Annotated in this window: 55 protein-coding genes (2 of these 55 cut by a window edge); 25 read left to right on the forward strand and 30 right to left on the reverse strand. The window is 72.2% G+C overall.

The window, feature by feature from the left end; translation table 11 throughout:
* The 4 genes from AB0I22_RS10360 to AB0I22_RS10375 form a co-directional block, all read right to left on the reverse strand.
* Positions 1-1,218, reverse strand: the beginning of a protein-coding gene (locus tag AB0I22_RS10360; protein WP_363130273.1) for a tetratricopeptide repeat protein. Its footprint begins 2,106 nt before the window's first position; 1,218 of the gene's 3,324 nt are visible here — the first part of the coding sequence; it begins with the start codon at positions 1,216-1,218; its stop codon lies beyond the left edge, outside the window.
* On the reverse strand, positions 1,215-3,044 hold the full coding sequence (locus AB0I22_RS10365) for an HSP90 family protein (protein WP_363130274.1): 1,830 nt from the start codon (positions 3,042-3,044) through the stop codon (positions 1,215-1,217). Before AB0I22_RS10365 ends, AB0I22_RS10360 begins: the two co-directional genes overlap by 4 nt.
* A 67-nt stretch (positions 3,045-3,111) precedes the next feature.
* Positions 3,112-3,900, reverse strand: a complete 789-nt coding sequence (locus AB0I22_RS10370) for a DUF1266 domain-containing protein (protein ID WP_363130275.1) — start codon at positions 3,898-3,900, stop codon at positions 3,112-3,114.
* A gap of 260 nt (positions 3,901-4,160) precedes the next feature.
* Positions 4,161-4,796, reverse strand: coding sequence for a M15 family metallopeptidase (locus AB0I22_RS10375; RefSeq protein ID WP_363130276.1), 636 nt, complete (start codon positions 4,794-4,796; stop codon positions 4,161-4,163).
* Between the two features lie 332 nt (positions 4,797-5,128).
* Here AB0I22_RS10375 and alr point away from each other — a divergent pair, with 332 nt between their 5' ends.
* Positions 5,129-6,289, forward strand: a complete 1,161-nt coding sequence (gene alr / locus AB0I22_RS10380; protein WP_363130277.1) for an alanine racemase — start codon at positions 5,129-5,131, stop codon at positions 6,287-6,289.
* Positions 6,286-7,278 (forward strand): D-alanine--D-alanine ligase, encoded by a 993-nt coding sequence (locus AB0I22_RS10385; RefSeq protein WP_363130278.1) that lies wholly within the window; start codon positions 6,286-6,288, stop codon positions 7,276-7,278. The genes alr and AB0I22_RS10385 overlap by 4 nt, the downstream gene beginning before the upstream one ends.
* Positions 7,279-7,458: 180 nt before the next feature.
* Here the strand turns inward: AB0I22_RS10385 and AB0I22_RS10390 are convergent, their stop codons facing one another.
* Positions 7,459-8,160 (reverse strand): DUF4232 domain-containing protein, encoded by a 702-nt coding sequence (locus AB0I22_RS10390; RefSeq protein ID WP_363130279.1) that lies wholly within the window; start codon positions 8,158-8,160, stop codon positions 7,459-7,461.
* A 495-nt stretch (positions 8,161-8,655) separates the two neighbouring features.
* Between AB0I22_RS10390 and AB0I22_RS10395 the strand changes: the two genes are divergently transcribed.
* From AB0I22_RS10395 to AB0I22_RS10405, 3 genes are all read left to right on the forward strand, one after another.
* Positions 8,656-9,153 (forward strand): hypothetical protein, encoded by a 498-nt coding sequence (locus AB0I22_RS10395; RefSeq protein ID WP_363130280.1) that lies wholly within the window; start codon positions 8,656-8,658, stop codon positions 9,151-9,153.
* 110 nt (positions 9,154-9,263) lie between these two features.
* Complete coding sequence (locus tag AB0I22_RS10400) at positions 9,264-10,070, forward strand: RICIN domain-containing protein (protein WP_363130281.1); 807 nt, start codon at positions 9,264-9,266, stop codon at positions 10,068-10,070.
* 1,647 nt (positions 10,071-11,717) lie between these two features.
* Complete coding sequence (locus AB0I22_RS10405) at positions 11,718-12,614, forward strand: hypothetical protein (RefSeq protein ID WP_363130282.1); 897 nt, start codon at positions 11,718-11,720, stop codon at positions 12,612-12,614.
* On the opposite strand, the gene AB0I22_RS10410 is transcribed toward AB0I22_RS10405, so the two are convergent.
* The 3 genes from AB0I22_RS10410 to AB0I22_RS10420 form a co-directional block, all read right to left on the reverse strand.
* Positions 12,592-12,969, reverse strand: a complete 378-nt coding sequence (locus AB0I22_RS10410) for a DUF6255 family natural product biosynthesis protein (RefSeq protein WP_363130283.1) — start codon at positions 12,967-12,969, stop codon at positions 12,592-12,594. The genes AB0I22_RS10405 and AB0I22_RS10410 overlap by 23 nt on opposite strands.
* A gap of 400 nt (positions 12,970-13,369) precedes the next feature.
* Positions 13,370-13,564, reverse strand: a complete 195-nt coding sequence (locus tag AB0I22_RS10415; RefSeq protein ID WP_363130284.1) for a DUF397 domain-containing protein — start codon at positions 13,562-13,564, stop codon at positions 13,370-13,372.
* Positions 13,565-13,575: 11 nt separating this feature from the next.
* Positions 13,576-14,430, reverse strand: a complete 855-nt coding sequence (locus AB0I22_RS10420) for a helix-turn-helix transcriptional regulator (protein WP_363130285.1) — start codon at positions 14,428-14,430, stop codon at positions 13,576-13,578.
* A gap of 239 nt (positions 14,431-14,669) precedes the next feature.
* Here AB0I22_RS10420 and AB0I22_RS10425 point away from each other — a divergent pair, with 239 nt between their 5' ends.
* Positions 14,670-15,173 (forward strand): ATP-binding protein, encoded by a 504-nt coding sequence (locus AB0I22_RS10425; protein WP_363130287.1) that lies wholly within the window; start codon positions 14,670-14,672, stop codon positions 15,171-15,173.
* 73 nt (positions 15,174-15,246) lie between these two features.
* Here AB0I22_RS10425 and AB0I22_RS10430 read toward each other — a convergent pair whose 3' ends face one another.
* A complete protein-coding gene (locus AB0I22_RS10430; RefSeq protein ID WP_363130288.1) occupies positions 15,247-17,466 on the reverse strand; it encodes an MMPL family transporter in 2,220 nt (739 codons plus the stop codon).
* A 268-nt stretch (positions 17,467-17,734) separates the two neighbouring features.
* On the opposite strand from AB0I22_RS10430, the gene AB0I22_RS10435 reads away from it, so the two are divergent.
* Together AB0I22_RS10435 and AB0I22_RS10440 are read left to right on the forward strand one after the other, a co-directional pair.
* A complete protein-coding gene (locus AB0I22_RS10435) occupies positions 17,735-19,066 on the forward strand; it encodes a sensor histidine kinase (RefSeq protein ID WP_363130289.1) in 1,332 nt (443 codons plus the stop codon).
* Positions 19,063-19,809, forward strand: coding sequence for a response regulator transcription factor (locus AB0I22_RS10440; RefSeq protein WP_363130290.1), 747 nt, complete (start codon positions 19,063-19,065; stop codon positions 19,807-19,809). Before AB0I22_RS10435 ends, AB0I22_RS10440 begins: the two co-directional genes overlap by 4 nt.
* Before the next feature lie 268 nt (positions 19,810-20,077).
* On the opposite strand, the gene AB0I22_RS10445 is transcribed toward AB0I22_RS10440, so the two are convergent.
* The 7 genes from AB0I22_RS10445 to AB0I22_RS10475 all read right to left on the reverse strand — a co-directional run bounded on the left by AB0I22_RS10445 (position 20,078) and on the right by AB0I22_RS10475 (position 24,852).
* Positions 20,078-20,962 carry a cation diffusion facilitator family transporter gene (locus tag AB0I22_RS10445; protein WP_363130387.1) on the reverse strand — a complete coding sequence of 295 codons (885 nt, stop codon included), beginning with the start codon at positions 20,960-20,962 and terminating at the stop codon, positions 20,078-20,080.
* A 210-nt stretch (positions 20,963-21,172) separates the two neighbouring features.
* Complete coding sequence (locus AB0I22_RS10450) at positions 21,173-21,487, reverse strand: gas vesicle protein (RefSeq protein ID WP_363130291.1); 315 nt, start codon at positions 21,485-21,487, stop codon at positions 21,173-21,175.
* On the reverse strand, positions 21,484-22,656 hold the full coding sequence (locus AB0I22_RS10455) for an SRPBCC family protein (protein ID WP_363130292.1): 1,173 nt from the start codon (positions 22,654-22,656) through the stop codon (positions 21,484-21,486). Before AB0I22_RS10455 ends, AB0I22_RS10450 begins: the two co-directional genes overlap by 4 nt.
* Positions 22,649-23,443: a DNA primase gene (locus AB0I22_RS10460; protein WP_363130293.1), complete on the reverse strand. Its 795-nt coding sequence runs from the start codon at positions 23,441-23,443 to the stop codon at positions 22,649-22,651. The genes AB0I22_RS10455 and AB0I22_RS10460 overlap by 8 nt, the downstream gene beginning before the upstream one ends.
* A complete protein-coding gene (locus AB0I22_RS10465) occupies positions 23,440-23,700 on the reverse strand; it encodes a gas vesicle protein GvpG (protein ID WP_363130294.1) in 261 nt (86 codons plus the stop codon). Before AB0I22_RS10465 ends, AB0I22_RS10460 begins: the two co-directional genes overlap by 4 nt.
* Before the next feature lie 4 nt (positions 23,701-23,704).
* Positions 23,705-24,421 carry a GvpL/GvpF family gas vesicle protein gene (locus tag AB0I22_RS10470; RefSeq protein ID WP_363130295.1) on the reverse strand — a complete coding sequence of 239 codons (717 nt, stop codon included), beginning with the start codon at positions 24,419-24,421 and terminating at the stop codon, positions 23,705-23,707.
* Positions 24,418-24,852 carry a gas vesicle structural protein GvpA gene (locus AB0I22_RS10475; protein ID WP_363130296.1) on the reverse strand — a complete coding sequence of 145 codons (435 nt, stop codon included), beginning with the start codon at positions 24,850-24,852 and terminating at the stop codon, positions 24,418-24,420. The genes AB0I22_RS10470 and AB0I22_RS10475 overlap by 4 nt, the downstream gene beginning before the upstream one ends.
* 584 nt (positions 24,853-25,436) lie before the next feature.
* Here AB0I22_RS10475 and AB0I22_RS10480 point away from each other — a divergent pair.
* Together AB0I22_RS10480 and AB0I22_RS10485 are read left to right on the forward strand one after the other, a co-directional pair.
* Positions 25,437-26,540 carry an enolase C-terminal domain-like protein gene (locus AB0I22_RS10480; protein WP_363130297.1) on the forward strand — a complete coding sequence of 368 codons (1,104 nt, stop codon included), beginning with the start codon at positions 25,437-25,439 and terminating at the stop codon, positions 26,538-26,540.
* Between the two features lie 419 nt (positions 26,541-26,959).
* Positions 26,960-27,514 carry a hemerythrin domain-containing protein gene (locus AB0I22_RS10485; RefSeq protein ID WP_363130298.1) on the forward strand — a complete coding sequence of 185 codons (555 nt, stop codon included), beginning with the start codon at positions 26,960-26,962 and terminating at the stop codon, positions 27,512-27,514.
* A gap of 173 nt (positions 27,515-27,687) precedes the next feature.
* Here the strand turns inward: AB0I22_RS10485 and AB0I22_RS10490 are convergent, their stop codons facing one another.
* Positions 27,688-28,068 (reverse strand): VOC family protein, encoded by a 381-nt coding sequence (locus tag AB0I22_RS10490; protein ID WP_363130299.1) that lies wholly within the window; start codon positions 28,066-28,068, stop codon positions 27,688-27,690.
* Between the two features lie 408 nt (positions 28,069-28,476).
* Between AB0I22_RS10490 and AB0I22_RS10495 the strand changes: the two genes are divergently transcribed.
* Positions 28,477-29,193 (forward strand): GAF and ANTAR domain-containing protein, encoded by a 717-nt coding sequence (locus AB0I22_RS10495; RefSeq protein ID WP_363130300.1) that lies wholly within the window; start codon positions 28,477-28,479, stop codon positions 29,191-29,193.
* Here AB0I22_RS10495 and AB0I22_RS10500 read toward each other — a convergent pair.
* The 6 genes from AB0I22_RS10500 to AB0I22_RS10525 form a co-directional block, all read right to left on the reverse strand.
* A complete protein-coding gene (locus tag AB0I22_RS10500) occupies positions 29,153-29,608 on the reverse strand; it encodes an STAS domain-containing protein (RefSeq protein WP_363130301.1) in 456 nt (151 codons plus the stop codon). The genes AB0I22_RS10495 and AB0I22_RS10500 overlap by 41 nt on opposite strands.
* Positions 29,609-29,911: 303 nt before the next feature.
* Positions 29,912-31,417, reverse strand: coding sequence for a cytosine permease (locus AB0I22_RS10505; protein ID WP_363130302.1), 1,506 nt, complete (start codon positions 31,415-31,417; stop codon positions 29,912-29,914).
* Between the two features lie 278 nt (positions 31,418-31,695).
* Positions 31,696-32,544 carry an enoyl-CoA hydratase/isomerase family protein gene (locus AB0I22_RS10510; protein WP_363130303.1) on the reverse strand — a complete coding sequence of 283 codons (849 nt, stop codon included), beginning with the start codon at positions 32,542-32,544 and terminating at the stop codon, positions 31,696-31,698.
* A complete protein-coding gene (locus tag AB0I22_RS10515) occupies positions 32,545-33,738 on the reverse strand; it encodes an acyl-CoA dehydrogenase family protein (RefSeq protein WP_363130304.1) in 1,194 nt (397 codons plus the stop codon). It abuts the gene before it with no gap.
* Between the two features lie 53 nt (positions 33,739-33,791).
* A complete protein-coding gene (locus AB0I22_RS10520; protein WP_363130305.1) occupies positions 33,792-35,894 on the reverse strand; it encodes an acetate--CoA ligase family protein in 2,103 nt (700 codons plus the stop codon).
* Positions 35,891-36,691 (reverse strand): SDR family oxidoreductase, encoded by an 801-nt coding sequence (locus AB0I22_RS10525; protein ID WP_363130306.1) that lies wholly within the window; start codon positions 36,689-36,691, stop codon positions 35,891-35,893. The genes AB0I22_RS10520 and AB0I22_RS10525 overlap by 4 nt, the downstream gene beginning before the upstream one ends.
* Before the next feature lie 205 nt (positions 36,692-36,896).
* Between AB0I22_RS10525 and AB0I22_RS10530 the strand changes: the two genes are divergently transcribed.
* The 3 genes from AB0I22_RS10530 (at position 36,897) to AB0I22_RS10540 (ending at position 39,737) form a co-directional block, all read left to right on the forward strand.
* A complete protein-coding gene (locus AB0I22_RS10530) occupies positions 36,897-37,520 on the forward strand; it encodes a TetR/AcrR family transcriptional regulator (protein WP_363130307.1) in 624 nt (207 codons plus the stop codon).
* 370 nt (positions 37,521-37,890) lie between these two features.
* Complete coding sequence (locus AB0I22_RS10535; RefSeq protein WP_363130308.1) at positions 37,891-38,397, forward strand: SigE family RNA polymerase sigma factor; 507 nt, start codon at positions 37,891-37,893, stop codon at positions 38,395-38,397.
* A gap of 53 nt (positions 38,398-38,450) precedes the next feature.
* Entirely contained in the window at positions 38,451-39,737 is a 1,287-nt protein-coding gene (locus AB0I22_RS10540) for a hypothetical protein (RefSeq protein ID WP_363130309.1), read from the forward strand.
* A 269-nt stretch (positions 39,738-40,006) separates the two neighbouring features.
* Here the strand turns inward: AB0I22_RS10540 and AB0I22_RS10545 are convergent, their stop codons facing one another.
* The 6 genes from AB0I22_RS10545 to rpmB all read right to left on the reverse strand — a co-directional run bounded on the left by AB0I22_RS10545 (position 40,007) and on the right by rpmB (position 45,089).
* A complete protein-coding gene (locus AB0I22_RS10545) occupies positions 40,007-40,462 on the reverse strand; it encodes a TerB family tellurite resistance protein (protein ID WP_363130310.1) in 456 nt (151 codons plus the stop codon).
* Positions 40,463-40,549: 87 nt separating this feature from the next.
* Positions 40,550-41,581, reverse strand: a complete 1,032-nt coding sequence (locus tag AB0I22_RS10550; protein WP_363130311.1) for a rod shape-determining protein — start codon at positions 41,579-41,581, stop codon at positions 40,550-40,552.
* A 266-nt stretch (positions 41,582-41,847) separates the two neighbouring features.
* On the reverse strand, positions 41,848-42,300 hold the full coding sequence (locus AB0I22_RS10555) for an SH3 domain-containing protein (protein ID WP_363130312.1): 453 nt from the start codon (positions 42,298-42,300) through the stop codon (positions 41,848-41,850).
* 154 nt (positions 42,301-42,454) lie between these two features.
* On the reverse strand, positions 42,455-44,137 hold the full coding sequence (locus AB0I22_RS10560; protein WP_363130313.1) for a bifunctional 3'-5' exonuclease/DNA polymerase: 1,683 nt from the start codon (positions 44,135-44,137) through the stop codon (positions 42,455-42,457).
* Positions 44,138-44,547: 410 nt separating this feature from the next.
* Positions 44,548-44,853, reverse strand: coding sequence for a 30S ribosomal protein S14 (rpsN, locus tag AB0I22_RS10565; RefSeq protein WP_363130314.1), 306 nt, complete (start codon positions 44,851-44,853; stop codon positions 44,548-44,550).
* Complete coding sequence (gene rpmB / locus AB0I22_RS10570; RefSeq protein ID WP_363130315.1) at positions 44,853-45,089, reverse strand: 50S ribosomal protein L28; 237 nt, start codon at positions 45,087-45,089, stop codon at positions 44,853-44,855. Before rpmB ends, rpsN begins: the two co-directional genes overlap by 1 nt.
* 54 nt (positions 45,090-45,143) lie before the next feature.
* Between rpmB and rpmG the strand changes: the two genes are divergently transcribed.
* The 5 genes from rpmG (at position 45,144) to AB0I22_RS10595 (ending at position 47,398) form a co-directional block, all read left to right on the forward strand.
* Positions 45,144-45,308 carry a 50S ribosomal protein L33 gene (rpmG, locus tag AB0I22_RS10575; protein ID WP_363130316.1) on the forward strand — a complete coding sequence of 55 codons (165 nt, stop codon included), beginning with the start codon at positions 45,144-45,146 and terminating at the stop codon, positions 45,306-45,308.
* A 5-nt stretch (positions 45,309-45,313) separates the two neighbouring features.
* Complete coding sequence (locus AB0I22_RS10580; protein ID WP_363130317.1) at positions 45,314-45,571, forward strand: type B 50S ribosomal protein L31; 258 nt, start codon at positions 45,314-45,316, stop codon at positions 45,569-45,571.
* A 23-nt stretch (positions 45,572-45,594) separates the two neighbouring features.
* Positions 45,595-46,758 (forward strand): GTP-binding protein, encoded by a 1,164-nt coding sequence (locus AB0I22_RS10585; protein WP_363130388.1) that lies wholly within the window; start codon positions 45,595-45,597, stop codon positions 46,756-46,758.
* A 48-nt stretch (positions 46,759-46,806) separates the two neighbouring features.
* Positions 46,807-47,049: a 30S ribosomal protein S18 gene (gene rpsR, locus AB0I22_RS10590; RefSeq protein WP_363130318.1), complete on the forward strand. Its 243-nt coding sequence runs from the start codon at positions 46,807-46,809 to the stop codon at positions 47,047-47,049.
* A 109-nt stretch (positions 47,050-47,158) separates the two neighbouring features.
* Entirely contained in the window at positions 47,159-47,398 is a 240-nt protein-coding gene (locus tag AB0I22_RS10595; RefSeq protein ID WP_363130319.1) for a DUF397 domain-containing protein, read from the forward strand.
* A gap of 217 nt (positions 47,399-47,615) precedes the next feature.
* Here AB0I22_RS10595 and AB0I22_RS10600 read toward each other — a convergent pair whose 3' ends face one another.
* Positions 47,616-48,134, reverse strand: coding sequence for an ATP-binding protein (locus tag AB0I22_RS10600; RefSeq protein WP_363130320.1), 519 nt, complete (start codon positions 48,132-48,134; stop codon positions 47,616-47,618).
* Between the two features lie 289 nt (positions 48,135-48,423).
* On the opposite strand from AB0I22_RS10600, the gene AB0I22_RS10605 reads away from it, so the two are divergent.
* From AB0I22_RS10605 to AB0I22_RS10630, 6 genes are all read left to right on the forward strand, one after another.
* Positions 48,424-49,287, forward strand: coding sequence for a helix-turn-helix transcriptional regulator (locus AB0I22_RS10605; RefSeq protein ID WP_363130321.1), 864 nt, complete (start codon positions 48,424-48,426; stop codon positions 49,285-49,287).
* A gap of 98 nt (positions 49,288-49,385) precedes the next feature.
* Positions 49,386-50,861, forward strand: coding sequence for an aldehyde dehydrogenase family protein (locus AB0I22_RS10610; protein WP_363130322.1), 1,476 nt, complete (start codon positions 49,386-49,388; stop codon positions 50,859-50,861).
* A gap of 185 nt (positions 50,862-51,046) precedes the next feature.
* Positions 51,047-51,613, forward strand: a complete 567-nt coding sequence (locus AB0I22_RS10615) for a DinB family protein (protein WP_363130323.1) — start codon at positions 51,047-51,049, stop codon at positions 51,611-51,613.
* Positions 51,614-51,718: 105 nt separating this feature from the next.
* Positions 51,719-52,393, forward strand: coding sequence for a helix-turn-helix transcriptional regulator (locus tag AB0I22_RS10620; protein ID WP_363130324.1), 675 nt, complete (start codon positions 51,719-51,721; stop codon positions 52,391-52,393).
* A 125-nt stretch (positions 52,394-52,518) separates the two neighbouring features.
* Positions 52,519-53,472, forward strand: coding sequence for an ATP-binding cassette domain-containing protein (locus AB0I22_RS10625; RefSeq protein ID WP_363130389.1), 954 nt, complete (start codon positions 52,519-52,521; stop codon positions 53,470-53,472).
* Positions 53,469-53,681 carry the 5' portion of an ABC transporter permease gene (locus AB0I22_RS10630; RefSeq protein ID WP_363130325.1) on the forward strand. 573 nt of this gene lie beyond the right edge of the window, so 213 of the gene's 786 nt are visible here — the first part of the coding sequence; it begins with the start codon at positions 53,469-53,471; its stop codon lies off the right edge, out of view. The genes AB0I22_RS10625 and AB0I22_RS10630 overlap by 4 nt, the downstream gene beginning before the upstream one ends.

Consider the following 53,681-nt stretch of genomic DNA (forward strand, 5'->3'; position numbering starts at 1 on the left):
GCCCACGCCCGTACCGGCCCCAGACCCGACCCCAAACCCGGTCCCAGAGACAGCCCCGGCGACGACCCCAGACCCGACCCCGGCTCCGACCCCGCCCCCCAGAGCAGCCGTCCGCACCCCCAGCACCAGTCCGTCGACCAGCGGTTCCGCCGCCATCTGCGCCCGGATCAGGCCGGATACGCGCGTGTTGCCGTTACGGGCGTCGAAGCGCGCCGCGTGGGCGAGGGCGCCCTCGGTCGCGTGGGCCAGCAGGGCGGCGGCCGTCCACCGCGTGCCGGGCGGGCCCGGTACGGGACGGTCGCCGTGGCCGAGTTCGACCAGGCGGCGCATGAGGAGTGCGGCGCAGGCCAGCCACTGCATGTGCGGCTCGACATCGCCGCGCAGTTCCCAGCGCGGCGTCTGCTCCGCGAGGATCTCCAGGCCGCGCGGCTCGTTCCCGGTCAGCGCGCAGAACTCCACGTGCGAGGCGACGGCGCCGGCCAGCGCGTCCTCCGAGCGCGCGAGGCGGTATCCCCGCAGGTGGTGGGAGCGGGCCTCGTCCAGGCGGCCGAGGCGCACCAGCGGCAGCAGGGAACGGGCGAGGGTCCGGTGGGGTTCCGTCAGGCAGTCCTCGGTGCCGTGGGTCACCGGCCGCCACGCCTCGACGCCCGCCGCGTCGTTCCCGTACTCCACCTCCCACGCCCCCTGTGTGCGCAGCTCGCAGGCGTGGCAGTCGGACATCCCGTCGCGGTCGGCGGCCAGCATGGCGGCCAGGGCGCGGTCGCCCCGTGCGCGGTCGCCCACGTGCTGGGCGATGTCCAGTTCGCGGGAGTGGACGGGCCGTTCGGAGTGGCCGGCGATCCGGTAGCGGCGCCGCATCTCCGTGAGCCACTGCTCGATCGAGGCGAGCGGGATCTGGGGCTGGGCGAGCGCGTCCCCGGTGACCCACTTGAACATCCAGAACAGCTGGTGGGTGTCGTCCTCGTCGAAGTCCGCGGGGTTCTCGTCCCACATGCGCAGCAGCCGCGCGAAGGGCACGAACATCTTGTCGCACTCGGCGCTGGTGCTGTACGCGATGGTCAGCTGGACCAGGGCCTCGACGAGCAGCGGCCGGTGTCCGGTGGCCTCCGCCTCGGCGGTGAGCTCCGCGGCTCGGGCGTTGCGCGCGGGGCCGAAGGGCTCGTCGTCGAGTTCGAAGATGTCGAAGCGGATGTCTTCGGGCGAGCGGGCGGCGGTCATCGGGTCTCTCCGGTGGTGCGGGGGGTCGGGTCGGCGGGCGCGGCGGGACGTACCGCCCGGTCGAGCAGGCCGAGGAAGGCGCGGTTGAGCAGGGCCGATTCCGCTGGGCGCAGCGGGCGCATGGAGGTGAGCAGCGCCTGCCCGTAGAGCGCCTCGATCGCGGTGGCGGCGAGTTCGGGGTCGGAGGCGGCGGCCATGCGGTGCACGAGCGGGCTGAGGTGGTTGAGGACCAGCCGGGCGCGCGGCCGGCTGCCGCGCAGCGAGCCGAGGATGCCGGCCCACAGTCCGTCGGCGGCCTCCGCCTCCTCGGCCCGCGACCGTTCGTGGCGTGCCTCGCGGTCGTCCAGGTGGAGGGCGGGGACGGTGACGGGCTGGTACGCGCGGAGCACCACGTCGCAGCCGAGCGGGTCGAGGGCGGCCCGCGCGGCGGCCAGGAAGGGGGCCAGCGCCAGTTCCGCGTCCGGGGCGACGGCGTCCAGGTGCGCGGTGACGGTGTCGGGGTCGAGCTCGGCCACCGCCGTGCCGGGGCGGGCAGCGGGCAGCAGTTCGACGAGTTCGGCGTCGTACGTGTAGCCGCCGTTGACGACGCCGATGCCCTGGGCGGCGGCGATGGCGGCGACCTGGTGGTACTCCTGCGTGCCGCGGGTGAAGTGGACCACCGGGTGGCGGCGGGCGAACTCCTCCAGGGACATCTGCCCCTCGGTGGTCTCGAAGGGCAGCCACGGCAGCATCAGTTGGAACATCTCCGCGTCGTGCCGCGCCAGCGACTTGACGCCGAGGTGGTGTACGGACAGGAACTGCCCGAGGCGCTGCGGCTCGCCCGCCGCCAGCTCCGCCAGCCAGCCCCGGATGCGGTCGCCGAGCACCTCGCGGACTGCGGCGAGGGTGTCGTCCTCGTAGAGGTTCTCGCGCGAGGCGGTGGGCCGCAGGCTGTCGGAGTCCAGTACGCAGCGCACGAAGAACGCCCAGTCCGGCAGGAGTTCGTCCGCGCGCTCGGTCAGCAGCATGCCCTTGAGGTGTACGCGGTGGGCGCCGCGCTGCGCCGGGCTGACGGCCGAGGGCAGTACGTACGCCACGCCGCGCAGCCCGGCCAGCGGCACGTCCAGCTCGATGGCGTCGAGCGGGGTGAAGCCGAAGGTCTCGTGGCAGTGCTGGGCGAGCGCGGTCCGGCGGGCGGCGGGGCCGGAGTGCGCGCGTTCCCACACGGCGGGGCGCTCGGACACCGGCCGGTCCCCGACGCGTACGTCGTAGGGGAGCAACGCCCCGTAGTGCCGGGCGAGTTCGTTGACACGCTCCTCGGTCAGCCACTCCTCCGCGCCGGGGCGCGCGATGAGGCAGACGGTCGTGCCCGGCTCGGTACGGGCGTCCTGCGGCAGCGCACGTACGGTGTACGAACCGTCGTCGCGGGCGCGCCACTCGACGGGCGGCGCGCTGCGGTCGCGGGCGGAACGGCTGACGACGCGGATCTCCTCGGCCACGACGAAGCAGGCGAGCAGCCCGATGCCGAACTGGCCGAGGAACTCGGCGCGGGCGCTCTCCAGGCCGTCCCGCTTGGAGCTGCGGCCGATCGTCGCCAGCAGGTTGTGCATCTCGGCCTCGGTGAGGCCGATGCCGCTGTCCTCTACGCGCAGGGTGGCGGCGTTGCCTTCACCCCCCGGTAGGAGGTGGACGGTGGCGGGGGCGTCCGGGTCCACGGCGCGGCGCGCGGTGATGGCGTCGACGCCGTTCTGCAGCAGTTCGCGCAGGTAGACCTTGGGGCTGGAGTAGAGGTGGTGCGAGAGAAGGTCGACCAGTCCACGCAGGTCGACCTGGAACGTGTGTGACATGCGCTGAGTGCTTTCGGGGCGGGGGCAGGACAGGTACGAAGGGGGGAATGGGGAGGGGCCGCGGGGGTTACCAGGGCAGGCGGTTCCACGGGCTGTCGTCGCGGTTGAGCAGCTCGTCCGCGGCCCGCGAGAACTTCTCACCGTCGTCGTTGATCCGCTCCTGGTCGTAGCGCTTCCCCTGGAGCTGCCAGAAGGCGCGGCCCGTCAGGAACCCCTCGTTGAACTCCGCCCAGGACGCGTACGAGGGCCGGACCAGGTCCACGGCCTGGGCGATCATCGACCACGCCTCGGCGGGCTCGATGAAACCGGCGTCCACGAAGATCCGGCTGACGTGCACCACGCGCGCGGTGTCCCAGGCGAGGACGGACCGCGGCAGCGGGCCCGACGGCTGCCCGTACGCCCAGATGTAGCCGTAGTACAAGGTGCAGTTGGTGTAGGAGCGCTGCACCGAGGAGGGGTCGAGGCCGTGGCGCTCGGCGAGCGCGGGCAGTTCGCTGGTGGCGCGGTCGTTCGCTGCCTTGAGTTCCGCGCGGCGCCGGCCCGGTGCCACTTCGAGGTACTGGTCGAGGTACGGGAGGATCAGCCCGTACGTGCTCTGGTGGCCGCCGCCGAGGAGATAGCGGTACGTCTCACGGGCCGTCTCGGCGTCGTCCGTGTCCCACGCGCCCTTGGCCAGCTTGGCGGCCGTCTTGGGGTCGGCCTCCATGGTGAGGGCGTTGATCGGCAGGTGCCCTTCGATCGCGTAGGCCGCTCCCAGGGCGAGCCCGCGGTCCTGCTCGCGGGTGAGTGCCGGGGCCCCGTCCAGGGTGTTGTACGTGAAAGAGAACATGTTCTTGAACGAGTCCAGCAGGCCCATGTGCGTTCCTAGATCGGAGTGGGGGCGCGGGGGCCGCCGCCGACTCGTGCGGCTGCGCAGCGCCGCGTGTGCCGGGACGAGCCTGGCAAAAGCGCAGGTCGGGCACATCCGTAGAACTACGCAATCCACTACGCAATCCGCGATCTTCTTGCGCAGGCGTCGACACGCAGGCGTCGACACGCAGGCGCCGATGCGCTGGCGCGTCGACGCGCAGGCCGCCGAAGTCCAGTCGCGTTCCGGTGGCCGGCCGGCCGGTCCGCTCAGGCGGCGGCCGAGCAGGCGTGGTGGTGGGCGGGGAAGTCGAAGTAGGTGTGCGGGTAGGGCTCATCGGCGAGGGTGAAGTGCCACCATTCGGTGGGCAGGTTACGAAAGCCGGCCCAGGTCATCGCATGGTGCAGCACCTGTCGGGCGGCGCGGGCGGCAGGGGCGATCCGGCGGCTGTCGGTGTGGGACAGCGGGTCGAAGAAGTCGAACGAGGTGCCCAGGTCCATCGGCGCGCCGTCGGGGCCGGTGAGGGTGACGTCGACGGTGCTGCCACGGCTGTGCCCGGAGCGGCAGTGGATGTAGTGGGGCCCGAACAGTTCCTGCTTGGCCACTCGCGGGTAGTACGCGGCCTTCGTCGCCTGGTCCTTCAGGTCGGCGGCCCAGCGGCGCATATGGTCCACGGCGCGCTGCGGCCGGTAGGCGTCCAGCACGGTCAGTCCGTACCCGTTGCGCTTGAGCAGCGCACCGGCCTGGCTCAGTGCCTGCGCGGCCGGCAGGGTGAGCAGGCAGTCGCCGTACTCGTAGCCGTCCAGCGGCGTGCCCACGAAGTTGTCGCCGCTCGCGTAGCGCAGGTCCTGGCCGATGCCGGGGTCGAAAGCGGACAGGGCGACGAAACCGGGGTGGGGGGACACGGGATTCTCCTCGCAGGACGGTGCGGTGCGCGGCCGGGGCCTCGCAGGGCGGGTGCGGTGCGGTGTGCGGCCGGGGCCTCGCAGGACGGTGCGGTGCGGTGTGCGGCCGGGGCCTCGCAGGACGGTGCGGTGCGGTGTGGTGCGCGGCCAGGGCCTCCTCGTCGGGGCGGGGCCGGTCGGCTGATGTGCGATCGTTCTCCACCCTCAGGGGCGCGTGCGGCAGGCCGAGCGCGCGCGTGTATCAGCCGCGGCGCAATGCGGCCGTCGCCTTGCGCGGTGAGTGATACACGTGTGAGGTCCGGCCGCCGCCTGGGCCGTCCAGGCTGAACGCTGTGAACGATCCATCCCTCTGCCCACTGCTGCAGGTGGACCTCGACGCGATCGCGGCCAATACCCGTCAGCTCAGCGCACTGACCACCGCGGGACTGCTGGCCGTGGTGAAGGCCGACGCCTTTGGGCACGGCGTTACGGAAGTGGCCCGCACCGCGCTGGATCACGGGGCCGTCTTCCTCGGGACCGCCACCCTCCAGGAGGCGCTCGCCGTGCGCGGGAGCGGCATCGACGCCCCGCTTCTGTGCTGGCTCACCGGCCCCTTCACCGACTTCGGCCCGGCCGTGCGGGCACGCGTGGACGTTGCGGCGCCCACCGTGCGGCACCTCGACGCGGTCGCCGCCGCCGCGCGTGCCACGGGCCGTCGTGCCCGCGTCCACCTGCACGCGGATGTCGGGATGGCACGCGACGGCGCACCGGCCGAACTGTGGGGCGTACTGTGCCGGCACGCCGCACGCCTGGAACGGGCGGGACTCATCGAGACCGCCGGCGTCATGGGCCACCTCGGCTGCGCCGACGACCCCGCCGACCCGCACACCGGCGATGGCCTCACCCGCTTCCGCCGAGCCGTCGCCCAGGCCCGCCGAGCCGGCCTGCGTCCCGTCTACCGGCATCTCGCCGCCACCGCGGCCCTGATGACCTCCCCCGACACCCACCAGAACCTGGTGCGGATCGGGGCCGGCCTGTACGGCATCGGCCCCAGCGGTACCGACGTGCCGCTGCGGCCCGCGACGACGCTGACCGCGCCCGTCACCACCGTCCGCGACGTGCCCGCCCGCACCCCGGTCGGCTACCACCATGGCCACATCACCGACCGGCCCACCCGCCTGGCCCTGCTGCCCCTGGGTTACGGCGACGGGCTGCCCCGCGCGGCCCAGGGCCGCGCCCAGGTCCTGGTGCGCGGTCGGCTACGGCCGGTGGTGGGCGAGTTCTCGATGGACCAGATCGTCGTCGACGTCGGTGACGCGGGCGTCGAACCCGGCGAGAGCGTCACCCTGCTCGGACCCGGCCGGCGCGGCGAACCCACCCTCGGCCACTGGGCCGCCTGGGCCCGCACTCTGCCGCACGAGATCTGCACCGCTCTCGGCCGAGCCGCCCGTATCGAGCGCCGCCACCTGCCCGCCCAAGCCCGCCCCGCGCACCACCTGGAGATCCCCGCATGAGCGCCACCACCGCACGCCCGCTCACCACCGCGCGCCCGCTCACCGTCGCCGTCATCGGCGGCGGCCAGAACTGCGAGCACGACGTCTCCCTGGCCACCGCCGCCGCCATCCGCGACGCCCTGCCCGCCCCCTGCACCCCCCTGGCCCTGACCATCGGCCCCGACGGCGCCTGGCGCGGCCCCGACGACCAGCCCCTTCCCGGCGGCCTCGCCGACGCACTCGCCCTGCTGGCCACCTGCGACCTCGTCTTCCCCGCCGTCCACGGCCCCCGCGGCGAAGACGGCACCCTCGCCGCCCTGTGCGACCTGGCCGGCCTGCCCTACGTCGGATCCGGCGTCCGCGCCGGCGCCCTGGCCATGGACAAGGCGACCACCAAACTCATCGCGCAGAACCTGGGCATACCCGTGGCACGCTCCGCCCCGGCCACCTCGGCGGACACCACCGCGCCGCTGCCCCTGCCCGTCGTCGTCAAGCCCGCCGCCGCCGGCTCCAGCCACGGCGTCACCCGCGTCGACACCCCCGGCGACTACTCGGCGGCCCTCGCCGCCGCACTCGCCCTGGACAGCCGCGTCCTGGTCGAGGAACACATCGACGGACGCGAAATCGACATCGCCGTCCTGCGCCGCGCCGACCAGTCCCTCTTCATCAGCCCGCCCCTGGAAATCGTCACCGAGGGCCGCCTGTTCGACACCACCCTCAAGTACGACGGAACAGCCGCGTTCCGTATCCCCGCACCCCTCAGCCGCGCCGAACACGACACGCTCACCCGCCACGCCACGCGCCTCTTCCACACCCTGGGCTGCGCCGGCACCGCACGCTTCGACTTCTTCCTCACGTCCAGCGGCTTCGTCCTCAACGAGGTGAACACCACGCCCGGCCTGACCACGCACTCCCAGGTCCCCAAGATGTTCGCCGCCGCCGGCCTCGACTACCCCCGCCTGCTGACCGAACTCATCGACAGCGCCCTGGCCGTCCACGCCACGCCCTGATACGCGGTGGGCGCGGATCGAGCCGTTGCCGCCGGACCGGATACCGAGGCGGGGTGGCCGGTGGCGGGACCATCGTGAGGTGATCGACGCGCCTCGCTCCTGATGCGGGCGTGACATCTGAAGCAACTCCTGGCGGAGGGCGGCGGATGAGGGCGGCGGACAGGTGCCGGCGGACGGTGCTCAGTCGTCGATGGCGACGGGGTGCATCTTCATGTCGGCGTTGCCCGGGTCGGCGAGCTTCAGCGCCTCCGCAGGCCACTCCAGGGAGACGCTGTGGGTCCCGTTCGGCGGCGTGACGATGAGGTTGGTCGGCTGCGCGAGGCTGTCGCCGCTGTGGTCGACCTCGTAGGAGATGTTGAAGGTGGCGGTGTCGCCGGGCTGCAGGTTGGTGACGCGGGGCTGGTTGTCGGCACGTTCGATGGGGGCGGAGGTGCCGTCGGCGTCCTTGAGGTCGGCGCCCGCGAAGCCCGTGGCGGAGCAGGTGCTCCCGCCCTTGTTGGTCATCTTGACGGTGACGTCGCCCGTGTTCTCGTCGGGCGAGGAGTCCACGGCCGATATGACCAGGTCGTCCGTACGGCAGGACTCGAACGTGCTGTCGCCCTTCGAGGCGCCGCCCGCGGAACCGGCACGGGAGGAGGCGCCGCCGTCGTCGGAACCCGACTTCGCGCTGTCCGCCCGGGCGCCGTTGCCCTTCAGCCCGGACGAGTCCGAGACGCCGGCCCCGACGGCCGCGTTCGCGTCCGTGTGGCTCGCGGCCTTCGAGGCGCCGCCGTCCGAACCGGAGCAGGCGGTCAGCGAGAGCCCGGCGGTCGCGATCAGAGCCGCGACGGCAACGCGCAGGGTGCGACGACGAACGGTGCGAACAGTGGTGCTGGAGCTCATTTCGGTTTCCCCCTGGGGAAGTCGGTGTCGGTCTCTCCTCCGTACGACAACCACTCTGTCCACCCCCGCTACCGCCGGACTGCCGCTCCGCTAACGCCGAGCTAACCGGCCGGCTTTCTCCCGCGAGCACCCGAAATCGAACCCGGTAACGCCCCTCCCGGACCGCGGGACCGCGGGACCGTGGAACCGTGGAGGGGCCGCTCGCCGCCCAGATGACGGGTCATCCTTCTGGGCGACGCAGGGGGCGTCGACACGCTTCGCCGGATTCGGAACCACATGCTGGTGCGGCGATGAGCGATGGGCGCCTCTTCGAAACGGGCCTCAGCCTCGGTACGGGCCTCAGCCTCGGTACGGTCCTCAGCCTCGGTACGGGCCTCGGCCTCGGTCCCGGCCGCCGAGCGGCGCCCTCCACTGCCCTCTCCCTCGTGTCGGCTCCTCGGACCGGACGGGGGAGGTAGCGTTTGTCTAATTGCCGTGTACACAGGGGGAGTTGATATGACGGGTATTGAGGTGGCTGTCGGGGTTCTGTTCGCCTGGGCGGTGCAGAAGGCCAGGCGGGTGGCCGGGCGGGCCGACGCGGAGGTCGACAGGGCGCTGGACGCGGCAATGGACGAACTCCATGACCTGGTGAGTACGAGGCTGGGCGAGCAGCCCGCGCTACGGGAGTTGACCGCCGCGGCCGAGGAGCAGGCCGAGGCTGCCGGGGCGAGCGGGGCCACCGAACCCAGCGGCCCCGTCCGGCAGCGGATGCAGCGCGTACTGGCGGACGTGGCCGAGCACGACGCCGGATTCGCCGCGGCCCTGGAGCGCGCCGTCCGGCAGGTGCAGGACGCCCGCGACCGTACGACCGGCCAGGCGACGGCGGGAGGCGTCGGAAGCGTGGCCGTCCACGGGACGGTGAACGTTACCGCCGAGGCCGGCGGCGCGGCCGCCGTGACCATGGGGAACGTGACGCTGGGAAACCCTCCGCAGCCGGGCCCGCAGCATGGCTGAGCGCGCCCGGCGTTCCCCGAGCCACCCGAGCCGAACAGGCTCCTGAGGTAGCCCGCGCCGCTTACCCGCACGCCGCGGGCGGGAGCGTCGCCCACGCCACGCACGGCGGAGTGGCGGTCGGCCACGCCGACCAGGTCTCCTACGTCCGCAAGCCGCACCGCGGGCGCGTCCTGCTGGCCGTGGTGCCCGTCATCGCGGCGGGCGGAGCGGTCCTGGCCGTCACTCTCGTGCCGCACCAGCCCGCCACCGGCGACCGGCCATCGGCACGGGGAACAGCATCCGCCTCCGTCGCGGCCTCCCCCTCCCGGCCGGCGTCCGCGGCGCCCCCGTCCAAGGGCACGTCATCCGCCTCGCCCGCCCCACCCGACGTGGCCGACGTCGACGCACCCGCGCCCGCACCGGGCCCCCACGGTCCCGGAAGCCGGGCACCGGTCCTTCCGCGGTCCCCCGAGCCGACGGCACCGCGCCCCACCACCGGGGGAGGCTCGCACGCGCACCCCAAACCGGCGCCCCTCTCCCCGAACTCCCGCTCCCAGCTGGAGAACGCCAAGACCGGCCAGTGCGTCGCCGGCGCCGGCACCTTCCTCTCCATCGGCACCTGCGACGCCGGTTACGCCTACGCCTGGACACTGCGTTCCACCGGAGGCAACACCTTCGAACTGGTCAACCGCGCCAGCGGCTCCTGCCTGACGGCGCCCCCGGGCAACGACTACCAGGCAAGCCTCACCAACTGCACCTCCGGCAACATCCATTGGCGGACCGACACCACCTCTGCGGCAGGCCAGACCCTCAAAAGCGTCGAGACCGACCACTGCCTGAAGATCGACTCACCACCTTTCTCCGGCACCTTGGTGATGGTGACCACCTGCAACAGCGACGACCGCAAACAACTGTGGAGAGGCAGCCGGACGGGCTAGCAGCGGGAGGGGAGGGGGCTGGGCTGCTGTCGGTCTGCTGACTGCGGCCCGGGTTTGTGGCTGGGGTCAGGGAAGGCTCGCTGCGCTTTGCCGCTGGTTGCTGCCGCGATGGGGCGTGGCGAGTTCGTCGGGTGTGGGTGGTCTTTGGCCGGGGTCTGTGATCGCTGCCGCGTGGGGCGGCATTGTGCTCGGTTGGGTGCGGGTTTCGTCTCGGGCCCTTCGGACCCAAGGCGCTAGCAGCGGCGGGGGAGGGGGCGGGGCTGGTCGCGGTTCGCTGTCTGCGGGCGGGGTTTGTGGCTGGGGTCAGGGAGGCTCGCTGCGCTTCACCGCTGGTTGCTGCCGCGAAGTGGCCATGGTGAGTTGGCTGGGTGCGGGTGTGGGGGCGGTTCGGGCCTGTGATCCACGGCAGTGGGGAGTGGGATGCGGCGCGCTGCGCTGCGCCTTGGGGGTGGTTGGCGTTCGGGAGTGGGTTTCCGCTCGTTGGGCGGGGCTTCTGGGTGCGGGAACCCTCTTCTGACGGTCAATGTGCCCGATATGCCGGGCCTGTGAAGTTGATTGGGCAACAGGTCGGACTTACCGTCCGATTCCGCGTCCGATAAGGCGCTTTTGTCGGATGGAAACTCCGACCTGTTAGCCATTCAACCTTCCAGGCCGGGCATATCGGGCACGTGGGCGTTGGAAGAGGGTTTCCACACCCCAGCCCCCTGCCCTACGTGCGGAAACCCTCCTCGGACAGCAACCCCGCCCAGGCGCAGCGCAGCGAGCCGCACTCCTCTCCTTACTGCCGTGGATCACAGGCCCGAGCCATGAACCCACCCGCGTCCGAAGGTCTCACCACGCCCCCATCGCGGCAGCAACCAGCGGTGAAGCGCAGCGAGCCTCCCTGACCCCAGCCACACCCCCGCCCGCAGTCAGCAAACCGACAGCGGCCCGGCCCCCTCCCCTCCCGCTGGTGGCGCCTTGGACCCGGAGGGTCCGAGACGATGCGCGCACCTACCCACCCCCAATACCGCCCCACCTGGCAGTGATCACAGGCCCCAGGTCCAAGACCACCCGCAGCCGTCAACCCCGCCCCAGCCACATCGCGGCAGCAACCAGCGGCAAAGCGCAGCGAGCTTCTCTGGCCTCAGCCACACCCCCGCCCGCAGTCAGCAAACCGACAGCGGCCCGGCCCCCTCCCCTGCCGCTGCTAGCGCACTGGGCCCGCAGGGCCCGAGACGAAACTGGCACCCGCCCACGTCGAATGCCGCCCCGCGCGGCAGCACCCCACCGTCGGCCGAAGAACCCACCTCAGGCCCCGGCTCGCCCCCTGCCACTCCATCCCCATCGCAGCAGCAGTCAGCGGCGCAGCGCCTCGGGGCTTCTCCAGGCCCGCCTGTTTGGTGCACGGGGCGGCCCTTTTGTCCCTGGCGGGGGATGGCGCTGTACGGGACGGTGGGCCCGGCACACCGCACTCCACCCAGGCCGCCTCTTTCGGGCGTGCATGATCTGCGGATCACCGGACCCGGACCCGGACCCGCCCGCGGTGACATACGCCAGATCTCTCGGCTGTTCACCATCGGCCGTTGCCGGCCGGGCCGGGGAGCCGCCCTTTCTCGTCCAGGCCGTTCCGGGCCGCCGGGACGGTCTTCACCCGCAGGAGTCCCTGTGCGTACCGACACCGCTCCAGCGAACAGAACCCGGCTACCGCGCAGCCATGCCCTACGCCGCCTCGCGGCCCTGCTCAGCGGGCTGCTGCTCGCCCTGTCCGGGACGCTGGCCATCGCCCCGGCTGCCGCCGCCGGCCCCGACGTCGTCGACATCGTGCTGTTCGGGCCGGTCGATTCAGCCGATCCGGTGCAGGCCGGCACCAGCTACACCTACGACTACGCCGTGACCGGAGCGAACTCCGAAGCCTTCGGCGTGACCTCCTCCGTCACCCTGTCCGGGGCTTCGGCCACCATCACCGGCGTCACCACCACCGGCGGCAGCTGCACCTTCACCGCGACCACCGTCACCTGCAACCACGGCACCGTCGCCCTCGACGACTTCGCCACGACCCACGTCACGGTCCTGCCCAACGCCGCGGGCACCGTGACCGCGAACGTGACCGGCTCCGCCTCGGACGCTGCCGACGTCAACGGTTCCCAGTCCACCACCATCACCGCGCCCGCCGCCGCCGACATCGCCGTCGACGTCACCGCGCAGCCGCACCTGGGCATCCTGGTGCCCTACCTCACCTACACGTTGAAGGCGCACAACAACGGTCCCGCCGCGGTCACTTCGGCCACCGTCACCGCGAGCCTCCCGCCGGGCGCCGGAGCCACGAACCCGTCGGCCGGCTGCACCGCCAGCAGCGGAACAGTGACCTGCACCTACGGCGCGATCGCGAACGGCGCCGACAGCGCCAAGTCGTTCCGCCTCCCGCTCAACCTGCTCTCTCTCGGGCAGGTCTCGGTCACCGGTGTCCGCACCGCCTCCGCCCCGAGCGACAACAACGCGGCCAACGACAGCGACACAGCCACCTGCACCGTCATCTCCGTCATCCTCGCCACCTGCCCGTAGCCCGCTGCCCCTCGGCCTGGCGGCCCGGCGGTCCCATCGCCGGGCCACCGGGCCGTTCCTCCCGTCCCTCCCGCGAACGTCGGCCCCCAGCGGGCCGGGCGACCCCGAACTGGCAATGAAGCTGACCAACGGCAAAAGCACGCCCATAGCCAGGGGCTTGCAGCTCATCGGGGCAACCGCTCTGCGTCGTCAGGGCGGGGAGCGGGAGCCGCAACGACTCGTACGAATCGGTTCGTTCCGTACCGCAGCCCGAGCAGCGGCGTATGCCGTGGCCCTTGGCCCGCCACCGGCTTGCGTGGTCGCACGACGGGGGTGCGTACCCAAATGCCGTTGCCGTGCGGCGTGTTGGCTTCATGGCTCTGTCTGCGGTGATACCGGGTGGCCCTGGGCCTCGTGCCGCGTCAGGAGTACGCGGCAGTCCAGGGCCGCGCTGGGGTCGCGCTCTTTCTCCGCCCTGGCGAGTTTCTCCGTCATGGACTGGCAGTAATCGCAGGTGGGGCAGTTCTCCGCCGTCACGCCGTAGCCTCTCTCGTGGCCGAGCCCGTGCCGTGGTCGTAGCCGACCTACGGGCAGGGGGAGTTACGCCGCCCCGGGCATGGGTGCCGCGACTGCGAGTCCGGGTTGGCGACGCATGGTGACCGTAGCGCTACAGCTGTCGTACGGCAAGTATGCTACGTGACAGATATGCCAATTCGGATATGACAAGAGCCCCTCGCCATTGAGGCTGAGGGGCTCAGTCGCTGGTCAGCGACGTGTCAACCGGCGAAGTGGTCGAACTTCCCAGCCTGAACACCCTTGATGAGGGCGGCAAATTTGCTACGACTCGTGCTCGTCCGTGCGTTCGGGGTGTCACTCTCGCGGATAATTATGGTGCCGCCCTGCTCCGCGATCTCGACGCAGTTCTCGCCCCCTGCGCCGGAGAAGGAAGACTTCTGCCACTTCAGTTCCATGCTTGGATTTCTCACAGTTCTCGCGCGATGTGATGGATTAGCTGCCTTGATTCTGTTGCGTCGAGCGAGGCAGCTTCTGCTGTGTCGAGCAGTGCCCGGTATTTCTTGAGTTCGGCGTCGGCGTCCAGGAAACGTCCTCCCAGTGCACTGTCGATCTGGACGGTGTCGAGCTGCGGAACGACACCGCCGGCGTACAGGACTGGTTGCGTGGCTTCAATGAAGCTTTCGCATGTGAAGGGGATGACGCGGATCGTGACGCTGGGCCACTCCGAGACCTCCATGAGGTATTCGAGCTGCGACCTCGCCACCTTGCGTCCGCCGAAACGCATGCGCAGCGCGGCCTCGTGGATGACCGCCTCGAATCGTGGCGGGTCTTGTCGATCGAAGACGCTCCGGCGTCGCATCCGGTGCTCGACGCGCACGTCTGCCTCGTTGGAGGGGAGGGCGGGGACGTGGCCGGAATAGATGGCGCGGGCGTATTCCTCGGTCTGGAATATGCCGGGCAGGGTGACGGACTGCATGGAGCGCATGAAGGTCGCGTGGTGTTCAAGCTCCGCGATATCGAGGAATCCCGGAGCGAGCAGTCCGCGGTACTCGTCCCACCAGAATTGGCCGCGATGTTCGCGCGCTATGGCGCAGAGTGCGTCGATCAATCCCGTGTCGTCGCACGAGTAGAAGGTGGCCAACCGGCGGATGCGTTCCTCGGAAACGCCGATCCTGCCGGATTCGGTGTGGCTGATCTTCGCTTGATCGGTCGACAGCAAACCGGCCGCCTCGCGTGCTGCTCTGCCCGCGCTCTCGCGCAGCTTCCGCAGCTCGGCACCCAAACGCGCCTGACGTGCGGTCGGGTTGTCCCTCGCTGGCATGTCACCTTCCCCTGTCTGGTCAGAGTGTCCCGCGTAACGGTGCCATGGTCCACCCGTTCGCACTAGCAGCGTCCGCCTACTTGCTACGTAGCATGTATGCCACTAGCTTTCAGGCAGCACAGCGCCCCATGTCGGTAAGACCGCAGTGCAGCAGCTCGGGCATGCCCGCAGGCGTGCCCGAGTAGGCCAGTCCACGGCGGCAAGCAGCGCGTGCTACAGACGCGTTGGGAGACGTAGCCATGAGCCTTGTACCCCGCAACCGCCACCCGGAAGTTCCGCAACGCCAGTCGTTCCGCGTCAGCCTGCCGAGCGGCGTCCTGGCCCCGAAGATCGCCCGGACGCTCGTATCCGATCTGCTGGTCCTGACCGATCACGGCTGTCTCGCCGACCCCGCCCAACTGCTCGTCAGCGAGATCGTCACGAACGTGCACATGCACACCGGCACGCCCGTCGTGCACGTCGACGTGGCCGTGCGGTTCGCCCGGATTCGCGTGGCCGTGTGGGACGACGCGCCCTACGTACGGCCGCAGTTGCAGGAGGAGCGGGATGGCGACGAGCGGGGGCGCGGGCTGCACCTCGTGCACGCGCTCGCGTCGCACTGGGGCGTGACGTGGCCCCGTAGAGACGAGCAATCGATCGCCAAACACGTGTGGTTCGCGCTCGACCACGACGACCGGGAGGAGATCGCGGCGAGCGCAGCCGCTGCGGCTCCCCTGAAGGCGTGCCCCATGCCGCCGGTGTGAAGCGCGTCGTCCGCGACCTCGGCCCGGCGACGGGCGCACGGCACTGTAGGGAGCCCACGGCGGAGGTACAGCCTCAGCGCGACGTTCGGGCCTGCTCGGGTTCGGGGGTGGGGGCTCCGTCCGTCCGGTGCCGCGAGGGCCCGTCCCCCGTGGCCGGGACTGGGCGGACCGGCCACCAGACGGCGCGGCCGAGGAGCGCGGCGAGGGCGGGGACCAGTACGAGTGAGAGGACGAGTGCGGAGAGCAGGATGCCGAGCGTCATCGCGAAGGCGATCTGTTCGTTGCCCGGGGTCGTGGCGAGGGTGGCGAAGGAGGCGGCGAGGACCAGCCCGGCCGTCGCGATGGCCGGTGTCGTGTGCCGTACCGCGCGGGCCACGGCGGCGCGGGCCGGGCCGGGTCGCCGCATCTCCTCGCGGATGCGGTCGCTGATCAGGATGTTGTAGTCGGTGCCCAACGCGACGACGAAGAGGAACAGCACTAGGGGGAGGGTGAAGTTGACGCCGGGTTCGCCGAGGCCGTGCTGGAACAGCAGGGTGGCGGCGCCGAGGGTGGCGGCGAAGCCGAGTCCGACGGAGAGCATGAGGATCACCGGTGCGAGCAGGCTGCGCAGGAGCAGCAGCAGGATGAGGGCGATCAGCGCGGCCGCGACCGGGAAGACGGTCTTCAGGTCGTGGTCGACGGCGGTCGAGACGTCCGCGAAGACCGCCGCCGTGCCGCCCACGTGGGCCGTCGTCCCGGCGGGCGTGTGCTGGGCGACCGTGGCCCGGATCGGTCCGGAGGCCAGGTCGCGGGCCCGCTGGGTCTGTGGGTCGGCGGTCGGGTAGACGTCGATCCGGGCGGCGTGATGGTCCTTGTTCAGTACGGTCCGCGCGACTTGGCCCACGCCCTTGACCTGGGCGAGCGCGTGGGAGAGGCCGTCGAGCCGGCCGGTGGTGAGGACGCCGCCGCCGTCGGCGGTGACGTAGACGCTCGTCGGGTCCGAGACGCCGGCCGGCAGCGTGCGGGAGATCTCGGCGGCGGTGGCGGCGGAGGGGGTTCCGTCGCCGGAGTCGCCCTGCCCGTAGTCCATGCGGAGGCCGACCAGACCGGCCCCGAGCGCGGCGAGCAGCGCGATGGAGGCGGCCAGCATCGTCAGCGGCCGTCGGCCGATCAGCGCGCCGAAGCGGGCGGCACGGCCCTCGCCCGGCTCGTGGCGAAGGGTCCGGGACGGCCAGAACATCTTGCGCCCGCAGGCCGCGAGCAGCGCGGGCATCAGGGTGAGGCTGCCGGCCAGCATCACCAGGACGGCTACGGCGATGGCGGGGCCCATCGAGCGGAACTGCCCGAAGGTCGCCACGCCCAGCGTCGCGAACGCGGCCACGATGGTCAGCGCCGCCGAGGCGATCGCGGTGCCCACCCGGGCGGAAACCTGCTCGGCCGCCTCGCGGGCGGGCTGCTCGGGCCGGGCCCGTAGCTGCTCGCGGAAGCGGAACAGCAGGAACAGCAGGTAGTCGATGCCGATGCCGAGCAGCACCACCGTGATCAGGTTCGGGGTGCCCGCGTCGAGTTTCCGGCCGGTGAGCATCGCGGCGCCCGCGACGGCCCCTCCCGCCACGCCGCCGATGAAGGCGACCGCGAGCAGCGGCAGCAGGGCGGCCAGCACGCTGCGGAACGCCAGCACGTTCAGCAGGATGATGAGCCCCATGATGAGGGCGCTGCCGACCTTGGCGGCGATCTCGTGGGCGTCGGTGGTGTCGACGGTGTCGGCGAGGCCGCCGGTGAACCCGGTGCGCATCCCCGCCTCGGCGAACTGCGTCCGGGCGGAGTCCCGGAAGGCCCGGTAGACGCCCTGGACGCCCTCATCCGTGGGGGTGCCGGTCAGCTGGACGGAGAGCAGTTCGAAACTCCGGTCGGGCGCCGTCATGGCGGGGGCGACGCGGGGCGTCTGGGAGCGGTCCGGGAGCAGGAACGCGGGCTTGTCGTCATCCCTGGGCATGACGACCCGGCGCTTCGCGAGCTTCGCCGCCTCCGCCTCGATCCTCTTCTGGTCGGCGGCGCCGAGGGCCTTGCCGTCGGAACGGGCGACCAGCACCGTCACCGTGGTGGCGTCGGGGTCCGCCCCGAACCGCTCCTCGGCGACGCGCAGCGCGGCGGCCGAGTCGTAGCTCTGGGGCAGGAAGTCCCCGGTCCGGCTCTGGGTGACACGGGACATCAGGCCCGGGGCCAGAGCGCTGAGCGCTACCCCCAGCACCACCCAGATGACGATGACCTTCCACGGGTGCTTGGTGGAGTACCTGGTCAGGGCGCGGATCATGCTGTCCTCCGGCGGACGGGCTCGAAAAGGATGGGGCGTGGGGGAGGGGAGTGGGGTGTCGGCCGGGTGTTTCCGGACGGACTCCAGCCCATCACCGAGAGGGGCCCCGAGCGTCGTGGCAGCGGATGATCCGGACCGGGGGACCTGGGTCCTTTTCCGCCGGTGACCAGGAGCCTGGTCCTGGTCCTGTTCGTATGAACCGCTGCCGCTCCCGGCCGCTGTGCAACCCTGTTCAGGGGGCCGGGAGGCCGTACACAGAGGAAACGACATGCCCAGGAGCCGTCACACCGGTCCCGCCGACGCCCAGGATCAGGATCAGCCGCGCATCGGCGGCGCCGAACCGCCGTGGTCGCGCAACGACGCGCTCGTGGCGGCCGGGGCCTGCGCGATGAACCTGCTCAGCTACGTGTTCTTCGACGCCCCCGGCGGCCGGAACGAAGTGAGCGTGCTCGGCTTCGTCCTCGTGGCGCTGGGGGCCCTGCCGCTGCTCGCGCGGCGCCGCCGCCCGGTGGCGACGCTCGCCGCCGTCTTGGCGCTCGACGCGACGGCCGCCCTGACCGTGCCGCTGCCCAGCCACTTCGGCGCCGTCCTGGTGGTCGCCGTGTACCAGGTCGCCCGGGACCGTTCCGGCCGGGTCACGGCGGTCGCGGCCGTCGCGACGGTGGCGGTGACGCTGCTGAGCCAGAGCGGGGGCCGGGTCCCGCCCTGGCAGGAGGTGATCACCCCGCCCCTCTCCACCGCGATCGTCATCGCCACGGGCCTGGCGGTCAAGCGCTGGCAGCGGGAGGTGGCGGCCAACCGCAGGCTCCTCGCCGATCGCGCGGTGGCCGATGAACGCCGCCGCATCGCACGGGAGTTGCACGACATCGTGGCCCACCACATCACCACCATGCAGCTGATGGCGGGCGGCGCGCGGGCCAACCTCGCCGAGCCGGAGGTGGTCCGGGACGCGCTGGTCACCCTGGAGTCCTCCGGGCGGCTCGCGCTGCGCGAGATGCGCCAGCTCCTCGACGTACTGCGGGCCGGCGACGAACCGGAGGCCGCGCCGTCGCCGCCCCAGCCGGGCGCCGACGACCTCGACCGGCTGGTGGACGAGTCCCGGCTCGCGGGGCTGCCGACCGAGTTCGGCGTCCATGGGCAGCGGCGGCCCTTGCCGCCTACCGTCGGCCTTACCGTGTTCAGGATCGTCCAGGAGGCGCTCACCAACACCCGCAAGTACGCGGGGGGCGCCCGTGCGTCCGTACAGCTGACGTACCGTCAGGACGGGGTCGCCGTCGAGGTACGGGACGACGGCGGGGGCGCGCCGCCGCAGGAAGGGTCGTCGGCCGCGGGACCGGGCGGTTACGGCCTGATCGGCATGCGCGAACGCGTCGCCCTGCACGGCGGCACTCTCGCCGTCGGCCCGCTGCCCGGTGGGGGATTCGCGGTTGTGGCCGAGCTGCCGCTGCCCATGGATGAGGCGGCGGATGCTGCCGATGCGGGCGAGGCGGCGGAGACTGTCGATGCGGGCGAGGCAGTCGGAGCAGAGGACGCGGCTGAGGCAGCCGAAGCAGAGGACGCGGCTGAGGTCGCCGTCCAGAACGAGGGAGCGCGCCGATGAACGGGGTCCAGGACGGGACCGCGCCGCCGAGGATCAGGGTGCTGATCGTGGACGACCAGCCGCTGGTCCGGCGCGGTCTCTCGCTGATCCTCTCCCCCGACCCGGCCTTCGAGGTGGTGGGCGAGGCCGAGGACGGCGCGCGGGCCGTCGCTCTCGCCCACGAGCTGAACCCCGACGTCGTGGTGATGGACGTACGGATGCCCGTACTCGACGGCGTCGGCGCGACCGAGGAACTGGCCGCCACCTTGCCCGGCTGCCGCGTCCTGGCCCTCAGCACCTTCGACCTCGACGAGTACGTCGTGGGCGCCCTGCGCGCCGGAGCCTATGGGTTTCTGCCCAAGGACAGCTCCCCGGAGGACCTGAGCGCGGCGATCCGCACCGTCCACGCGGGCGAGGCCGTCGTCGCGCCGCGCCTGCTCACCCGGCTGATCGCCGCCTACGTGCGCGCGCCACGCGACGCGCGGCCGGTCCCCGCTGCCCGAGGCGGACAAGTCGGCCGGAGCGAACTCACCGCCCGCGAGGTCGAGGTGTGGCGCCTGATGGCCACCGGACTCGACAACACCGGGATCTCCCGCGACCTGGGCATCAGCCTCTCGACCGTCAAGAACTACATCACCAGCATCTTCGACAAGCTCGCCGTCCGCGACCGCGCCCAGGCGGTCATCGCGGCCTATGAAACGGGCCTGGTCACCGCCGGTGTCACGGCCGAAGACCCGTCCGGCGGCGACGGGTCCGCCGGATAGCGGGAGGTCAGGGAGGTCAGGGAGGTCAGTTCGAAAGAGGTCCGGCTTCGCCGGAGGCAGCATCACTTCCTCGTAACGTCCCAGCGCCAGCAACATGCCGAGAGCCCCGGGCGGAATCAGTAAGGCGACGAGTACGACGGCGAGCGCCTGCATTGCCCTGTCCTTCCGTGAGAACAGCATCCGGGTCACCCGGCGCCGCCCGCGCAAACCCCGCTCCGCCGCCGTGGAAAGTCCGCCGGCGCCTTCACGGACGCTTCGGGGCGCTCCGTCACGGACTCTTCGGGGGCGCCTCCGTCACGTCCAGGAACACCTGGTCGGCCTCGGGCCAGGTCTGTGCCACCGAGCGCTTGATGCGCTCCGAGACCGTCTCGACCTCCTCGCTGTCGAGGCCGGGCACCAGGTCGATACGGGCCGCCACGAGCGTCGAGTCGAGGCCGAGCCGCATGGTCAGCAGCGTGGCCACGTTGTCGATCTCGGGCTGCGCGTCCAGCAAGGCCCGTATCCGGCCCCGCAGCTCCGGGGCGACGGCCTCGCCGATGAGCTGGTCCCTGGCGTCCTTGCCGAGGCGGTAGGCCACGTACACGAGCAGCAGCCCGATGGAGAGCGAGGCCGCGGCCTCCCAGAGCACCTTGCCCGTGACCATGTGCAGGGCCATCCCCGCGATGGCGAGCAGGACCCCGACCACGGCGGTGCCGTCCTCCGCGACGACGGTGCGCAGCGCGGGGTCGCCGCCGAGCCCCGAACCGGGCTGCTTGCGCACCTGGTGCAGGGCGCGCAGCAGCGATCCGCCCTCGGCCGCCAGCGCCACGCCGAGGACCGCGAGCCCGGTCACGTAGCCGCCGGTGGTCTCCCGCTCGTGCGACCGCAGCGCCTCGACGCCCTGGAAGAAGGAGAAGCAGCCGCCCATCACGAAGATGCCGACGGCGGCGAGCAGCGACCAGAAATACCGCTCCTTGCCGTAGCCGAAGGGGTGCCGGCCGTCGGCGGGGCGGCGGCTGCGGCGCAGGGCGGCCAGCAGGAAGACCTCGTTCATGCTGTCGGCGACGGAGTGCGCGGCCTCGGAGAGCAGCGCGGGGGAACCGGTGGCCAGGCCGCCCACCGCCTTCGCGGCGGCGATCAGCAGATTGGCGGCCAGCGCCACCAGGACCGTCACCCGGGTCTTGCGGTCTTTACGGGCCTGATCGGTACGGTCCTGATCGGTACGGGTCTGGCCGGCAGGAGCCTGGTCGGCGCGGTCGTGGTCGGTGGCGGCCGGGCTCGTACGGGGCCCCTGCGTACGAGCCCGGTCCGACCCCTCGGCCTGGTCGCCCCGGTCCGTGCGGTCGTCCCGGTCCGTGCGGTCCGGGGTCACCGCGCGGACCGGTCAGGCCGTGTCACGGCGTTCCAGCTCCGCCAGACGGTTCTGCAACCGCTCGTTCTCCGCGGCCAGTTCGCGGTGACGGGCGCCGGAGGAGAGCGACGGGTCGTCCTCCCACCAGTCGATGCCCATCTCCTTGGCCTTGTCGACGGAGGCGACGATCAGCCGGAGCTTGATGGTCAGCAGCTCGATGTCGAGCAGGTTGATCCGGATGTCGCCCGCGATGACGATGCCCTTGTCGAGTACGCGCTCCAGGATGTCGGCGAGGTTCGCGCCGCCCTCGGGGCCGTACGTACCGGGGAGGCGGCTCGCGGTCGTCATCGGCGGCCGCGGTTCCCGGCGTGCGCGTACTCCCGCTGCTTGCGCGCGTCCGTGTCCTCGTCGTCGACGTCGGCCTCATCTTCAGCCTCGTCGGTGTCCTCAGCCTCGTCGGCGTACTCGGCGTCCTCGTCGACCAGCTCGCCTTCGACTTCGCCTTCGTCCTCGTCCTCGGCTTGGCCGTCCGCTTCGGCGTCCTCGGCTTCGTCGTCGTACGCGGCCTCGTCCTCGCCGTCGTCCTCGTTCTCGACGTCGGCTTCGTCCTCCGCACGGTCCTCGCGGTCCTCGCGGTCTTCCGTACGGTCCTCCTCGCCGTCTTCTGTACGGTCCTCTTCGCGGCCTTCCTCGCGCTCCTCCTCCGCGACCGCGTCCTCGTGGCTGACCACGACCTCGCCGTCCCGGATCTCGCCCCGCCAGCCGTCCTGGGCCTCGCCGCGCAGCGAGATGTGCCGTGCGAAGTTCTTGAGGTCCAGCCGGGCGCGGCGGCCCTGGGCGCGCCAGATGTTGCCGGTCTTCTCGAAGAGGCCCTTCGGGTAGTACTCGATGACCAGCAGCACCCGGGTGAGGTTCTCCGCCAGCGCGTGGAACGTGACGACGCCCTTCGTGGTGCCCTTGGCGCCCTCCGAGGTCCATACGATCCGGGCGTCCGGCACCTGTTCCGTGGTGCGGGCCTTCCAACTGCGGGTCGACCAGAAGACCTTGAGCTTCCAGTCCGAGCTGGTGTCGTCGGCGGAGTCCGCGCTCCTGACGCCCTTGGCGAAGGTGGCGAACTCCTGGTACTGGGTCCACTGGTCGTACGCCTCGCGCACCGGAACCCCGACGTCCACGGACTCCACGATGACGGTCGGCTTCCGGCCGCCGCCGCCCTTCTTGCGCTTGCCGCCGCCCAGTCCCTTGACCGACTCCACCACGTTGTCCTTGAGGTGGGACGCGCCCGCCTCTACGGCGCTGCGCACCGGGCCCTTGCCTTCGGCGATCTTCCGGCCGCTGTCGAGCGCCAGTTTCGCGAAGCCAGGGCTGCGGCCCTCGGCGATGTCGGTCAGTTTCACGGTGCTCTCGCCGAGCTTGCGGCCCGCGCCGGTGAGCAGGCGTTCCGCCTGGGCGAGCGCGTAGTGCTGGAGTTCCGTCTTGAGGCGGTCCACCGCCGGGTTGGCGGTCAGGGGCTCAGCCACGGTCGCCACCCGCCTTCGTCGTCCGCGTACCGGCGGCCTTGCCGGTGGTCTTGCCGGCCGTCTTCCTGACGGGCGACCTCTTGGCCGTACCAGCCGTACCAGCCGTACTAGCCGTACCAGCCGTACTGGCCGTGCGCTGGGCCGACTTGGCGGCGGTGCCGGCGGCCTTTCCGGCCGGGCCGGACCTGCGCGCGGCGGGCTTCCGGCGGGGTCGGCCGCTCGCGGTGGAGGACTCCTCCGCGTCGCCGTCCGCGTCTCCGCCCGCGCTGTCGTCCGTACCGTCGTCCGCGCTGTCGTCCGTACCGTCGTCCGCGTCGCTGTCCGCGGCCTTGCCGCCCGCCGGAGCGCGCTTCGCCCGCCTGGACCGCGCCGAACCCGAGCCCGAGCCTCGTTTCTTATCGTTCTCGTTCTCGTTCTCCGGCTCCTCCTCGGCGTCCTCGTCGCCGCTGCCGGAGAACTCCGGCACCACGCCCGACAACCGGTCCTGGACCCCGGCCGTACGGTCGTGCAGCCGGTCCGCCAGCCCCTCCAGCTGGCGGTTGACGAGCGCGCCGGTCGCGGCCTTGCCCACCCCGCGCAGGTCGTCCCGCAGCTGGTCGCCGATCTCCTTGAACTGGGGGTTGTGCGCCAGTTGCGCGGCGGCGAAGTCCGCTATCGACTTCGGGTTCAGCTGGAGGCGCTTGCCCATCACCAGCGTCCCGATGCCGAAGGCGAGTTTCGCCTTCTTCGTCCGCCCGAGCAGGTATCCCGCGCCCACGCCGAGCCCTATTGCCAGCCGGCTGTTCATATCTCTCCTGTTCCGCTCTGTTGGCTCTGTCCGCTCCGGCTCTGGAGCCGGTCGAGGAGTTCGTCCTCGCGCCGGTCGAATTCGTCCTCGTCGATCTCGCCCGCCTCCAGCCGCCGCGAGAGGTCGGCCAGTTCGCTCTGTACGGCCGACGGGTCGTAGTACTGCCGCTCGGCCTCGGTCAGCACCTGCCGCAGCACCCAGCCGGTGCCGCGGAGTGGGGCGACGGGCAGGAGCAGCAGCTCTCCCAAGAGGCCCATGGCGTCAGTCCACGAAGCTGTACGGCGGCAGGGGGCCGTTCACCCGCAGCACGAGGTGCGGGTTCTCGTGGCGCAGCGCCGCGACGGCGGCGACGAACTCCTCGCCGTGCTCCCGGTCCACCAGGAACGAGATGTTCGCCAGCCAGCCCCCGCTCGGCGGCCCGGGGCAGGCGTCCTCCGCGGCGCCTTCGAGGGCGTGGTGCAGCAGCGCCGCGTCGCGCGGCTCGCGCTCCTGCACCGCCGTCGCGACCAGTTCGCCGAGCCGCAGCCGGTCCTCCTGGCTGCCGCCGCCCGCCGCCTTGTTGGCCTCCCGCAGCTCCCGCAGCTCGGGGGCGTCGATGAGCACCCGGTGGAGCACGGCCTCCTCGTCGTGGGTGGCCTTCACGTTGTACTCGGCCTTGCCGTCGAGGGTCTTGAGCCGTTCGAGGTAGTGCTCCTCGTGCGCGGCGAGCGCGGTGGTGACCGCGTCGTCGTCGGGCGAGACGCCGCCGAACCGCATCGGCAGCACGGGCCCGGCGGAGCTCGCCTCGGCCAGCACGCCCTGGTGCGCGAGCAGTTCGCGCCGCTTGGGCCTGAGGTCCGGCGGCGCGTCGCTCACCAGGGCCGCCAGCCGGCCCGCCGTGACGCTGCGCACGGGCCGGGGCGGGTCGCCGATGCCGACCGTCTCCTCGGGGAGGCGCGGATGCGAGCTGCGAGTGATGCCGTAGACGTACGTGCTCACTCCTGCTCCTCCTTCCGGCTCCGCGAAGCGGTGCGCTTGGCCCGCGGCCTGGACTCGCCCTGGCCGCTCTGGCTCTCCTCGCGGGCCTGGCTGAAGGCGTTCGAGACGGTCTCGGCGGCGCCGGACAGGGCGCCCTTGGACTTGCCGCGGGCCCCGGACTCGGTGACCTCGCCGACCAGGTCCGGCAGGCCGGGGTTCTTGTGCGGCCCGGCCTCCAGGTCGAGCCGGTTGCACGCCTCGGCGAACCGCAGATAGGTGTCGACGCTCGCGACGACGACTCGTACGTCGATCTTCAGGATTTCGATGCCTACGAGCGAGACACGGACGAACGCGTCGATCACGAGCCCCCGGTCTAGGACGAGTTCAAGGACGTCGTACAGGCCGCTGGTGCCGCCCGAGCCCCCGCCTTGCTGTGCCGGGACAACAGTCATCGCGTGGTGCCTTCCTCTCGTGGGGATGAATAGTGATGGATGGGGATGGATGGGGATGGTCTGGTCTGATCTGGGGATGGGTCGGTCCTGGGACGGACTGGGAATCGGGGTGGGTCGGGCCGGATGGGTCGGGCCACGGGGCGGTGCGCTCTGGGGGGATACGGGCCGCGCCGCCGGGCCGCTGTCCGCTTCGGAGTAGCCCTCAGGGGCGGGACCAAACACCGTGGCTGCTCCCGAACCGCCCTCGGTGCTTTTCCCCGGCCGTCCCCGGAGGGGTTTCCCGATAGTTCGCAGAACTCTTCCTCAACCGCTCCGAGGACGTTTCTTCAACTGCTCCGAAGCTGTTTCCCCAACCGCCCCCGAAACGCCGTCCCGACCGGGCCGCGTCGCTGGTTTTCCGGCGGACGCGGTCGCAGGTTTTCCGTCAGACGCATGGGATACCCGAGTCCCGTGACCGGGTACGGGTGCATCCCGGCAGGCCGGCGGCCCGGCCCCGCCCCCGGCCCGCTGACCGCGGGTGCGCAGCGGCTGAGTGCGGGTGCGAGGCAGTCTGCGAGCGCCTGCGGGGAGGAAACAAGAATCCCGTGAAACCCCAACTACCTCTGGAACAACTGGCGGTGTCCGCCTACTCCATTCCCACCGACGCGCCCGAGGCCGACGCCACCTTCGACTGGGACGCGACGACCGTGGTGGTCGTCGAGGCCCGCGCCGGGACGGTGTACGGAACGGGCTGGACCTACGCCCCGGCCGCGGCCGGGCTGCTCATCGACGAACAGCTGGCGCCCGCGACGCTGGGCCGCTCGGCCATGGACGTGCCCCGGCTGCACGACGCGATGTGCAGGGCGGTGCGCGACTCCGGCCGCCCCGGCATCGCCTCGTGCGCGATCTCGGCCGTGGACCTCGCGCTGTGGGATCTCAAGGCCCGGCAGTTCGAGGTGCCGCTGGTGGGGCTGCTCGGGGCGGCCCGCGAGACGGTGCCCGTGTACGGCAGCGGCGGCTTCACCACGTACCACGACACGCATCTCGCCTCGCAGCTCAGCGGCTGGGTGCACGGCCAGGGCATCCCCCGGGTGAAGATCAAGATCGGTGAGGGCCGGGGCCGGGCGGTCGTCCGCGACCTGTCCCGGGTCCGGCAGGCCCGCCACGTCATCGGCGACAAGGCCGAGCTGTACGTGGACGCGGCCGGCGGCTACAACCGGAAGCAGGCCGTACGCGTCGGCGGGGCGCTCGCCGAGTACGGCGTCGGGTGGCTGGAGGAACCGGTCTCCGCCGACGACCTGAACGGCCTGCGGCTCATCCGCGACACCCTGGTCTGCGATGTCGCGGCCGGCAAGTTCGGCTACGACCTGCCGTACTTCGCGCGGATGGTGAGCGCGGGCGCGGTCGACTGCCTCCAGGCGGACGCCACCCGCTGCGGCGGGATCACGGAGTTCCTCCGGGCGGCGGCGCTGGCGCAGGCGCACGGCCTGGAGATCTCGGCGCACTGCGCTCCGCACGCGCACGCCCACGCGGCGGCGGCCGTGCCCAACCTGCGGCACATCGAGTGGTTCCACGACCACGTACGCATCGAGTCGACGCTGTTCGACGGCGCCCTCGACCCCTCGGGCGGCGAGCTGACCCCCGGCCAGTCGCCGGGCCACGGGCTGACGCTGCGCCGCGAGGACATGGAGCCGTACCGGATCGCCTGAGCGGCCTGCCGTGGGCGGGCTCCGGCCCGCCGCGTCAGGCGCGCGACCGTACGCCCCTCCGCTCGGCCGCTCGGCCGCTCGGCCGCTCGGCCACACGGCCGCACGGCCGCTTCAAGCGCGCGCCCCGGCTCGCCGTGTCAGGCGCGCGCCCCAGCACGCCCCGGCGCGCCTCAGCACGCCCCGGCGCGCTCCAGCCCGTCCCCGCGCGCCGCCGTCCACCTCGATCTGCCGCCGCCTGCCTCTGCCCGTCTCCATCCGCCTCCGCCTGCTCTCACCTGCCTCCGCCCGCTGTCGTACGCGCCTGAGCCGGTCGCTCGTACCCGACCCGGCCCGCTGCCGGAGGTTCCCGCTCCGGTGCACGGGTACTCGGACGGCCCGGCGGACAACCGAGCCGGGACTCCCCAGGAAGGCAACCGCACATGCCCGAGAAGTACGACGTCGTCGAGCTGCTGGAGCAGCAGCACGTCAGGATTCGCGGCCTCTTCGAAGAGGTCGCCGAGACCAAGGGGGACGAACGGACGCGCCACTTCCGGAAGTTGACGCACCTGCTCGCGGTGCACGAGACCGCGGAGGAGGAGGTCGTCCACCCCTTCGCGAGCAAGCACATCGAGGGCGGCGAACGGGTGGTCAAGGACCGGATCGAGGAGGAGAAAGGCATCAAGCGGACCCTCGGCCGGCTGGAGGACCTGGACCCCGACTCCCCGGAGTTCCTGAGCCTGTTCGCGGCGCTGCGCCAGGACGTGCGGGCGCACATCGAGGCCGAGGAGCGCTACGAGTTCGCGCACCTGCGGTCGGTCGCCGACCGGAGCGGGCTGGAGCGGCTGGCCGCCGCGGTGAAGGCCGCCGAGGCCCTCGCGCCGACCCGCCCGCACCCGGGGATGGACACGGCGCTGAGGAACCTCATCGCGGGCCCGGTCGCCGGCGTCGTCGACCGCACCCGCGACGTCGTACGGAAGGCCATGGGCAACCCCTGAGCCCCGGCCCGCGCCGGACGAGCGGAGACCGGAGGACCACAGGGCCGGAAGACCTGAACACCGGACATGAGCGTGCCCCGCCCGGACCGGGCGGGGCACGGCTCTCGTACGCGTCTAGTCATGTGTCTCGTACGTGTCTCCTACGCGCGGACTGTGGACTTCGGGATGCGCCGTCAGGGGGCCGTGGCCAGCGTGAACGAGTGGCCGGCCGGGTCGGAGTAGGTGCGTACGTCCCGCGGACCGCCGTTCTCCTTGGTGTCGATGGGCCGCGCGCCCAGGTTCACCGCTTCGCGCTCCGCTTCGTCCATGTCCTCGCGGGCGACGACGATCCGCAGGTGCGCCTGCTGGGAGTCCTCGGGGCGCGGCCAGCTCGGCGGCGCGTAGCCGTGGTCCCGGTGGATGGCCAGGAAGACGCCGTAACGGCCGGCGACCTCGACGAAGTCGGGGTCCTTGCCGATCCGGCTCTCCCCGCCCAGCAGGCCGGCGTAGAACTCGGCGAGCTGCTCGGGCTCCGCGCAGTCCAGGACGAGGACGGTGGTCTTCTCTACGGTCATCGTCTTCCTCTCTGATTCGGGAATTTCAGAATCTGCGAATGTGAGAATTGAGAATCGGGCCGAAGTCGTGCTGATCCAGGTCGAGTCAAGTCGAGTCAAGTCCGGTCGGGTCGAGTCGGGTCGAGACAGATCGAATCAGATCGAGTCGCGTCGAATCGAATGGAGTCGGGACGGGCCGGAAACAGGCCAGGTTCCGTGTCCCCCGCCAGGCCCCTCCCAAACGGCTGACCCGCACATGCGCCGGCTCGCCCGTACCGCCTCATCCGTACCGGCTCGCATAAGCCGGCTCACACGTGCCGACCGCCGAAGCGGAGTTTTATCTTCCTGGCGGATGGCTGTTCTGGACCCGGCAAAATGGGGGCAGATACACAAGAGCGGGGAGGAGTTCGACGGCAGTGGACGGTAACGATGGACAAGCGTGTCGTGGCCAAGACCTTCGTGGAACTGGCGGGCGGCCTGGACGGGGCCTTGGCCCCGTCGGCCCTGCTTCGCCTGCTGAGTGACCGCTGTGTGAGAGTGCTCGGCGCCGACGCCGCCGGGGTGCTGCTCGCGGACCGGGCCGGTGAACTGAGGCTGGTGGCCGCCTCCGACGAGCACGTACGGCTGCGGGAGCTCTTCGAGGTGCAGCGGGAAGAGGGCCCCTCCCTGGACTGCTTCCGCAAGGGCGCCGCCGTTGCCGTACCCGACGTGAACACGGAGGCGCGCAGCCGGCCGCGGTTCGTCGCCCAGGCCCGTCGCTGCGGCTTCACCGCGGTCCATGCCCTGCCGCTGCGCTGCCGGAACGAGGTCGTCGGCGTCCTGAACCTCTTCTGCGTCGAGCCCCGGCGCCTCGGACCGGCCGGCTCGCACATAGCCCAGGCCATGGCCGACGTCGCGACCGCCAGCTTCGTGCGGCAGTGCGCGATTCGGCGCGGCCAACTGGTCAATGAGCAGTTGCAGACCACTCTGAACGACCGGATCGTGATCGAACAGGCCAAGGGCAAGCTGGCCGAGCGCCTCGGCGTCGATATGGAGCAGGCGTTCGCCACGCTGCGCGGCTACGCCCAGTCGCACCGCCGCCGGCTGCCCGACGCGGCGTGCGACGTCATCGACGACCGGGTGGCGCCGTCCGCTCCGCGCGACTGACCGCCGGCCGTCCCGGCTCCGTGCGCGGGCCGGCCCGTTTGCCGGGCCGCCGCGGGGCCGGCCCCGCGGCCTCCGCGAAGACCGACAGGCGGCGTCGGAGCCCGCCCGCGCTCAGGGCTCGGGACACCGCGGGCGACGGCGCGACGATCCGCAGTTCGCCGCCGAGCGACCGGGCCCGGCGGGCGGTGGCGACGAACACGCCGAGGGCGAGCGCGTCGCAGTACGTGACGCCCGACAGATCGAGGACGAGCCGGACGCCGGGGCCCTGCGCCTTGCGCAGGAGTTCGCGCAGCCGCGGCACGGTGGCGAGGTCCAGCCTTCCGCTGACGTCGATCATCGAGGTGACGGGAGCCGCGACCGCCACCGCGCGGACCGGGTCGAAGGCGGGGAGGGAGGGTTCGAGACCTGCGAGCATCGTGCGCGCCTCCTCGGAGCGGAGCGGTTCGCATATCGCCGGGTCCGGGGCGCACCACTCAGAGTAGCCCCGCCCGCACGCCGCGAACAGCGCCGGTGCACAGTCGCCCGGCATACGCCCGCGGGGCGGACGCACGTATGCGCCGGGGGAGTCCTGGAGGAGCCGGGGGCGCGCGCAGGAGCGCGACCGCACGCCCGATGCGCGAGGGGCACCCACCGGCGGCAGCCGTCACGCCCCCTCCGCCTCCAGCCCCGCGACCGCGACCGCCTCCACCAGACGCCGGGCGGCCACCGGCGGCAGCCGTCACGCCCCCTCCGTCTCCAGCCCCGCGTCCGCCTCCGCCACCGCCAGACGCTCCGCCGGCAGGTCCAGCGAGCGGCATACGAGCAGGTAGACGCCCGCCGATACGAGCAGCCCCACCGGCATCGACAGGTCCAGCCCGCCCAGGAGCCGGGCCATCGGGCCCTCGGCGTCGCCGATCACCGAGAACGGCAGCATCACCGCGAAGCCGGTCCCGTACGCGACCAGCCCCCGCCAGTTCCAACGCCGGTAGATCCCGCGCGGGTTGAAGATCTCCCGGATCGAGTAGCGGCCCCGGCGCACGAGGTAGAAGTCGGCGAGGTTGACGGCCGTCCAGGGGGTGAACAGGGTGCCGAGGACGGAGAGGAAGTGGCCGAACTCCTCGACGAAGTTCTCGCTCGCGCCGAACGCGATCACCGTCGACGCCACGGCCACGACGCACAGCGCGCCGATCCGCCGGGCGACGGTCAGCCGGAACCGGCCGAGCGAGTCGAGGCTGGAGAGCAGGGTGAGGCTGCCGCCGTACACGTTCAGCGCGCCCATCGTCAGCAGCGGCAGCACCGTGACGACCAGCAGCACCACCCCGAAGCCGCCGAACGCCCGGTCGCCCGCGGAGATCACCGACTCCACCAGGCTCTTCCCGGGGAACAGCCCCGCCGCCACCGTGCCGACCAGCATCATCCACGCGCCGCCGACGCCCGCGCCCAGATAGGTCCACCAGAACGAGGAGCGGACGCCGACCGACGGCGGCAGGTAGCGGGAGTAGTCCGAGACGTAGATGGACCAGGAGAGCTGGTAGACGGCGGCGGTGAACATCTGGATCAGGAACGGGGTGAGCGCGAAGGACCCCAGGTCGAGCTGTGCGTGGGTGAAGGGGTGGACGACGAGCACGCAGACGGTGAAGAGGGCCAGCGCCACCATCACCACGTACGTCAGCCAGCGGGACGCCTTGTGGATGACGTCGTAGCCGACCACGGCCAGCACGATGGCGATCAGCGCGTAGCCGATGTAGCTGCCGCCGGCCGGCACGTCGGCCAGGTGGTCGAGGGTGGAGCCGACCAGGATCTGGTTGAAGGCGTTGTAGCCGATGTACGTCGTCAGCGCGACCAGCCACACCAGCAGCGCCCCGACGAACCCGAACTGCGGCCGCGACTGCACCATTTGGGGCAGTCCGAGCTGCGGTCCCTGGGTGGAGTGGAAGGCCATGAAGAACGTGCCGAGCGCGCAGCCGAGCACCACCGCGATGGCCGTCCAGACGAGGTTGCCGCCGAGCCCGACGCCGATCGCGCCGGTCGCGACGGTGGCCAGGTGGGCGTCCCCGGCGAACCACACCGGGAAGAGGTGCCACACCTTGCCGTGCCGCTCGGCCAGCGGCACGTAGTCGATCGACCGCGCCTCGATGACCGGCTTGCGGCCGCCGTCCGGGGGCGGCGCTCCCGCCCCCGCCCCCGAGCGCGCCGGGCCGTCGGCACCCGTGGTGCCGGGTGAGCCAGTGGTGCCGACTGCCATGTCGCGTCTCCTCGCTGCTGATCGCTGTTGGTTGTCGTTGATTGCCGCTGATCGCTGTTGTCGCTGCTGGTCCTCGGTGAGTTGCTCGCTGTCTCTCCCCGACCGGGCGGGCGGTTCGCTCGGGCGGTCCGACGGCGGTACGGGTGTGGGGGGCGGTACGGGCGTACGGGCGGCGTGGGCGCGTACGGGCAGTGGCGCGGGCCTGGGGGGCGTACGCGCCCACGCCGCCCTTCCTGTTCGCGCCCCGCCGCAGCCGCCCCCGCCGTCCTGCCGCGCCCTCAGCCCGTCCGGTTGAGCGCCGCGTAGGCAAGCCGTTCCAGCAGGAGCGCGGACTCGCGCGGCGCGTCCGTCGCGGCGGTGATCACCTGCTTGGTGACCGACACGGCCAGCGGCGGATGCCCGGCCAGCTCGCCCGCGATCTCCAACGCCCGTTCCAGATGCGCCCCTTCGGGCGTGACCTCGCTGAGCAGTCCCCACTCGCGCGCCTCGGCCACCGGCATCCGGCGGGCCCGCAGCACCAGGTCGCGGGTGCGGGCGGGGCCCACCGCCCGTACCAGCCGGGTGATGCCGCCGGAGCTGGGCAGGATGCCGAGGCCGACCTCCGGCAGGCCCAGCCGCGCCGTGTCGTCGGCGACGCGAATGTCGGCGGCGAGCGCCAGCTCCAGGCCGCCGCCCAGGCAGTGGCCGGCGATGGCCGCGACCGTGGGCTGTTCCAGGGCGGCGACCTCCTCGTAGACCGCGCCGGACGCCCGGTAGTAGGCGGCTATCGCCTCCGGCGTCATCTCGCGCAGCTCGCCGACGTCGGCCCCGGCGGAGAACACCGCCGGGCCGCCGGTGATCACCACGGCCCGGCTGGTCCGTACGGGCTCCGAGCGCAGCGACGCGAGGAGTTCGGCCTCCAGGTGGGTGGAGAGCGCGTTGAGCTTCGCCTCCCGGCGCAGGGTGAGCACGGCCACCGCGCCGTGCCGCGCGGTGTGGACCGTACCGAGGGCGTCGTTCGCGGTGTCGGCCGTACCGAGGGCGGCGGCGTCGGCAGCGCGTGCCGTGGCGGGGGCGTCGGCCGTACCGAGGGCGTCGTCCACTGCGTCGTCCGTGGCGTCCGCCGCGCCGGGGACAGCGGCGCTCACTTACGCCTCCGTCCGGAAGGAGAGCAGCCCGGACAGTCCGCGCTTGTCGATCTCGTTGGCGATGACGAGGCGCTGGATCTCCGAGGTGCCCTCCCAGATGCGGTCCACGCGCAGCTCGCGCCAGATCCGCTCGACGGGGTAGTCGCGCATGTAACCGCGGCCGCCGAAGATCTGCTGGGCGCGGTCGGCGACCCGGTTGGACGCCTCCGAGGCGGCGAGTTTCACCGTGGCGGCCTTGGCGTGCAGCAGCTTGCGGCCGTCCACGGTGTCGTCGGCCTGGTCGAACTCCCAGGCCACTTGGTGGGTGAGGGCCCGGTTGGTGGCGATGTCCACGACGGAGTCGGCGAGCATGCCCTGGATGAGCTGACGGTTGATCAGCGGTTCGCCGCCCTGCATACGGCCGCGCGCCCACTCGGTGGCCAGCGACAGGGCCCGTTCGGCGGCGCCGATGGTCCGGGCGCCGATCATCAGCCGCTCCTCGGTGAACCAGTCGCGGGTCAGCTCGTACCCCTGGCCGACGCCGCCGAGCACGGCGCCCGCGCCGACTCGTACGTCCTCGAAGACGAACTCCGGGTGCTCGTAGACGAAGGTGTGCGTGTAGCGCGGGGTGCGCTTGAGGGTGACGCCCGGGTGGTCCTTGTCGATGATGAAGAGGGTGGGCGCGCCCTCGCCGCCGGCCGTGCGCACATTGGCCAGCACGATCAGGAAGTCCGCGGCGTCGCCGACCGTGACGAACCACTTCTCGCCGTTGATGACATAGCCGTCGCCGTCCGGTTCGGCGGTGGTGGCGATGCCGGACGGGTCGGAGCCCGCGTCGGCCTCGGTGATCGCGACGGCGTCGCGGCAGCGGCCCTGGATGCCGGGGAGCAGGTAGCGTTCGCGCTGCTCGGGGGTGGCGGCGCGCAGGCAGTTGGCGGGGCGCCAGACGGTGTCCCACAGTGCGTTGGTGAGCTTGCCCAACTCGTCCTGGACTACTGCCTGTTCGAGGACGCTGAGGCCCGCGCCGCCCCACACGGCGGGCATGTTGATCGCTTGCAGGCCGCTGGCCAGCACCTCCTCGCGGATGGCGGCGAGCGATTCGGGCGGCAGGCCGTTGTCGGCCTCGCAGGCGTCCTCGTACGGCATGATCTTCTCGGCCAGCCCGGCCGCGCGCCGCTTCAGCTCGGCCAGCCGGGGGGTGAGGGCGAACTCCATATCCTGCTCCTTATCAGTGCTACGCGTCGTTCCGTACGCGTTGAGGTCGCGGTTCAGTTCTCCAGGACGATCCGGGCGTCGAGCCCCAGGCAGCCGTCCGCCGTCGCCAGCAGGGGGTTGACCTCCAGCTCGGCGATCTCCGGGTGGGCGGCGGCGACTTCGGTGACCGTCGCGACGGCCGCGGCGAGCGCGTCGAGGTCCACGGCCGGCCTGCCGCGCACGCCGTGCAGCAGGGCGGCGGCGCGCAGCTCGCCGAGGATCGCGCGGGCGTGCGCGGGGGCGACCGGGGCCAGCGCGAAGACGACGTCGCGCAGCACCTCGGTGGCCACCCCGCCGAGCCCGACCATCGCCACCGGCCCGAAGCGGGGGTCGCGCCGCACGCCGACGATCAGCTCCACGCCGCCGCCGAGGTCGGCCATCGCCTCGACGCAGAACCCCGGCGGGTCCAGCCGCCGCGCCATGTCGGCGTGGGCGGCGCGTACGGACTCCTCGTCGCGCAGGCCGAGCGCCACGCCGCCGGAGTCGGACTTGTGCAGCAGACCGAGCGCCTTGAGGACCACGGGCCCGCCGATGGCGCGGGCGGCGTCGGCGGCCTCGTCGGCCGTACGGACCAGACGGGCCGCGGGGAAGGCGACCCCGGCCGTACGGATCAGCTCGCGCGCCGACCAGTAGCCGTCGTCGTCCACCGGGGGCGCGGTGGGCGTCGGCCGGGGCACGGGAGGCGGGGCGGTGCGCCGGGCCAGCATGCCCAGCGTCCGGGCGGCGTCCTCGACCGCGCCGAACACCGGCACACCTTGGGCGCGCAGCACGTCGGCGGCCGGGCTGTCCGCGCACATCGTGTGCACGACGACGGGTCTGCCGTGGCGGCGCACGGACTCGCCCATGGCGCGGGCGGTGGCGAGTTCGCGGGCGGCCAGCGCCTCGCCGTACGTTCCGTAGCCGCCGAAGTAGCCGGTGACCAGCACGGAGTCGGTGTCCGGGTCGGCGAGCAGCGTGTCGAGGGTGCGGGTGAAGGAGGAGATGTCCTGCTCGCCCGCGCCCGCCAGGTCCACGGGGTTGCCGACGCCCGCGGAGGGCGGCAGCCCGGCGCGCAGCGCGTCGGCCGTGGCCGGGGCGAACTCCGGCACGTCCAGCCCGCACGCCTCCGCGACGTCGCAGGCGACCGAGGCGTGGCCGCCGCCGTCCGCGAGCACCGCGACCCGGCGGGCGGGCGCGGGCCCGAAGCGGTGCAGCGCGGCCAGCAGGTCCGCCATCTCGCGGGGGCTGTGCACACGGTCCGCGCCGGCGGCCCGGCAGGCCGCGTCGATCACGGAGGTGTCGCTGGTCAGCGCCCCGGTGTGGGACTTCGCGCCGCGCACGGACGCGGCGCTGCCGCCGACCGTGAGGAGCACGACGGGCTTGCCCGCCGCGACGGCGTCCGAGGCGGCGGCGACGAACGCGCGGCCGTCGCCGAAGTCCTCGCAGTAGACGGCGATCAGCTCGGTGCCGTCGTGGGCGGCGTAGGCCCGTACGAGATCGGCGGCGCCCAGGTCGGCCTGGTTGCCGAGCGAGGCGAAGCGGGAGAAGCCGAGGCCGCGGCCGGTGAGGAAGGCGCTGAGTTCGAGGGCCATGTTGCCGCTCTGCGAGATCAGCCCGACCGGGCCGGCCGGCAGCGGGTTGGAGGCGAGGTACAGCCCGCTCGTACTGTCCAGCACGCCGAGGCAGTTGGGGCCGAGCAGCACCGCGCCCGCCCGGCGCACCCGTTCGGCGAGCGCCGCCTCGCGCGCCTTGCCGTCCGCGCCCAGCTCGCCGAAGCCCGCCGTGATGCCGACGATCGCCCGCGCCCCCACGGCCAGCGCCTCCTCGACGGCGGCCTCGAACCCGGCGGCGGGCACGGCGATCACGACGAGGTCCACGGGGCCGGGCACGTCGGCGAGCGAGCGGTGCGCGGGGCGGCCCAGCACCGGGCCGCCGCGCCGGTTGACGAGGTGCACGGGGCGCTCGCCGCTCATCCGCAGCGCCTGCACGCTGATCCAGTTCCCGTACTTGGACTGGTCGTCGCTGGCGCCGACGACGGCGACGGAGCGGGGCGAGAAGAGCGCGTCGAGGTCGCGGCCGGGAGCGGTGGGGGCGGTGGAACCGGCGGGGCCGGTACGGGCCGTGGTGGCGAGCGTCATCGGGGGACCTCCGGGAGGGGCGCGGGTACGGGGTGGCCGGTGCCCCAGGCGTCCGCTCCGCCGTCGACGACGACGGTGGTGCCGGAGACGTAGGCGCCGCCGGGGGAGGCGAGGAAGGAGATGACGCCGGAGACGTCCTCGGGGCGGCCGAGCCGGCCGAGCGGCACGGCCTGCTCCCACTGGGCGCGTTCGGCGTCCGAGTAGGCGACGTCGAGGCCGTCGGTGGCGATGGTGCCGGGGGCGACGCAGACCGTGCGGATGCCGTAGCGGCTCCACTCCAGGCACAGCCCCGCGGCGAGGTTCTCCACGGCGGCGCGGGCGGCGGTGGCGTGCACCATGCCGGGGATGCCGCGGCGCGGCGAGAAGGCGATGAAGAAGACGACGCCGGAGCGCTGCGGGAGCATCGCGCGGAGCGCGACCTGGCGGGTGACGTCCCAGGCGGCGTCGACCGCGAGGCGGTGCACGGCGCGCCAGCCCTTGGGCGTGATCTCCTCGGCGGGCGCGGTGAACTGCCCGCCCGCGTTGTTGACCAGGACGTCGATCCGGCCGTACGCCTCGACGGTCCGCTCCACGACCTGGGCCACCTGCTCCTCGTCGCGGATGTCGGCGGGCAGCGCGAGGCAGTCGGCGCCTGCGGCGGCGAGCTCGGCGCGCACCTCTTCGAGGGGTTCGGGGCGGCGTCCGCAGACGACGACCTTCGCCCCGCCGGCGGCGAAGTCCCGCGCCGCCGCCCGGCCGATGCCGGTGCCGCCGCCGGTGATCAGCGCGACCTTTCCGGCGTGTTCTGTGCTCCGCACGGAGTCTCCTCCTCGGTACGACCGGAGTGTCTGACTGATGCGTCAGTTAGCTCCTTCGGTCGAGCCGGTGTCAAGAGAAAAAACAGAATTGGCGCGGCCAGATGCGGTATTGAAGGTCTGACGTGCGGATCTTGCCTTTGACTGGCGCGTCAGTAGACTGGGGGCCGCAGGGAGCGACCGGAACCGATGGGGGGAGACGGCGGACATGGCGGACAGGCCCCGCAGCGACGAGGACCGCCGGGAGGCCATCCTGGAGGCCACCTGGCAGCTGATCGCCGAACGCGGCTTCCACGCCGTGCGGATCGCGGACATCGCCAAGGTCTGCGGCACCAGCACCGGAACCGTGCACTACTACTTCCCGGGCAAGAACGACGTCCTCACCGCGGCCCTCAAGTACTGCGTGGAGCAGGCGTTCAACCGGCAGAGCGTCGAGCTCAAGGCCATCGACAACGCCCACGAACGGCTCCTCAAGCTCATCGACATGCAGCTGCCGCGAGTCGGCCGGGTCCGCGACGAGTGGTCGATCTGGCTCCAGTACTGGGCGGAGGCGGTCGTACGCCCCGAATTCCGCCCCGCGCACAACGAGTTCTACGCCCGCTGGCACGAGGCGGTCGTACGGACCGTCCGGCGCGGCACCCGCCAGGGCGTCTTCCGCGCCGACGCCGACCCCGAGAACGTGGCCCTGCGGCTGACCGCGCTCACCGACGGCGCGGCGATCCAGGTCCTCACGGGCGCGCCGGGCATGACGATCACCGTGATGCGCGAGCTGCTGGTGGACTTCGTCTCCCGCGAACTGGTCGACACCGGGGCTGTGCCGGCGCGCGGCTGAGCTCCTGGGCGCGTACGGACACTGCGGCGTGTTCGGGCGCTGCGGCGCGTACGGACGTCTCGGCGCGTACGGACGTTTCGGAGACGTACGAGCGCTGCGGCGCGTACGGACGTCTCGGTGCGTACGGACGTTTCGGAGACGTACGGGCGCTGCGGCGCGTACGGACGTCTCGGTGTGTACGGACGTTTCGGAGACGTACGGGCGCTGCGGCGCGTACGTACGCCCTGGCTCGGCCCGCCCCGGCTCGGCCACGACGCGGGCCCGGCCCGAATCCCCCTGTTCCCTTTGGCTCGAAATCGCCTGAAACATTTCACCGTGCCCATCGCGTCAGTCAGATGTAGGCGATGCTCAGGTGACGATCGGGGTGGGGATGAGAGCGTCCGACATGGACGGCTTTCTGGAGTTCGCGGCGGGCCGAAGCGGGCATCTCTTCCGCTCCGCATGCCTGCTGACCAGCGGTGACACCCACCTTGCCGAGGATCTCGTGCAGGAGACCCTCGGCCGGATGTACGTCGCCTGGCGTCGCGTCTCCTCGATCGGCAACCCCGCCGGGTACGCGCAGACCGTGCTCGTACGGGCCTTCCTCACCCACCGCAGGCGGCGCAGCAGCCACGAGCGGCCCACGGACGAACTGCCCGATCTGCACGCGTCCTGCGACGACGCGACGCTGCGGCTCGCGCTGCTCGGGGCCCTCGGACAACTGTCGGCCAAGGACCGGGCGGTGGTGGTGCTGAGGTACTGGGAGGACCGCAGCATCGAGGAGACCGCCGAGGCGATGCGCGTCAGCTCCGGCGCGGTGCGGAGCAGGTCCGTACGGGCCCTGGGCCGGCTGCGCGAACTGCTGGGCGGCAGCCTCGCCGAATACGCCGGGCGCTGAGCCGCCCGGCATGCCGCGCACTGAAGTACCCGGACGAGAGACGGTGGTTGCTCATGGACACTGGCCCTGACCCTTCGAATGGCCCTGGCCCTCACCCTGATCCTTCGAAATCCGCTGAACCTGGCCCGCTCGCCGCCGCCTTCGAAGGCGAGCTGGGTGACGCGCTGCGCAGGACCGGCGATGACTTCACGGCCGACACCCGGGCCCTGACCAACGGCGGGCTCGCGCGCGGACGCGCCCTCAAGCGGCGGCGCACCGCGGCCGTCGTGGGCGGCGCGGCGGCGCTCGCCGCGGTCGTCGCGGGCGGAGCGGTGCTCACCGGGGCGATCGGCACGGGCCCGGAGAAGCGCCCGGTGGCCGGGCCCGGCCCGCACCGCGGCGCGTCGGGGAAGGCCGTCGGCGGCCCGGGCGGGACCGTCACCGACGAAGGGATGGTCGATCTGCTCAAGGAGGCCCTGCCGAAGGGGAAGACCTCCGGCGGGCAGGGCCGGGGCTTCGGGCCGAAGGACGCGGACAAGAGCGCGTACGCGCAGGTGGTCTACGACGACGGGAAGGGCGCGGCGGCGGTCGATGTGGTGATCGGCTCGCAGGGGGACTACCGGTGCCCGGACCCGACGCAGGTGCCCGACACGCAGTGCACCCGTACGGAGCTGGGCGCTGGCTCCGCCCTGGTGAGCTCCAAGGGGTACGAGTACCCGGACCAGCACGGCGGCATCAAGATGTGGCAGGTCACCTTCGTCACCAAGGAGGGCCGCTACGTCACCGCGTCCGAGTGGAACGCGCCCGCCGAGAAGGGCGAGCCGATCACCCGCGAGAACCCGCCGCTGGACATGGAGCGCATGGCCGATCTGGTCCGGGACGCCCGGTGGGCGCCCGTACTGGCCGCCGTGCCGCGCGCTCGGCCCGTGACCGGACCGGGCGCGATGGACGTCAAGGCCATCTTCCGGCGGCTGCTGCCCAAGGGCCCGGCGTACGGGGAGGTGGCCGCGGACGGTGAGTACGCCCATGTGACGGCGGACGACGGGAAGGGCAAGAGCCTCGTCCAGATCAATGTGCAGCCCAACATGCTGGACGCCGAGAAGGACCTGTTCCGGGACGTCGAGGTCACGGCCCTGCCGGACGGCACGAAGTTCGCCGTGCGCAAGGCGCCCGGCGAGAAGGGCGGGGCGGGGGTGGTGATGTGGACGGTCGACACGGTCCGGATGGACGGGCTGCGCGTCGTGGTCAGCGCGTTCAACTCCGGCAGCCAGGCATCCGCCGCCACCCGTACCGACCCCGCGCTGACGATCGCGCAGCTCAAGTCGATCGCACTGGCGGAGGACTGGCGGCGGGGCCGGTAGCGGCGGGGCTGGTAGCGGCGGGACCGGGCCCCGTACGGGCTCGTCGGGTGAGGCCCGTATGGACTTGGCCGGGTGGTTCGTACGGGCTCGTCGGGTGAGGCGCGCACGGACTCGGCCGGGTGGTTCGTACGGGCTCGCCGTGTGAGGGACGTACGGGCTTGGCCGGGCCGGCCCCGTACGTGCCTGTCACACATGAGGGAGCGCGGACGGCCCCAGGCCGCCCGCGCTCCCTCGACTGCCCGCCGGACCGGCCGGCGAGGGTCCTCCGGTCAGAGGTCGAACTCGTTCGGGTCAATGCCCACCGCGTAGCACGCCTCGCGGACGACGGCCTGCTCCGTCTTGTCGAAGTCGCCGTCGGCGCCGCCGATCACGATGCCGATCTGGATGACGGCCCGCGCCTCGGTGGGCTTCTTCTGCACCTTGCCGATGGTCTGCAGGATGCTGACCTTGCCGAAGTCGAAGTCGGCGGTCAGCTTCTGGCAGTAGTCGTTGAAGCGCGCCTGGAGGTCGTCGGCGGGGAAGTTCTGGAGCACCTCGTTGGTGCCGATCAGCGAGGCGACGCGCTGCCGCTCCGAGGCGTCGATGGACCCGTCGGCAGCCGCCACCAGCGCACACATAGCCATGCTCGCGTCACGGAACGCCCCGCTCTTGAGGTCGTTCTTCTTCGCCACCAGCTGGCCCTGCATCGTGGTCGCGGAATCCTTGAGCTTGTCCCACAGCGCCATGTGCGTTTCTCTCCTCATGCAAATAGGGGTGCACAGGCAGAACTGCGGCAGGGGTAAAGAAGTTCCCAAGAGCGCCGGACGCGCCCCTCAGGTCGTGACCGGGTCCAGGACCAGCGGCTTGAGCCTGCCCTCCAGCATCGAGCCGAGGCCCTCGACCGCGCACACGTCCGCGTTCCGCGCGACGTGCACCGGCATCCCCGTCGCCGACCTCAGCATCTTGTCCAGCCCCGGCAGCCGGGCGCTGCCGCCGGCCAGCATGACGCCCCGTTCCCCGAGGTCCGCCACCAGATCGGGCGGGCAGAGCCGCAGCACGCGCCCGATGGAGTCGAGTACGGCGGTGAGCGGCGTGTGGATGGCCTCCCGCACCTCCCGGCTGCCGACCCGTACGGACCGGGCGCACCCGGTCGCGACGTCCCGGCCGTGCACCTCCGCGCCCTCCCAGTCCTCCGGGCCGCTCGCGCCCATCGCCAGGTGCAGGGGGCGCAAGCCCTGGCTCGGCAGCACCAGTTCGTGCGCGTTGCGCAGGTGCTGCACCACGGCGTGGTCGATCGCGTCCCCGCCCAGCGGCACCTTCTCGGCGGCCACGATCGAGCCCAGCGAGAGCACGGCGACCTGGGTGGTCGCCGCCCCGCACACCACGATCATCGTCGCCTCCGCCTGCTCCACGGGCAGGCCGCAGCCGACCGCCGCCGCGATCAGCGTGTCGACCAGCTCGACGCGGCGCGCCCCGAGGCCCGTCATGGTCTCGACGGCGGCCCGCAGCGCCAGCGGATCGGCCTCGTGCGGGATGCAGACCGCCGCCCGCAGCGCCGGCTTGCGCCGCCATGCCCTGCGGACCTTGTCGCCGACGAGATAACGCAGCATCCGCTGGGCCATGTCGATGTCGACGACGGTGCCGCCGGAGACGGGGCGCACCACGCGGATGTGATCGGGCGTACGGCCCGCCATCCGCTCGGCGAGCGTGCCCACGGCGATCAGGGCGCCGGTGTTGGTGTTCACGGAGGCGACGCTCGGCTCGTCCACGATCAGGCCCTGATGCTTGAGGTAGACGCGGGTGCGGGACGCCCCGAGGTCGACGGCTACGTGGCAGCGGCGCAGCTGCTCAAGGCTGAGAGTCATGGGCCCATCGTGTGGTCGCCGGGGCCCGCCCGCATGTCGGGATGCGCCGCACGGGGGAGGGGCGGTGACAGATCGTCAGGCACGGTCCGCCGGGGCGCCGGTCCGCCGGGGGGCCGGTCCGCCGGGGGGCCGGATCGCCGAGGCGCCGGACACGACGACGGCCCGGCGCCGCTTCCGCGCGGCGCCGGGCCGTATCGCTCAGCGGGCCCGGCCGCCGGGCGGCGGGTCCGCCGACCCGCCGCCCGATGCCCCTCAGCCCGTCGGACTCAGCCCACCAGGTGCTTCCCCGCCGGAACGTGGACGGCCTTGCTCCGCAGCACCTCGTTGCAGTACTTCACGTCGCCGGTGTTGTTCACGTACTTCGCCGACACCCAGGTGGCACGGTCCCGCAGCAGGTACCAGATGGTGTTCCCTTCGATGTTCTGCGCGCGGACCTTGCACCGGAGGCCGATCTGGGCCCCGTTATTGAGGCTGCCGCGCTTCGAGGAGTCCTTGCTGGGGTACTGACGCTCAAGCAGTACGTCTCCGTGGGTGACGACCGTGCCGTACGGCTTGGCGGGCGCGGCCATGGCCGGGGCCGCCGGGGTCGGCGAGGCCTGGGCCGGGGCGGCGGCGAGCAGCGTGGCGCCGAGGGCGGCGGCCGTGGCGAGCGCGCCGGCGCCGGCCGCGGCCTTCTTGCCGTGGGCGACGAGAGTGGCGAGGGTGGGAGTCATGGACATGAGGGTCTCCTGATCCTTGTCGCGAATGACGAAATATGACGTTACGCGCGTCAAGCCCCGTAATTCCGGCGAAACTTCGGTAAGAGAGCCGTTCGCGTGACGCCCGGTTGGCGGGTTGTCAGGCCCGCCGGTGGTCCCTCCTGAAGGCGAATCGTTACGCCTTGGCGTCCGCGTAGCACTCGACGACCGCCGTGGTGAACGCGAACCGCACCGGCGTCTCGCCGAAGGCGGCGCGCCCGGCCCGGTCGCCCGCCGCGCGGACCGCCTCGACCACGGCGTCGGCCTCCTCCGCCGGGCAGTGCACGATCACCTCGTCGTGCTGGAAGAAGACGAGCTCCGCGCTGAGCGGCGCCAGGTCCTGCCGCAGCGCGGCCAGCATCAGCACCGCCCAGTCCGCCGCGCTGCCCTGCACGACGAAGTTCCGGGTGAACCGGCCGCGGGCGCGGGAGGCGGGCGTCGAGCCGTACGTGCGTCCGTCCGAGGCAGGTGTCTCCTCCTGCGGAAGCCCCGCCTCGTCGGCCACCGCCAGGGACGCGGGCGGGCTCGTGCGGCCGAGCCAGGTCCGTACGAGCCTCCCCTCCTCGCCGGCGCGGGCCGCGTCGTCCACGTACGCGACGGCGGCCGGGTAGCGGCGGCGCAGATCGGCCATGTGCTTGAGCGCGTCGCCCGAGGTCTGGCCGTAGATCGCGCCGAGCATCCCGATCTTGGCGCGGTCCCGGTCGCCGCCGAAGGCGCGCTCCGCGAGGGCCGCGTACAGATCGCGGTCGCTGTCGGCCGCCGCCATCAGCCCCGGATCGCGGGAGACGGCGGCGAGCACGCGCGGCTCCATCTGGTCCGCGTCGGCCACCACCAGGCGCCAGCCCGGATCGGCGACCACCGCCCGCCGGACGACCTTCGGGATCTGGAGCGCGCCCCCGCCGTTGGTGGTCCAGCGGCCGGAGACGGTGCCGCCCGGCACGTACTCGGGGTGGAACCGGCCGTCGCGCACCCACGACTGGAGCCAGGCCCAGCCGTGCGCCGTGTGCAGCCGGTAGAGCTTCTTGTACTGGAGCAGCGGCTCGACCGCCGGGTGGTCGATCTCCTTCAGCTCCCACGCCCGCGTCGAGGTCAGCGTGATGCCGTCCCTGGCGAACGCCTTCACGATGTCGGCTGGCAGATCCGGCCGCACCCGCGCCCCGCCGAACGCCTTCGAGACCTGCTCCGCCAGCTCCGCCAGCCGCCGCGGCTCCAGCCCGCCCGGATAGCGCTCGCCGAGCAGCTCGGCCAGCAGCTCCCGGTGCACGTCCGCCCGCCAGGGCACCCCGGCGCGGTTCAGCTCCGCCGCCACGAGCGTGCCGGCGGACTCGGCGGCCGTCAGCAGCCGCAGCCGGCCGGGGTGTTCGGCGGCGTCCATCCGGGCCAGCTGCCCCGCGTACACCTCCAGGAGCGCGTCGAGGGGATCGGCGCCGGTCGGCAGCGGCACCGGGCCCGGCGCGAAGAGGGACGGCTGGGTGTCCGCGGCCCGTATGGGCGAGTCGTCGGGCACCGGCAGCCCGTGCAGCCGCGCCCAGGCCGCCGCGAGGGAGCGCGGCTGGCCCGTCTGCCCCTCCTCATGGCCGATGAGGAGCGATTCGGCGGCCTCCACGTCGTAGCACCGCTCGACGCGGACCCCGGCTTCCAGCAGGCGCGGGTACGCCTCGGCGGTGGACCGCCAGACCCAGCGGTCGGCGTCCGGCTGCGACCGTACGGCCTCGGCGAGGCTCCCGGCCGTACGGGCAGCGGAAGCGGGCCGTCCGGCGGGCGTCAGCGGGCAGAGACGGACACCCCCGTCGCTCGCCTCTGCCGCCGCCCACCTCATGGAGGGAGTCTGGCAGGGGGGTCTGACAATGGGGCGGGTGTGCGCGCCGCGGGGGCGGGCGCGGCGGTATGCGCGGGTGTGACCCCAAGGCGCGGGCACGCGCCCGCCGACGCGGGCGCGACGGCTCACAGGAAGGGCTCACAGGAAGGGCCCGCGAGGGCGGTGGCGGCACCGCACAGAAGGCCCGCAGGCGGTTCCTGGACCTGCTCTACGGGGAAGGCCCGCAGGCGGCTCCCAGACCCGCCCCACGGGAGCGCCACGCAGGCAGGCCCCGGGCCGTGGACGGCGTTCAGCCCACGGCCCGGACTGGTGTCACCAAACCGCTGTCACCAAACCGGTGGCACCGAGCCGCTGTCATCAAGCCGCTGTCACCGAGCCGGTGTCAGCAAGCCGGTGCCATCAAGCCCGCGTCACCAGCTGGACTTGCGCACCCCCGGCAGGAACCCGGCGTGCGCCTGCTTCCGCAGGTTCACCCGTGAGAGCCCGAAGGTGCGCAGGTAGCCGCGCGGCCGGCCGTCGATGCTGTCGCGGTTGCGTACGCGCGTGGCGCTGGCGTCCCGCGGCTGGCGGCTGAGTTCGCGCCGGGCGGCGAGCCGCTCCTCCTCGGAGGAGCGCGGGTCGCGGGCGATCGCCTTGAGCAGGGTCCGGCGGGCGGCGTAGCGGGCGACCGTGGCGCGTCGCAGCTCGTTCTTCGCGATCTTGCTCTTCTTCGCCATCAGACCTTCCCCCCTCGGGCCCGGATACGGGCCACGGCGGCCTCGATGCCGATCGCGTCGACGGTCTTGAGCCCCTTGGTGCTCAGGGTGAGGCGGATGTGGCGGCCCTCGCTCGGCAGCCAGTAGCGCTTGCGCTGGATGTTCACGTCAAAGCGGCGCGGGGTGCGCCGGTGGGAGTGGGAGATGGCGTTGCCGAAGCCTGGCTTGCGGCCGGTCAGCTGGCAGTGGGCGGACAAGGCGCCGCGCCTCCTTCTTTTGAAAACGGGAATCGTTTTCGTATAGTAGCGGTTATGGCTCGCAACGAGACACGTCCCGTCATCAAGCTCCGGTCCACCGCGGGCACGGGCTACACGTACGTCACCCGCAAGAACCGCCGGAACGACCCCGACCGCATGGAACTGCGCAAGTACGACCCGGTCGCCGGTCGCCACGTCACCTTCCGAGAGGAGCGCTGAGCGCCATGAAGCCCGGAATCCACCCCGCCTACCGGCCCGTCGTCTTCCGCGACCGCGCCGCCGGCTACGCCTTCCTCACCCGGTCCACCGCCACCGGCGAGAAGACCGTCGAGTGGGAGGACGGCAACACCTACCCCGTCATCGACGTCGAGATCTCCTCGGCGAGCCACCCCTTCTATACGGGCACGGCGCGCGTCATGGACACCGCCGGACGCGTCGAGCGGTTCGAGCGCCGCTACGGCGGACGCGGGGCCGGCCGGTGACGGCAGGCCCCGACTCCGACCGGATGCCCGTCGCGATCGTCGGCGGGCTGCACTCCGAGGCGCGCCGCGCGGCGGTCGACCGGCTGCTGCGCGACGTGCCGGGGAGCGTCGCGCTCCACCACGACCTGTCGACGGCCACCGAGGGAACGGTTCGCCGGACCGTGCGCGACCGCTCCGGCGTGCGCGACAGGGGCGAGGCGCCGCTCGTGAACGACTGCGCCTGCTGCGCGCTCCGCGAGGACCTGGTGCCCGAGCTGGAGCGGCTGGCGGAGGACGGGGACTGCCGGCTCGCCGTCGTCGAGCTGTGGGACTCCGTCGAACCGAAGGCCATGGCCGAGGTCGTGGCCGTGCACGGCGGTCCCGAGCTGCTGCTCACGGCCGTGTTCACGGCCGTGGACCCCGCCCTGGTCGTGCCCTGCCTGGCGTGCGGCGACGACCTCGCCGAGGCCGGGCTCGCGGCGGCTCCTGGCGATCAGCGCACGGTCGGCGACACCTTCGCCCGGCAGCTGGAGTACCCGTCGGTGCTGGCCCTCGTCGATGCGTCGGCGGAGGGCGCCATCGACCCCGCCGACCCCGACGACCTCGCCGCCTTCGCCCTGCTCGATCAGCTCGCCCCCGCCGCCCGGCAGGTCGGCGTCGGCTCCGGCGGGCTGGCCGCCGCCGCGCTGGCCGGGTTCGACGTGGAAGCCGCCGCCGCGCGGCAGCATCCCGCCTGCGCCCTGCTGCCGCAGGCCGCCGACGCGGGCGGCGTCGCCACGCTCGTATGGCAGCGGCGGCGGCCGTTCCACCCGGGCCGGCTGTACGCGGCGCTGGAGGATCTGACCTGCGCGGCGGCGCGCAGCCGCGGCCGGTTCTGGCTCGCGGACCGGCCCGACACGCTGCTGTCGTGGGACGCGGCGGGCGGCGCGCTGTGCGTGGAGAACGCCGGGCCCTGGCTCGCGGCGCTGCCGGACGCGGCCTGGGAGCTGGTCGATCCGGCCCGCCGGGTCGCCGCCGCCATGGACTGGCACCCCGAGCACGGCGACCGCGCCCAGCACCTCGCGTTCACCTCGCCGGGGCTGGACGGGGACGGGCTGCGGGCGCTCCTGGACTCGTGTCTGCTGACGGACGCCGAGTACGCGGCCGGGCCCGCGGCCTGGCGGCGGCTGTCGCCCGCATTCGACGAACTCCTCGATCCGGTTATGTGACTTTCCGTGTTTTCCGTGTGACCCACTCTGCGAGAAAGGTTTTTGTTCATGCCCCGACGCGGCACCGCGGCCAAGCCGACCAAGCCCCGGCCTAACCCTCTGGAGGCGGCCGGCATCTCGTATATCGACTACAAGGACACCGATTTGCTGCGCCGGTTCATTTCCGACCGGGGGAAGATCCGTAGCCGTCGAGTGACGCGCGTCACCGCCCAGCAGCAGCGGCAGCTGGCCCGGGCGATCAAGAATGCTCGGGAGATGGCATTGTTGCCGTATTCCTCTACCGCGAAGTAGTGGCCGGAACACCCTCCGTGCACGTGCATCCGCTCATGCAATGGCACATGAACGCAGCTATGATCCGGAGCAGTTGATAGTTGACAGCTGCAATTTCCGGGAGAGTCCTGTGCCCCACGCGTACAACGGCATGGCTGCATCGGACCTTCGAGAGGTCGCGTGGCACAAGAGCCGTCACTCCAACTCCCAGGGTTCCTGCGTGGAGTTCGCCAAGCTGCCGGGCGGCGGGGTCGCCGTGCGCAACTCGCGGCACCCCGACGGTCCGGCTCTCGTCTACACCCCGGCCGAGATCGAGGCCATGCTGCTCGGCATCAAGGACGGGGAATTCGACTACCTGATACGGGACTGACCGCCCGATACAGGACTCCTGACACGGGATCAGGGTCCGCCGGGCTGGACGAGCCCGCTGGGTCCGTTGTGCCCGCCGAGTCCCCTGGGGGCATCCGGCCCCGGCCCCGGCCCGCGGCCCGGGCTCCGGGGTACGGCACCGGCCCCCGCACCGGCACCGGCCCCCGGAGCCGGCCCCCCCCGCTCGCCAGGTGGCTTCAGTCGTGCGGTCGGCGGCGTCAGTCGCGCGGGAGCCGGAACAGCGCCCAGACGACCTTGCCACGCAGATGTCCCGCGAGCGGATGCCACCCCCAGCTGTCGCTGAGGGAGTTGACGAGGAACAGGCCGCGACCGCACTCCTCGGCGGTCCCGGCCTCGCCCGCGACCGGGCTCTCCTCGCTCGGGTCCCGTACGGCGCACACCAGCCTGGAGGTCCAGCGCATCAGATGCAGGCGGACGGGCGGTTCGTAGTCCCGGGTGAGGCGCACGACGTTCGCGGCGGCGGGCGCGGGGCGCTCGGCGGGGACGCCGTAGCGCAGTGCGTTGGTGACCAGCTCGGAGACGGTCAGCGCCAGATCGTCGAAGAGGTCGAAGAGGTCCCACTGCTGGAGCGTCGATCTGGTGAATCTGCGGGCCGCCCGTACTGCCTCGAAGCGGGCCGGCAGGGCGCAGGAGGCCGAGTTGGAGACGCCGGACGGCTCGATCGGTGGGAGGCCCCGCCATAACGGCGCGAGCAGAGTCGATCCTTCGGTACCCATGCGAGGCACTCCTGGCGATCGTGGACGTGACGTGCACGTGTGCATGGCCCATCGTTCCGAATGCGTACGGCAGATGCAAGGGCAAATGCACGTGCACGCGCTCGGTTTGGCAGAATTTGGCTGCCTTTATAGGCAATTCTTCCTACGCCCTCTTGCGTAAGCAGGTGGCTTGTCTCTTGTCTGAGTAACCGGGCGCGCACTCAACGGAGCCCGAAGATGGCAGACTTCGGCGCCGGGGGAGCGGGGGTAGCCCTCAGAAGGGTGTGGAACGGACAGGAAGGTCACAGAAATGACCACGAGTGAGTCGAGCGGCTCAGTGGTACGCCGCATCCTCCTGGGGTCACAGCTCAGGAAGCTGCGGGAGTCGCGGGGCATCACCCGCGAGGCCGCCGGATATTCGATCCGCGCGTCCGAATCGAAGATCAGCCGCATGGAGTTGGGCAGGGTGAGCTTCAAGGCGCGTGATGTCGAGGACCTGCTGACGCTGTATGGAGTGGCCGACGACGCGGAGCGCGAGGCGCTGCTCGGCCTCGCCCGCGAGGCCAACGTCGCGGGGTGGTGGCACAGCTACGGCGATGTCCTGCCCGGCTGGTTCCAGACGTACGTCGGCCTGGAGGGCGCCGCCTCCCATATCGCCATCTACGAGGTGCAGTTCGTCCACGGACTGCTCCAGACCGAGGGGTACGCCCAGGCCGTCGTCGTACGCGGCCAGCCGGGCGCCGTCGCCGCCGAGGTCGAGCGCCGCGTCTCGCTCCGGCTGGAGCGGCAGAAGCTCCTCGTCTCCGAGCGGGCGCCGCAGTTCCACGCCGTTCTGGACGAGGCCGCGCTGCACCGCCCGTACGGCGACGCCGACGTCATGCGCGGCCAGTTGCAGCACCTCATCGACATCTCCGAGCATCCCAATGTGACGCTCCAGGTGATGCCTTTCGCGCACGGCGGGCACGCGGGGGAGAGCGGCGCGTTCACCATGCTGCGCTTCCCGGAGTCGGACCTCTCGGACATCGTCTATCTGGAGCAGCTCACCAGCGCGCTCTATGTCGACAAGCGCGAAGAAGTCGCGCAGTACGAGCGGGTAATGGACCGGCTGCGCGCGGACAGCCTTTCGCCGGAAGGGACCCGCGAGTTGTTGCGGCGACTGGTCCAACTGGGCTGAGCCATAAGTAGGATGACTGCCCATCAGGACCCTGCTCCAGAGCGGGCGGCGCGAACTTCCCGTACTTCCGTACTTCCGGTACCTCAGATAGGGATGGCATGTCCGACTACTCCTACTCCTCCTCCTTCGACGAGTTGGCCTACCAGTACATCGGCGGTGAATGGCGGGCCGGCAGCGGTTCCTGGGACATCGTCGACTTCAATCCGTACGACGGGGAGAAGCTCGCGTCCATAACCGTCGCGACGGTCGAGGAGATCGATCTGGCCTACCGCGCCGCCGAGCGCGCGCAGCCGGCCTGGGGCGCCACCAACCCCTACCGCAGGCGGCTCGTCTTCGAGCGCGCGCTGCGCGTCATCGACGACCGCGAGGACGAGCTGGCCGCGGCGATCACCGCGGAGTGCGGCGGCACCGCCGTCAAGGCGGCCTTCGAGCTGCACCTGGTACGGGAGTTCCTGCGGGAGGCCATCCACCTGGCGCTCCAGGCGGAGGGTCGCATCCTGCCGTCCCCGGACGACGGCAAGGAGAACCGCCTCTACCGGCTGCCGGTCGGCGTCGTCGGCGTCATCAGCCCGTTCAACTTCCCCTTCCTGCTCTCCGTCAAGTCGGTGGCCCCGGCGCTCGCCCTCGGCAACGCCGTCGTCCTCAAGCCGCACCAGAACACCCCGGTGTGCGGCGGCGGCCTGGTCGCCAAGGTCTTCGAGGAGGCCGGGCTGCCCGGCGGCGTGCTCAACGTCGTCATCACGGACATCGCCGAGATCGGCGACGCGCTCATCGAGCACCCGGTGCCGAAGGTCATCTCCTTCACCGGCTCCGACAAGGTCGGCCGCCATGTGGCCACCGTCGCGGCCGCGAACTTCAAGCGCACCATCCTCGAACTCGGCGGCAACAGCGCCCTGATCGTCCTCGACGACGCCGACGTCGACTACGCCGTGGACGCCGCCGTCTTCAGCCGCTTCATCCACCAGGGGCAGGTCTGCATGGCCGCCAACCGGGTGCTCGTGGACCGCCGGGTGGAGCGCGAGTTCACCGAGAAGTTCGTCGCGAAGGTGAAGTCGCTCAAGGTCGGCGACCCCCGCGACCCTGCGACCCACATCGGCCCGCTGATCAACGCGGGCCAGGCCGAGGCGGTCTCCGCGCTCGTGGACCAGACCGTCGCCGACGGCGCGACCGCGCTGGTGCACGGCACGGCCGACGGCACGCTCGTCGGACCGTCCGTGCTGACCGGTCTCCCCGAGGGCTCGCCCGTACTGGGCCAGGAGATCTTCGGGCCGGTCGCGCTGCTCATCCCGTTCGACGGCGAGGACGAGGCCGTGCGCATCGCCAACTCCACGCAGTACGGGCTCAGCGGCGCCGTGCACACCGGCGACGTGGAGCGGGGCGTACGGATCGCCAAGCGCATCGACACCGGCATGATCCACGTCAACGACGGCACGGTCCACGACGAGGCGATCGTCCCCTTCGGCGGCGAGAAGAACTCCGGGGTCGGCCGGCTGAACGGCGACTCCATGGTGGACGCCTTCACCACCACCAAGTGGATCTCGATCCAGCACGGGCGGAGCCGCTTCCCGTTCTGAGACGGGTCGTCGGCGGGTCGTCGGCGGGTCGTCGGCGGGCTGTCGGCTGGTCGTCGGACGGTCGTCGGCGAGTCCGACGCCGGCTTTCGGTGGGGAGGCCGGACCTAGATGATCTAGGACAGAATCTGACCGCATGGGGTCCTACGGTTCGGACATCGCAAGAGAGCCGATGAAAGGCGGACCCCATGCCCACCCACGTGATCGAGAACGACGTCACCGACGAGCTCGGCACCCTGCTCGCCTTCCTGGAGGCCCAGCGCGGCGGGGTCCGCCGGGCGCTCATCGGCCTGAGCGACGAGCAGGCGGCCCAGCGGCCGAGCGCCGGCGAACTGTCCCTGTCCGGGCTGCTCAAGCATGTCGCGGAGACCGAGCTGACCTGGGTGGAGAACGCCAAGCAGGTGGAGAACTCGATCAAGCGCGACGAGTCCACCTGGCACCTGAGCTTCCAGCTGGAGGGCGCGGAGACCGTCGAGAGCATGCTGGCCTTCTGGGACGAGGTCGCCGCCGGGACCGAGGCGTACGTACGCTCCCTGCCCGGCCTCGACGCGACCTTCCCGCTCCCCGCCGCCCCCTGGTTCCCGCCGAACGCCCGGCACTCGGCGCGCTGGCTGCTGCTCCACCTGATCGAGGAGACCGCCCGGCACGCGGGCCACGCGGACATCGTCCGCGAGTCGATCGACGGGAAGACGGCCTTCGAGCTGGTGGCCGAGGAGGCGCGGGGCGCGGGCGGCGGCGAGGGCACGGCGGGGTGAGGGCGCGGCCGGGTGGCGCCGGGTCCTGATCAGAGGCGGCCATCGGCTCCGTCTAACCTGGTCCGCGGGTGCAGGGCAGCCTGCGACAGGTTGAATGAGGAGTCGATGTCCGCGATCCGGCTGTTGGTCCTGGGCGCCGTCCGTCTGCACGGGCGGGCGCACGGTTACCAGGTCCGCAACGACCTCGAAGGCTGGGGCGTCCACGAGTGGTCCAACGCCAAGCCGGGCTCGATCTACCACGCGCTGAAACAGATGGCCAAGCAGGAACTGCTGCTCGCGCACGACATCGCCCCGAGCACCGTCGGCGGCCCGCCGCGCACCGAGTACGAGGTGACGGCGGCGGGCGAGGCGGAGTACTTCAAGCTGCTGCGCGAGGCGCTGACCGCGCATGACGCCAAGGTCGACGTGTTGAGCGCGGGCATCGGCTTCATCGTGGACCTGCCGCGGGCCGAGGCCATCGCGCTGCTCAAGGAGCGGGTCGCGGCGATGGAGGGGTGGCGCGCCGAGGTGGCCCGGCACTGGGCCCCGGGCCACGGCGAGGACTGGGGCCACATCGGCGAGATCATGGGGATGTGGGTGCACACCGCCGACAGCGGGGCGCAGTGGACGCGCGGCCTGATCGAGCGGCTGGAGGCCGGGGCGTACGTGATGGCCGGCGAGGGCGACCAGTGGGTCGGCTTCCGGGGCGCGGACGAGGCGGACGACGTGGACGACGCGGACGAGGCGGACGAGGCAGTTGGCGCGGGGGACGGCGCCGGTTCGGAGACGTCCTCCAAGTAGTCCGAGTGCCCGGAACAATCATGTAATCAAGTTTGACTAGAGCCGACGAAAGGACTACCTTTCCCGGCCGGTAGTCAAACTTGATTACTCTGCCGGAGGAGAGTTCATTGACCGACATCGATCGCATGATCGTCGTCGAAGGACTGCGCAAGACCTATGGAGACAAGCCCGCGCTGGACGGCATCGACCTGACCGTGCCGCGCGGCACCGTGCACGGACTGCTCGGCCCCAACGGAGCGGGCAAGACCACGGTCGTACGGATTCTCGCCACCCTGCTGCGGCCGGACGGCGGCCGGGCCGAGGTGGCCGGGTTCGACGTGCGGCGCGACGCCGACGCCGTACGCCACCGGATCGGACTGCTCGGCCAACACGCCGCCGTGGACGAGGAGTTGAGCGGCCGGCAGAACCTGGAGATGTTCGGCCGCCTCTACCACCTCGGCGCGCGGCGTGCCGCCGCCCGCGCGGACGAACTGCTGGACCGCTTCGGCCTGGGCGACACCGGGCGCAAGGCCGTGGCGCGGTACAGCGGCGGGATGCGCCGCCGCCTCGACCTCGCGGCCAGCCTGGTCCTCGCCCCGGACGTGCTCTTCCTGGACGAGCCGACCACCGGCCTCGATCCGCGCGGCCGCACGGAGGTCTGGAACGCCGTACGTTCGCTGGTCGGCGGCGGTACGACCGTACTGCTGACCACCCAGTACCTGGAGGAGGCCGACCAGCTCGCCGAGCGGATCTCCCTCCTCGACGCGGGCCGCGTCGCCGCCGAGGGCACCCCCGACGAGCTCAAGGCCCGGATCGGCGGCGACCGCATCGACGTCGTCGTGCGCCGCGCCGACCAAGTCGACGCCGCCGCCTCCGTGGTGGCCGCCGCCGTACGGGCCGCCGCGGCGACCGACCCCGACGGCCGCCGGGTCAGCGCGCCCGTCGCCGACCGGGTCGCCGCCCTGACCGAGACGCTGCGGGCGCTGGGGGCGGCCGGGGTCGAGGTGGAGGACATCGCGGTGCGCCGGCCGACGCTCGACGAGGTGTTCCTGCGCCTCACGGGTGCGGGTGCCCGTACCGAGGAGGGCGCGGCCGCATGACGAACTGGGTGCTCACCGACTCCTGGACCATGACCCGCCGCGGCCTGGCGCACCGCGCCCGCCGCCCCGTGCAACTGCTCGTCGGGCTCGCCTTCCCGGTGCTGATGCTGCTGGTCTTCGCCTACTTCCTCGGCGGCGGCATGCGCGTCGCGGGCGGCGGCGACTACCGGGAATTCCTCATCCCCGGCATGCTCGCCCTCACCATGGCC

Source organism: Streptomyces sp. NPDC050610, assembly GCF_040654875.1.
GTDB lineage: Bacteria > Actinomycetota > Actinomycetes > Streptomycetales > Streptomycetaceae > Streptomyces.

What these genes read in the sequence shown, in the direction of transcription:
- AB0I22_RS10410 (WP_363130283.1), bottom strand. Translation starts at nt 12,969, where the DNA reads ATGAAGCCAACACGCCGCACGGCAACGGCATTTGGGTACGCACCCCCG.
- AB0I22_RS10495 (WP_363130300.1), top strand. Translation starts at nt 28,477, where the DNA reads ATGGACAAGCGTGTCGTGGCCAAGACCTTCGTGGAACTGGCGGGCGGC.
- rpsR (WP_363130318.1), top strand. Translation starts at nt 46,807, where the DNA reads ATGCCCCGACGCGGCACCGCGGCCAAGCCGACCAAGCCCCGGCCTAAC.
- rpsN (WP_363130314.1), bottom strand. Translation starts at nt 44,853, where the DNA reads ATGGCGAAGAAGAGCAAGATCGCGAAGAACGAGCTGCGACGCGCCACG.
- AB0I22_RS10390 (WP_363130279.1), bottom strand. Translation starts at nt 8,160, where the DNA reads ATGAGCTCCAGCACCACTGTTCGCACCGTTCGTCGTCGCACCCTGCGC.
- AB0I22_RS10440 (WP_363130290.1), top strand. Translation starts at nt 19,063, where the DNA reads ATGAACGGGGTCCAGGACGGGACCGCGCCGCCGAGGATCAGGGTGCTG.
- AB0I22_RS10535 (WP_363130308.1), top strand. Translation starts at nt 37,891, where the DNA reads ATGAGAGCGTCCGACATGGACGGCTTTCTGGAGTTCGCGGCGGGCCGA.
- AB0I22_RS10585 (WP_363130388.1), top strand. Translation starts at nt 45,595, where the DNA reads ATGCCCGTCGCGATCGTCGGCGGGCTGCACTCCGAGGCGCGCCGCGCG.
- AB0I22_RS10365 (WP_363130274.1), bottom strand. Translation starts at nt 3,044, where the DNA reads ATGTCACACACGTTCCAGGTCGACCTGCGTGGACTGGTCGACCTTCTC.
- AB0I22_RS10605 (WP_363130321.1), top strand. Translation starts at nt 48,424, where the DNA reads ATGACCACGAGTGAGTCGAGCGGCTCAGTGGTACGCCGCATCCTCCTG.
- AB0I22_RS10395 (WP_363130280.1), top strand. Translation starts at nt 8,656, where the DNA reads ATGACGGGTATTGAGGTGGCTGTCGGGGTTCTGTTCGCCTGGGCGGTG.
- AB0I22_RS10500 (WP_363130301.1), bottom strand. Translation starts at nt 29,608, where the DNA reads ATGCTCGCAGGTCTCGAACCCTCCCTCCCCGCCTTCGACCCGGTCCGC.
- AB0I22_RS10555 (WP_363130312.1), bottom strand. Translation starts at nt 42,300, where the DNA reads ATGTCCATGACTCCCACCCTCGCCACTCTCGTCGCCCACGGCAAGAAG.
- AB0I22_RS10545 (WP_363130310.1), bottom strand. Translation starts at nt 40,462, where the DNA reads ATGGCGCTGTGGGACAAGCTCAAGGATTCCGCGACCACGATGCAGGGC.
- AB0I22_RS10465 (WP_363130294.1), bottom strand. Translation starts at nt 23,700, where the DNA reads ATGGGCCTCTTGGGAGAGCTGCTGCTCCTGCCCGTCGCCCCACTCCGC.
- AB0I22_RS10580 (WP_363130317.1), top strand. Translation starts at nt 45,314, where the DNA reads ATGAAGCCCGGAATCCACCCCGCCTACCGGCCCGTCGTCTTCCGCGAC.
- AB0I22_RS10520 (WP_363130305.1), bottom strand. Translation starts at nt 35,894, where the DNA reads ATGACGCTCGCCACCACGGCCCGTACCGGCCCCGCCGGTTCCACCGCC.
- AB0I22_RS10515 (WP_363130304.1), bottom strand. Translation starts at nt 33,738, where the DNA reads ATGGAGTTCGCCCTCACCCCCCGGCTGGCCGAGCTGAAGCGGCGCGCG.
- AB0I22_RS10530 (WP_363130307.1), top strand. Translation starts at nt 36,897, where the DNA reads ATGGCGGACAGGCCCCGCAGCGACGAGGACCGCCGGGAGGCCATCCTG.
- AB0I22_RS10450 (WP_363130291.1), bottom strand. Translation starts at nt 21,487, where the DNA reads ATGACGACCGCGAGCCGCCTCCCCGGTACGTACGGCCCCGAGGGCGGC.
- AB0I22_RS10460 (WP_363130293.1), bottom strand. Translation starts at nt 23,443, where the DNA reads ATGAACAGCCGGCTGGCAATAGGGCTCGGCGTGGGCGCGGGATACCTG.
- AB0I22_RS10550 (WP_363130311.1), bottom strand. Translation starts at nt 41,581, where the DNA reads ATGACTCTCAGCCTTGAGCAGCTGCGCCGCTGCCACGTAGCCGTCGAC.
- AB0I22_RS10430 (WP_363130288.1), bottom strand. Translation starts at nt 17,466, where the DNA reads ATGATCCGCGCCCTGACCAGGTACTCCACCAAGCACCCGTGGAAGGTC.
- rpmG (WP_363130316.1), top strand. Translation starts at nt 45,144, where the DNA reads ATGGCTCGCAACGAGACACGTCCCGTCATCAAGCTCCGGTCCACCGCG.
- AB0I22_RS10425 (WP_363130287.1), top strand. Translation starts at nt 14,670, where the DNA reads ATGAGCCTTGTACCCCGCAACCGCCACCCGGAAGTTCCGCAACGCCAG.
- AB0I22_RS10420 (WP_363130285.1), bottom strand. Translation starts at nt 14,430, where the DNA reads ATGCCAGCGAGGGACAACCCGACCGCACGTCAGGCGCGTTTGGGTGCC.
- AB0I22_RS10620 (WP_363130324.1), top strand. Translation starts at nt 51,719, where the DNA reads ATGTCCGCGATCCGGCTGTTGGTCCTGGGCGCCGTCCGTCTGCACGGG.
- AB0I22_RS10385 (WP_363130278.1), top strand. Translation starts at nt 6,286, where the DNA reads ATGAGCGCCACCACCGCACGCCCGCTCACCACCGCGCGCCCGCTCACC.
- AB0I22_RS10435 (WP_363130289.1), top strand. Translation starts at nt 17,735, where the DNA reads ATGCCCAGGAGCCGTCACACCGGTCCCGCCGACGCCCAGGATCAGGAT.
- AB0I22_RS10505 (WP_363130302.1), bottom strand. Translation starts at nt 31,417, where the DNA reads ATGGCAGTCGGCACCACTGGCTCACCCGGCACCACGGGTGCCGACGGC.
- AB0I22_RS10560 (WP_363130313.1), bottom strand. Translation starts at nt 44,137, where the DNA reads ATGAGGTGGGCGGCGGCAGAGGCGAGCGACGGGGGTGTCCGTCTCTGC.
- AB0I22_RS10415 (WP_363130284.1), bottom strand. Translation starts at nt 13,564, where the DNA reads ATGGAACTGAAGTGGCAGAAGTCTTCCTTCTCCGGCGCAGGGGGCGAG.
- AB0I22_RS10610 (WP_363130322.1), top strand. Translation starts at nt 49,386, where the DNA reads ATGTCCGACTACTCCTACTCCTCCTCCTTCGACGAGTTGGCCTACCAG.
- AB0I22_RS10490 (WP_363130299.1), bottom strand. Translation starts at nt 28,068, where the DNA reads ATGACCGTAGAGAAGACCACCGTCCTCGTCCTGGACTGCGCGGAGCCC.
- AB0I22_RS10475 (WP_363130296.1), bottom strand. Translation starts at nt 24,852, where the DNA reads ATGACTGTTGTCCCGGCACAGCAAGGCGGGGGCTCGGGCGGCACCAGC.
- AB0I22_RS10615 (WP_363130323.1), top strand. Translation starts at nt 51,047, where the DNA reads ATGCCCACCCACGTGATCGAGAACGACGTCACCGACGAGCTCGGCACC.
- AB0I22_RS10600 (WP_363130320.1), bottom strand. Translation starts at nt 48,134, where the DNA reads ATGGGTACCGAAGGATCGACTCTGCTCGCGCCGTTATGGCGGGGCCTC.
- AB0I22_RS10370 (WP_363130275.1), bottom strand. Translation starts at nt 3,900, where the DNA reads ATGGGCCTGCTGGACTCGTTCAAGAACATGTTCTCTTTCACGTACAAC.
- AB0I22_RS10485 (WP_363130298.1), top strand. Translation starts at nt 26,960, where the DNA reads ATGCCCGAGAAGTACGACGTCGTCGAGCTGCTGGAGCAGCAGCACGTC.
- AB0I22_RS10540 (WP_363130309.1), top strand. Translation starts at nt 38,451, where the DNA reads ATGGACACTGGCCCTGACCCTTCGAATGGCCCTGGCCCTCACCCTGAT.
- AB0I22_RS10625 (WP_363130389.1), top strand. Translation starts at nt 52,519, where the DNA reads ATGATCGTCGTCGAAGGACTGCGCAAGACCTATGGAGACAAGCCCGCG.